The sequence below is a fragment of the Flavobacterium reichenbachii genome, assembly GCF_002217435.1.
Taxonomy (GTDB): domain Bacteria; phylum Bacteroidota; class Bacteroidia; order Flavobacteriales; family Flavobacteriaceae; genus Flavobacterium; species Flavobacterium reichenbachii.
This window is the reverse complement of record NZ_MUHF01000007.1, coordinates 287,774-345,444: the sequence shown is the minus strand read 5'-3', so window position 1 is coordinate 345,444 and position 57,671 is coordinate 287,774. Positions and strand designations below refer to the sequence as shown.

General features: G+C 33.3%; 52 protein-coding genes and 1 tRNA gene (1 of these 53 cut by a window edge). 41 read left to right on the top strand and 12 right to left on the bottom strand.

Annotation, left to right across the window (positions count from 1 at the left end):
- Nucleotides 1-279 precede the first annotated feature (279 nt).
- On the bottom strand, nucleotides 280-483 hold the full coding sequence (locus B0A68_RS08430) for a hypothetical protein (RefSeq protein ID WP_035682088.1): 204 nt from the start codon (nucleotides 481-483) through the stop codon (nucleotides 280-282).
- A gap of 122 nt (nucleotides 484-605) precedes the next feature.
- On the opposite strand from B0A68_RS08430, the gene B0A68_RS08425 reads away from it, so the two are divergent.
- From B0A68_RS08425 to B0A68_RS08410, 4 genes are all read left to right on the top strand, one after another.
- Nucleotides 606-1,526, top strand: coding sequence for a helix-turn-helix transcriptional regulator (locus B0A68_RS08425; protein ID WP_035682089.1), 921 nt, complete (start codon nucleotides 606-608; stop codon nucleotides 1,524-1,526).
- A gap of 217 nt (nucleotides 1,527-1,743) precedes the next feature.
- Nucleotides 1,744-2,811, top strand: coding sequence for a GTPase (locus tag B0A68_RS08420; protein WP_051892454.1), 1,068 nt, complete (start codon nucleotides 1,744-1,746; stop codon nucleotides 2,809-2,811).
- 341 nt (nucleotides 2,812-3,152) lie between these two features.
- Nucleotides 3,153-3,410: a hypothetical protein gene (locus B0A68_RS08415; RefSeq protein WP_035682090.1), complete on the top strand. Its 258-nt coding sequence runs from the start codon at nucleotides 3,153-3,155 to the stop codon at nucleotides 3,408-3,410.
- Between the two features lie 133 nt (nucleotides 3,411-3,543).
- Nucleotides 3,544-3,765 carry a hypothetical protein gene (locus tag B0A68_RS08410; protein WP_035682092.1) on the top strand — a complete coding sequence of 74 codons (222 nt, stop codon included), beginning with the start codon at nucleotides 3,544-3,546 and terminating at the stop codon, nucleotides 3,763-3,765.
- Between the two features lie 125 nt (nucleotides 3,766-3,890).
- Here the strand turns inward: B0A68_RS08410 and B0A68_RS08405 are convergent, their stop codons facing one another.
- Nucleotides 3,891-5,552, bottom strand: a complete 1,662-nt coding sequence (locus B0A68_RS08405) for a serine hydrolase domain-containing protein (RefSeq protein ID WP_035682093.1) — start codon at nucleotides 5,550-5,552, stop codon at nucleotides 3,891-3,893.
- 66 nt (nucleotides 5,553-5,618) lie between these two features.
- Complete coding sequence (locus B0A68_RS08400; RefSeq protein ID WP_035682096.1) at nucleotides 5,619-6,437, bottom strand: AraC family transcriptional regulator; 819 nt, start codon at nucleotides 6,435-6,437, stop codon at nucleotides 5,619-5,621.
- Between the two features lie 232 nt (nucleotides 6,438-6,669).
- Between B0A68_RS08400 and B0A68_RS08395 the strand changes: the two genes are divergently transcribed.
- The 8 genes from B0A68_RS08395 to B0A68_RS08360 all read left to right on the top strand — a co-directional run bounded on the left by B0A68_RS08395 (nucleotide 6,670) and on the right by B0A68_RS08360 (nucleotide 11,048).
- The gene (locus B0A68_RS08395) at nucleotides 6,670-7,047 is read left to right on the top strand and encodes a VOC family protein (RefSeq protein ID WP_035682099.1); all 378 of its coding nucleotides are present in this window, start codon (nucleotides 6,670-6,672) and stop codon (nucleotides 7,045-7,047) included.
- Between the two features lie 12 nt (nucleotides 7,048-7,059).
- A complete protein-coding gene (locus tag B0A68_RS08390; protein WP_035682100.1) occupies nucleotides 7,060-7,410 on the top strand; it encodes a DUF2200 domain-containing protein in 351 nt (116 codons plus the stop codon).
- Between the two features lie 26 nt (nucleotides 7,411-7,436).
- Nucleotides 7,437-8,003, top strand: a complete 567-nt coding sequence (locus B0A68_RS08385) for a hypothetical protein (protein ID WP_035682102.1) — start codon at nucleotides 7,437-7,439, stop codon at nucleotides 8,001-8,003.
- A gap of 37 nt (nucleotides 8,004-8,040) precedes the next feature.
- Nucleotides 8,041-8,535 carry a YegJ family protein gene (locus B0A68_RS08380; RefSeq protein ID WP_051892455.1) on the top strand — a complete coding sequence of 165 codons (495 nt, stop codon included), beginning with the start codon at nucleotides 8,041-8,043 and terminating at the stop codon, nucleotides 8,533-8,535.
- A 148-nt stretch (nucleotides 8,536-8,683) separates the two neighbouring features.
- Nucleotides 8,684-9,247: a DUF6642 family protein gene (locus tag B0A68_RS08375; RefSeq protein WP_035682103.1), complete on the top strand. Its 564-nt coding sequence runs from the start codon at nucleotides 8,684-8,686 to the stop codon at nucleotides 9,245-9,247.
- Nucleotides 9,248-10,168, top strand: coding sequence for a helix-turn-helix domain-containing protein (locus tag B0A68_RS08370; protein ID WP_240475228.1), 921 nt, complete (start codon nucleotides 9,248-9,250; stop codon nucleotides 10,166-10,168).
- A gap of 71 nt (nucleotides 10,169-10,239) precedes the next feature.
- On the top strand, nucleotides 10,240-10,440 hold the full coding sequence (locus B0A68_RS08365) for a hypothetical protein (RefSeq protein ID WP_035682105.1): 201 nt from the start codon (nucleotides 10,240-10,242) through the stop codon (nucleotides 10,438-10,440).
- Between the two features lie 35 nt (nucleotides 10,441-10,475).
- Complete coding sequence (locus tag B0A68_RS08360; protein ID WP_035682106.1) at nucleotides 10,476-11,048, top strand: pentapeptide repeat-containing protein; 573 nt, start codon at nucleotides 10,476-10,478, stop codon at nucleotides 11,046-11,048.
- 88 nt (nucleotides 11,049-11,136) lie between these two features.
- Here the strand turns inward: B0A68_RS08360 and B0A68_RS08355 are convergent, their stop codons facing one another.
- The 4 genes from B0A68_RS08355 to B0A68_RS08340 form a co-directional block, all read right to left on the bottom strand.
- Nucleotides 11,137-12,720 carry a DUF5123 domain-containing protein gene (locus B0A68_RS08355; RefSeq protein ID WP_084678993.1) on the bottom strand — a complete coding sequence of 528 codons (1,584 nt, stop codon included), beginning with the start codon at nucleotides 12,718-12,720 and terminating at the stop codon, nucleotides 11,137-11,139.
- 38 nt (nucleotides 12,721-12,758) lie between these two features.
- On the bottom strand, nucleotides 12,759-14,546 hold the full coding sequence (locus B0A68_RS08350; RefSeq protein ID WP_035682111.1) for a RagB/SusD family nutrient uptake outer membrane protein: 1,788 nt from the start codon (nucleotides 14,544-14,546) through the stop codon (nucleotides 12,759-12,761).
- Between the two features lie 21 nt (nucleotides 14,547-14,567).
- On the bottom strand, nucleotides 14,568-17,783 hold the full coding sequence (locus tag B0A68_RS08345) for a SusC/RagA family TonB-linked outer membrane protein (RefSeq protein ID WP_035682112.1): 3,216 nt from the start codon (nucleotides 17,781-17,783) through the stop codon (nucleotides 14,568-14,570).
- A 578-nt stretch (nucleotides 17,784-18,361) separates the two neighbouring features.
- Nucleotides 18,362-19,528 carry an MFS transporter gene (locus B0A68_RS08340; protein ID WP_035682113.1) on the bottom strand — a complete coding sequence of 389 codons (1,167 nt, stop codon included), beginning with the start codon at nucleotides 19,526-19,528 and terminating at the stop codon, nucleotides 18,362-18,364.
- Between the two features lie 102 nt (nucleotides 19,529-19,630).
- Between B0A68_RS08340 and B0A68_RS08335 the strand changes: the two genes are divergently transcribed.
- The 10 genes from B0A68_RS08335 (at nucleotide 19,631) to B0A68_RS08285 (ending at nucleotide 30,646) form a co-directional block, all read left to right on the top strand.
- The gene (locus B0A68_RS08335) at nucleotides 19,631-20,464 is read left to right on the top strand and encodes an AraC family transcriptional regulator (protein ID WP_035682115.1); all 834 of its coding nucleotides are present in this window, start codon (nucleotides 19,631-19,633) and stop codon (nucleotides 20,462-20,464) included.
- Nucleotides 20,465-20,537: 73 nt separating this feature from the next.
- Nucleotides 20,538-20,894 carry a hypothetical protein gene (locus tag B0A68_RS08330; protein WP_240475229.1) on the top strand — a complete coding sequence of 119 codons (357 nt, stop codon included), beginning with the start codon at nucleotides 20,538-20,540 and terminating at the stop codon, nucleotides 20,892-20,894.
- 100 nt (nucleotides 20,895-20,994) lie between these two features.
- A complete protein-coding gene (locus tag B0A68_RS08325; protein ID WP_035682118.1) occupies nucleotides 20,995-21,525 on the top strand; it encodes a DUF3347 domain-containing protein in 531 nt (176 codons plus the stop codon).
- 2 nt (nucleotides 21,526-21,527) lie between these two features.
- Nucleotides 21,528-22,088 (top strand): helix-turn-helix domain-containing protein, encoded by a 561-nt coding sequence (locus B0A68_RS08320; protein WP_035682120.1) that lies wholly within the window; start codon nucleotides 21,528-21,530, stop codon nucleotides 22,086-22,088.
- Between the two features lie 487 nt (nucleotides 22,089-22,575).
- Nucleotides 22,576-25,110, top strand: a complete 2,535-nt coding sequence (locus tag B0A68_RS08315; RefSeq protein ID WP_035682122.1) for a heavy metal translocating P-type ATPase — start codon at nucleotides 22,576-22,578, stop codon at nucleotides 25,108-25,110.
- A gap of 5 nt (nucleotides 25,111-25,115) precedes the next feature.
- A complete protein-coding gene (locus B0A68_RS08310) occupies nucleotides 25,116-27,353 on the top strand; it encodes a multicopper oxidase family protein (protein WP_035682123.1) in 2,238 nt (745 codons plus the stop codon).
- Between the two features lie 320 nt (nucleotides 27,354-27,673).
- Nucleotides 27,674-28,099: a hypothetical protein gene (locus tag B0A68_RS08305; protein WP_035682124.1), complete on the top strand. Its 426-nt coding sequence runs from the start codon at nucleotides 27,674-27,676 to the stop codon at nucleotides 28,097-28,099.
- 19 nt (nucleotides 28,100-28,118) lie between these two features.
- Nucleotides 28,119-29,267, top strand: coding sequence for a hypothetical protein (locus B0A68_RS08300; protein WP_035682127.1), 1,149 nt, complete (start codon nucleotides 28,119-28,121; stop codon nucleotides 29,265-29,267).
- Nucleotides 29,268-29,644: 377 nt separating this feature from the next.
- Entirely contained in the window at nucleotides 29,645-30,328 is a 684-nt protein-coding gene (locus tag B0A68_RS08290; protein WP_051892456.1) for a hypothetical protein, read from the top strand.
- Nucleotides 30,329-30,460: 132 nt separating this feature from the next.
- The gene (locus tag B0A68_RS08285) at nucleotides 30,461-30,646 is read left to right on the top strand and encodes a hypothetical protein (protein ID WP_035682133.1); all 186 of its coding nucleotides are present in this window, start codon (nucleotides 30,461-30,463) and stop codon (nucleotides 30,644-30,646) included.
- 54 nt (nucleotides 30,647-30,700) lie between these two features.
- On the opposite strand, the gene B0A68_RS08280 is transcribed toward B0A68_RS08285, so the two are convergent.
- Both B0A68_RS08280 and B0A68_RS08275 read right to left on the bottom strand, forming a co-directional pair.
- On the bottom strand, nucleotides 30,701-34,093 hold the full coding sequence (locus B0A68_RS08280) for a polysaccharide deacetylase family protein (RefSeq protein ID WP_035682135.1): 3,393 nt from the start codon (nucleotides 34,091-34,093) through the stop codon (nucleotides 30,701-30,703).
- A 348-nt stretch (nucleotides 34,094-34,441) separates the two neighbouring features.
- On the bottom strand, nucleotides 34,442-34,894 hold the full coding sequence (locus B0A68_RS08275; protein WP_035682137.1) for a DUF4442 domain-containing protein: 453 nt from the start codon (nucleotides 34,892-34,894) through the stop codon (nucleotides 34,442-34,444).
- 278 nt (nucleotides 34,895-35,172) lie between these two features.
- Between B0A68_RS08275 and B0A68_RS08270 the strand changes: the two genes are divergently transcribed.
- The 5 genes from B0A68_RS08270 (at nucleotide 35,173) to B0A68_RS08250 (ending at nucleotide 39,555) form a co-directional block, all read left to right on the top strand.
- A complete protein-coding gene (locus tag B0A68_RS08270) occupies nucleotides 35,173-35,628 on the top strand; it encodes a DUF4870 domain-containing protein (protein WP_035687827.1) in 456 nt (151 codons plus the stop codon).
- 206 nt (nucleotides 35,629-35,834) lie between these two features.
- Complete coding sequence (locus B0A68_RS08265; protein WP_035682139.1) at nucleotides 35,835-36,164, top strand: PadR family transcriptional regulator; 330 nt, start codon at nucleotides 35,835-35,837, stop codon at nucleotides 36,162-36,164.
- A 6-nt stretch (nucleotides 36,165-36,170) separates the two neighbouring features.
- Entirely contained in the window at nucleotides 36,171-37,901 is a 1,731-nt protein-coding gene (locus B0A68_RS08260; RefSeq protein WP_035682142.1) for a PspC domain-containing protein, read from the top strand.
- Nucleotides 37,902-37,904: 3 nt separating this feature from the next.
- Nucleotides 37,905-38,639, top strand: a complete 735-nt coding sequence (locus B0A68_RS08255) for a head GIN domain-containing protein (RefSeq protein ID WP_035682145.1) — start codon at nucleotides 37,905-37,907, stop codon at nucleotides 38,637-38,639.
- An 82-nt stretch (nucleotides 38,640-38,721) separates the two neighbouring features.
- Nucleotides 38,722-39,555, top strand: coding sequence for a GIN domain-containing protein (locus B0A68_RS08250; RefSeq protein ID WP_035682147.1), 834 nt, complete (start codon nucleotides 38,722-38,724; stop codon nucleotides 39,553-39,555).
- Nucleotides 39,556-39,748: 193 nt separating this feature from the next.
- Here the strand turns inward: B0A68_RS08250 and trxB are convergent, their stop codons facing one another.
- Entirely contained in the window at nucleotides 39,749-40,696 is a 948-nt protein-coding gene (gene trxB / locus B0A68_RS08245; RefSeq protein ID WP_035682148.1) for a thioredoxin-disulfide reductase, read from the bottom strand.
- A 152-nt stretch (nucleotides 40,697-40,848) separates the two neighbouring features.
- Nucleotides 40,849-40,923, bottom strand: a tRNA-Pro gene (locus B0A68_RS08240).
- A gap of 190 nt (nucleotides 40,924-41,113) precedes the next feature.
- On the opposite strand from B0A68_RS08240, the gene B0A68_RS08235 reads away from it, so the two are divergent.
- From B0A68_RS08235 to B0A68_RS08170, 14 genes are all read left to right on the top strand, one after another.
- Nucleotides 41,114-41,713 (top strand): CDP-alcohol phosphatidyltransferase family protein, encoded by a 600-nt coding sequence (locus B0A68_RS08235; RefSeq protein ID WP_035682151.1) that lies wholly within the window; start codon nucleotides 41,114-41,116, stop codon nucleotides 41,711-41,713.
- 7 nt (nucleotides 41,714-41,720) lie between these two features.
- Nucleotides 41,721-42,563 carry a phosphatidate cytidylyltransferase gene (locus B0A68_RS08230; protein WP_035682153.1) on the top strand — a complete coding sequence of 281 codons (843 nt, stop codon included), beginning with the start codon at nucleotides 41,721-41,723 and terminating at the stop codon, nucleotides 42,561-42,563.
- The gene (locus tag B0A68_RS08225) at nucleotides 42,560-43,606 is read left to right on the top strand and encodes a patatin-like phospholipase family protein (protein WP_035682155.1); all 1,047 of its coding nucleotides are present in this window, start codon (nucleotides 42,560-42,562) and stop codon (nucleotides 43,604-43,606) included. The genes B0A68_RS08230 and B0A68_RS08225 overlap by 4 nt, the downstream gene beginning before the upstream one ends.
- Nucleotides 43,603-44,355 carry an SDR family NAD(P)-dependent oxidoreductase gene (locus B0A68_RS08220; protein ID WP_035682157.1) on the top strand — a complete coding sequence of 251 codons (753 nt, stop codon included), beginning with the start codon at nucleotides 43,603-43,605 and terminating at the stop codon, nucleotides 44,353-44,355. The genes B0A68_RS08225 and B0A68_RS08220 overlap by 4 nt, the downstream gene beginning before the upstream one ends.
- On the top strand, nucleotides 44,348-45,625 hold the full coding sequence (locus B0A68_RS08215) for a dual specificity protein phosphatase family protein (protein WP_035682159.1): 1,278 nt from the start codon (nucleotides 44,348-44,350) through the stop codon (nucleotides 45,623-45,625). Before B0A68_RS08220 ends, B0A68_RS08215 begins: the two co-directional genes overlap by 8 nt.
- 14 nt (nucleotides 45,626-45,639) lie before the next feature.
- A complete protein-coding gene (locus tag B0A68_RS08210) occupies nucleotides 45,640-47,343 on the top strand; it encodes an alpha/beta fold hydrolase (protein WP_035682161.1) in 1,704 nt (567 codons plus the stop codon).
- 145 nt (nucleotides 47,344-47,488) lie between these two features.
- Nucleotides 47,489-49,987, top strand: a complete 2,499-nt coding sequence (locus B0A68_RS08205) for a DUF2339 domain-containing protein (protein WP_035682163.1) — start codon at nucleotides 47,489-47,491, stop codon at nucleotides 49,985-49,987.
- Nucleotides 49,974-51,206 carry a hypothetical protein gene (locus B0A68_RS08200; RefSeq protein WP_035682166.1) on the top strand — a complete coding sequence of 411 codons (1,233 nt, stop codon included), beginning with the start codon at nucleotides 49,974-49,976 and terminating at the stop codon, nucleotides 51,204-51,206. The genes B0A68_RS08205 and B0A68_RS08200 overlap by 14 nt, the downstream gene beginning before the upstream one ends.
- Before the next feature lie 235 nt (nucleotides 51,207-51,441).
- Nucleotides 51,442-52,209, top strand: coding sequence for a ParA family protein (locus tag B0A68_RS08195; RefSeq protein WP_035682168.1), 768 nt, complete (start codon nucleotides 51,442-51,444; stop codon nucleotides 52,207-52,209).
- Nucleotides 52,210-52,214: 5 nt separating this feature from the next.
- The gene (locus B0A68_RS08190) at nucleotides 52,215-53,117 is read left to right on the top strand and encodes a ParB/RepB/Spo0J family partition protein (RefSeq protein WP_035682170.1); all 903 of its coding nucleotides are present in this window, start codon (nucleotides 52,215-52,217) and stop codon (nucleotides 53,115-53,117) included.
- Nucleotides 53,117-53,677: a DUF5683 domain-containing protein gene (locus tag B0A68_RS08185; RefSeq protein WP_051892457.1), complete on the top strand. Its 561-nt coding sequence runs from the start codon at nucleotides 53,117-53,119 to the stop codon at nucleotides 53,675-53,677. The genes B0A68_RS08190 and B0A68_RS08185 overlap by 1 nt, the downstream gene beginning before the upstream one ends.
- Before the next feature lie 41 nt (nucleotides 53,678-53,718).
- Nucleotides 53,719-54,420: a 4-hydroxy-tetrahydrodipicolinate reductase gene (dapB, locus tag B0A68_RS08180; RefSeq protein ID WP_035682176.1), complete on the top strand. Its 702-nt coding sequence runs from the start codon at nucleotides 53,719-53,721 to the stop codon at nucleotides 54,418-54,420.
- Between the two features lie 63 nt (nucleotides 54,421-54,483).
- Entirely contained in the window at nucleotides 54,484-56,037 is a 1,554-nt protein-coding gene (gene lepB, locus B0A68_RS08175; RefSeq protein ID WP_035682180.1) for a signal peptidase I, read from the top strand.
- A gap of 91 nt (nucleotides 56,038-56,128) precedes the next feature.
- Nucleotides 56,129-56,743, top strand: coding sequence for a WbqC family protein (locus B0A68_RS08170; RefSeq protein ID WP_035682182.1), 615 nt, complete (start codon nucleotides 56,129-56,131; stop codon nucleotides 56,741-56,743).
- Here the strand turns inward: B0A68_RS08170 and B0A68_RS08165 are convergent.
- Nucleotides 56,733-57,671 carry the 3' portion of an endonuclease/exonuclease/phosphatase family protein gene (locus B0A68_RS08165; RefSeq protein ID WP_089069710.1) on the bottom strand. It continues 93 nt past the right edge of the window, so 939 of the gene's 1,032 nt are visible here — the last part of the coding sequence; its start codon lies off the right edge, out of view; its stop codon occupies nucleotides 56,733-56,735. The two genes, B0A68_RS08170 and B0A68_RS08165, sit on opposite strands and share 11 nt — an antisense overlap.

Genomic DNA, 57,671 nt, shown 5'->3' with positions numbered 1-57,671 from the left:
CCTACCGTCCAGATTATAGGTTTCCATAGTATAACAAAACCTATAATTGATAATATTGAAAATACTGCCCAAAAAGAAAAGTCATAGGCTAATGTAAATTCCGGAAAATAACTCATGAGAAAATAATAAACTCCGAATGGAATCGCCAAAAATGCTACAACTATCCATACAATGCATTTTATAATAAATGCTATAATATTTAATAATACTTGAAATAACATAATGTTTGTTTTTATGACTTAAGTCGAGTTAAATAATTAAATTTTTGTTTTACCCTGTCTACTTATTATCAGCATTATCGTCTGAAGCAATTATTAATCCGGTTGCTAATAAAGATAATCCCGCGGTAATCATTCCGATGATTTTGGGATTTTTATTTGAATAATTTGCAATTGCTACTCCAGCTGCAACACTAGTGTTAAGAATAGAACTTAAATTACTGAAGTCAATTTCTGATTTCGATTTTTTGAATAATTTTTTCATAATACTGTTTTAAAATTTAGCTGCTAAAGTATTTCGTCATCACGACAATTCTTGTCGCTCTTTTTTAATGGAAAAAAATATTCGCGACACATATTGTCGTTTTGGATTTATATTTTTGGAATATGAAAGAAAACAATCAAACACATTTAAATTCAACCCAGGTTTATCGTACCAAAATTTTAGTAGAGACTTTAAAAAGACACTCGTCAGTACATCGTGATGCATTGATAAAAGAGATCTGTGCCAACGAAACTTCCAAAATAACTTTACGCACGTTACAGAGAGATATAAAATCTCTAAACGAAAACTATGGCATTATTATTAAACTCAACAGGAATACTTCTAGCTATTCATTAGATGATGAAAAATCCGCCACCATTGATTCTTTCCTAAGTCATATAGAAATTCTTGCGACAGCAGAATTAATAAGGTCTAATTTTAACGAGACTAATAATGCCTTAGCATATATTGAATTCGAAAATAAAGCTACAATCTCAGCTACGCCAAATTTCAAGACGATTTTAGAAGCAATTCATCAAACATTGCCTATTAGTTTTGAACATTACAGTTTTTATCATCTAAAAGAGGAAAATTATACTCTAAAGCCTTACTTTTTAAAACAGTATCAAAATCGGTGGTATTTAGTTGGAGAAACTGAAAAAGGTTATCGCACTTTTGGCATTGATCGATTAAAAAATATAACTATCGGCACTAAAAAGTTTAAGCAGAAAACGGAAGAAGCAATGGACAAGTTTAGAAACGTTGTCGGCCTCAACTACGTCGACCATGAGTTACAAAAAGTCATCCTTTCATTTCATGTTTCACAAAGACCATATGTTGAGTCACTCCAATTGCATCACTCTCAAAAAGTAATTGATATCGATAGCAAAGAAACTTTTAATATTGAATTACTAATTCATCCAAATTTTGAATTTAAACAGCAGGTTTTAAAATATGGTAGCTTAGTCAAAGTTGTAGAGCCAAAATGGCTGGCAAAAGAAATCAGAAACGAAATAAAAAAATCTTTAGATAATTACAATTAAATAAGTTTTTTTTAAGGCATTAAAAAAGCAAATAATTCCCAAATAACTTTTGGTAATTCCTCATCAATCCAAAATTATAGCTATTAGCTTAAGGAAAATATTAAACTTAATAAAAATTAGTTAGCTTAGCTTTATTTTTTGATTAGAGACAGGCCCTTTTAATCACTAAAATTACTTTAGTGTTTTACTTAAAAAGAAATATTAAATATATAAAAACATGAATAATAAAGAATTTGATTTTAACGAATATCAAGCAACTTTCGAAAATTCTTACAATGAGAAACATGGAGAATTCGAAGACCTTATCAAACAGAAACTTATAATCAGCCTAATAGGGAGTGTTAATGCGGGTAAGTCGAAAACGATAAATGCATTAACAGGCATAGATTATACCGAAGTTAAAGCAAGAGCAGGATCTACAGAAACCGTATCAATTTACCCATTAAACGATCAAGTTTTTATTGCTGATACGCCTGGGCTATATGACATAAATGAAAAGGTTAGTAACAAAGCCTCTGAATTTGTAGAAAAAGATTCTGATGTAATATTATATTTCATCAATGCTGCATCTGGAATAACTGCTCACGAAAAGAAATCTTTTGAAAGTTTGCAAAAACTTGGGAAACCAACAATTGTAGTTTTAAATAAAATTGACGCTCTCGATAAATCAGATATTGTGGATGTGATTAATCAAACAAAAGAAGAATTGGGAATTTTTCCTATTCCCATATCCTCGAAAACAGGTGAGGGAATTGAACTACTTGAGCAGCAAATTCAAGATCTATTAAAATTTCAGGGAAAAGATTTACTTTTTGTGAAAGTCTCAAAATTTAAAGGGAACAGCGTAAAAAAGTGGATTAACGCAGCAACTGTCTCTGCTGCGGCAATTGGAGCACTTCCCATCCCAGGTTCTGACATTGTCGCTCTTACGGGATTACAAGTGGGACTTGCATTAAAAATTGCTTATATTTATGGCATTAAAACTACAAAACAAGATGTGATGAAAATTGTTGCATCCACCATCACCGGAAGTATTGGAAGACAAATTTCTAGATGGTCTATTACCGCTTTAAAAGCTGCAGGTTGGATTCCAGGAGCCCAGCTTTTAGAAGTAGCCATAGTAGGGATAGCCTCTATTGTTGCAGGATCAATGACGTATGCATTTGGATGGGCGTGTAATGCATATTACAAAAGTGGAATGACAATAGATTTGGGAGTTGTTGGAGAAATTTTCGAAGAAAAGTACAAATCACATAAAGAAGATAAAAAAGTTACGGCCTCTTAAACTATATGTTAAAAATCCATTATACTCAAGTGAGGAACTTCAGTGAGGTTTTCGCAAGAAACTTAACGAACCAAAGTTGATCAAAAATACAAATTATCAATAATCAATAATTTAACAAATTAAAAAATCAAAATAGGATTCATAACCCTGAGGTCAAGGGTTAAACTCCCGCACTCGACACAAAAGGCAAAACCCTTAAACAGAAATGTTTAGGGGTTTTTTATTTGAATTAAATGAGTAATCTCAACAAAAATATTTTCTGAATACTAAAAAATTAGAAAAATAAATACATTTGAAAGGGTTAAAATAGCATCTTTGCAAATTAAGTAATTTTTGAACTTATGGACATAGTCAAATTTAAAATCACATCTAAAACTATAAAAGTAGAAGTACGCAATTCTAATAATTACGTTTTTAATTTTAACACTGCTTTAGAAATTGAAAAAGAAGACAGAGATGTTTTACTGAAGCTTTATAATGCATTAGACTTACTTTTTAAGAAAGAAAATGCTGTAGAAGTAAAAAATTACATTTCGCCAAACCAAACTAATATACTCGATCAGATTTCTGCAGCAGACAATTTAGAACAGGAAAAGTAAATTGTTTTTCCTGCAGCATTTAGTGAAGAGTTTTTTTCTCACATGTGAATTACACAACAATTTCGTATTTTATTATAAAAGAAGGGTTTAAGATCGATGTAAATTTGACAATCATAATCTAACACTTCCGGCCATGAAAAAATCACATACAAACTCAAACGCAAATTACAGCTGCCTTATATCTAACACAAGTATTTACACTTCTGAAAATAATGATTTAATTTACATCAAATCTTATAGAGGTGATTGGGGCGACTGGGATGAAAAACCTGCAAATATTGCTAAAATTGATTCAAAACAATTTGAGCACACAGCAAAAACAGTAAGTACTGAGAAAGCTGCTCCAAACTTTTAAGAGCTAATATTTCAGAAATTGAATATTTAAAATAGTCATTAAAAACCCTTAAACAGCAATTGTGTTTAAGGGTTTTTAATTTTTATTTAATTTAATGATTAATTGAAAGGAACAATTTTAAAAACTTAGTTCTTCAATACTGCTGGCAAAATATAATCTTGCACTATTTTATTTGACTGAGAATGTCCATAGGGTTTATTAAAAGCTTTAGAAGTTATGATTACAACAAGCGGAAGCGTCTTAAAAATTACAAAATGATTCCCTCCGTTTCCGGCACAATAAAAAGTCTCATAACTTTTACCTTCAAAAAGTATTGTTTTATTCCAAAAAAGATAGCCGTAAAATTCATTATTTCTCTTTGGAATCTGAATCTGGTGCGTCAAAGTTTTACTAATCCATTCTGTAGCAACAATCTGTTTGCCATTCCAGATGCCGTTATTTTTATACAACTGTGCGTATTTCGCATAATCAAGAGATCTCATTTGTAAACCTCCGGCTGTATTTGCTACATTTTGCGGTGTATACTGCCATTTATAAGAAGTTATATTTAGAGGTGCAAAAAGCTTTTTATCCGCATATTTCTCTAATCCTTCTGGAACAGATTTATCTAATATATCACCCAATAATACAACTCCGGCTGTAAAATAATCCCATTGACGGCCATTTGCTTTTGCTTTATCTACCGGTAAATCCAATGCAAATTTGACCCAGTTAGCTGTCGGATACATATTTTCTTCATTCCCAAGCGAATTACTGTCTGAATCGGAGCCATCAAATGAGGAGCTCATTGTAAGCAGGTCTTTTATCCTGATGCTGTCTTTTTTAGTTTGGTAATTAGCATATTTCTTTAGATCGTAAAATTCTTCAAGTTTTTGATTTTCACTTTTAATATAGCCTTCTTCTATAGCGATGCCCATTAATGTAGAAGCAAATGATTTTCCTGCAGAACGTGTATTGTGCAAGGTTTTTCGATCTGCATCATTAAAATATTCTTCGAGAAGGAGTTTATTATCGTGTATTACCACAATACTGGTTATATCTTTTAGTTCGTAATTTGCAATGGCCGTATTGAGCGATTCGATTTTCTTTTTATCGAAGTTTAAAGATGAAATTTCCCAGCCGCTATTAGCTTGAATAGGTTGAATTTCGATTTGCTTTCTGGTAAGTTTTGGAGTTTTAATCACTAATTTCACTTTACCTTCTGCAATCAGATTTCCTGTTTTAATCTTTTCCTGTAAGTTGACATAAGGTCTGATTTCAATCTTAAGTAAATGCGTTCCATCTGTTAAAACTTTCTGTCCTCCATTTTCCTTAAAACGATCCCACATATACATTGACCACCAGTCTTCTCCTTTTGAGTTTGTAAGCGGCACTCTAAAAGTTGTTGATGTCTGTTTGCTGCCTCCAGATCCGAAATTACAGCCGTAATGTATATTTTCTTTATAGATAAACTGATTATCAATATAAAAAGAAAACTGAAGATTTCCCTTTTTTAAAAGCTCTTCGGCAGGTAAATCTGGTGCCAGCTGATGTAAATAATTACCAACCGAATTATCCATAAAAACCCTGATGTTCAAATCTGATTTAAGTTTCAAATCATAAGAATCAAGAAAATCAGTTTCCTTATAAACCTCCAACGGAATATTTCCATTCATAAAAGTTACTTTCCCGATATTTCGTTTATGAACATCATTTTCAATTTTATCTATTGAATACAGATCCTTATTCTGAGCCATTATCATACTGGTATAAAATAATACATACGATACTAAAATTTGCTTTGTCATTTGTATACTATTGAGTTAACGCAAAAATAGAAGATCCTAAAAAAGTAAAATTGTACGAGATTAACATTACATTAATTTCTGAAGCAATATTTTTTTGTATTCCGACGGATTTACATCATTAATTTCTTTAAAACATCTTATAAAATGGCTTTGATCTGAAAACCCGCACTGATGCGCAATTTCAGTAAAAGATTGTTTCTGCAACGCAATTAACGATAGTGCTTTTTCTACTTTTAGTTTTCGAACATATTCACTTAAATTACAATCAAAATATTTTGAAAAATTTCTCGAAAGATGCACCGGATGTATGTCTAACGTCTTTGATAAATAATCCAGAGAAAGATTTTCGGCAAATTGTTCGTGAAGAAGATCATCAATCATCTTTACCCATTTTGGATTTTTGTGAATGTTATTCTGATTGCTGTTCTGTAATTTAGACAGTATTTCAAACAGTAAAGTCTGAGTGGTAAATTCTGTATTTATTTCATGACATTTTGAAGTCCTAAAGACTTTGTACATCAAAAGTTTAATATCTGGATTTGATATTTTTAGGCTTCCTTCTAAATTATCAATATCTAAACTTATCGTATCCAGCCATTTTTTTTCTATCTCAAGATGAAAACCCCTTGTAAATCCGTCTGGTTTTATATTATAATGTGCCTCCTGCCAATTATGAAAAAGTAAATCTCCGGCCGAGCAATTGTAAATTTCTTTCTTATTGCCTTCAATCACATTCCCTTGAAGAATAAAAGTAAAATAAGCATTTTCATGATAATGCCAATCTACTTTAGGAAGTGTATAAACTGTGTCAGTCAGCGTTATACCTTCTAAACAAATGGTTTTATTTGTTTCACCATAAAATTCTCCTCTTTGTGAATGTTTCATAATTAAGGACTTACAACACTATAAATATAAGTGAATATAATACAAACTGCAAAAAACATTCTATTAGTGATCTTGAACTTTAGAAAAAACAACATCGTTATTATTTTTTTCTGACTTATCTCTAAAAATATTAAATTCGCTTAACTGTAAAAATCTATAAGCAGCAGGGAGAATACTATTTTGATTACGATATCAATTCGATTTTTTATTAAACATTAAAAAAAGATACATAATGAAAAAAGTAACAGGTATTGGCGGCATATTTTTTAAATGCAATGACCCGGCCAAAATGAGAGAATGGTATAAAACTCATCTTGGTTTTGACACTAATGATTACGGAAACTCTTTTGGCTGGAAAGAGGCATCTGATTCTAACGCAAACGGCTCAACACAATGGAGTCCTTTTCCTGAAAATACGCAATATTTTGAACCTTCTGCAAAAGACTTTATGATTAACTACACAGTTGCTGACTTGGAAGCTCTTATTAAACAATTGAAGAAAGACGGCGTAACTATTCTTGATGAAATAGAAACCTATGACTACGGAAAGTTTATACACATTCTCGATATTGAAGATAATAAAATCGAACTCTGGGAACCTCTAGGTTAAAAGTTGATCATTATGGAAAAACATAGAATATTTACAACTTCATTTACAAGTGTGTATCCGCATTATGTTACCAAAGCCGAGAAAAAGGGAAGAACAAAAGAAGAATTAGATACCATAATCTGCTGGCTGACGGGCTATAATCTGCAAGAATTACAGCATATAATTGATAACAGAACCGACTTTGAAACCTTTTTTGCAGAAGCGCCTCAATTAAATCCTAACATTTCTAAAATTACAGGTGTAATCTGCGGTTATCGGGTGGAAGAAATTGAAGATAAACTAATGCAGAAGATTCGGTATTTGGACAAGCTGGTAGATGAATTGGCCAAAGGAAAAGCCATGGATAAGATTTTAAGAAGCTGAAAAAACTGCCTTATACACCCCAACTTATGAAATTTGAAATCGACAGAGATTTAGTTCAAAAAATAATTGATGAAGAAATTAGTCCAGATTATGTGATAAATAATATTTATGATACCGAAAAATATATTTTTATTGATTATAAACATCGGTATTATGATGAAGACGACGAAAGAGCGCATTTAGTAGGAGTTGGAGATGTTGTTTATCATAAAGAAAAAAAAGAATACAAACTGCTTGGTTCTGGCGAATATATAACCGGTGATTATTTGGATTATCTGCAAAATGAATATCCGGAAAATGAAGTTGAACCCAAAAGTCTTGAGCAAATCATTACCAGAATTAAAGAACGCCAATATGTAAACAGCGAGGATCACTTCTTTTTTATGCACATAATCGAAAAAGAGCATCCCGAATTTAATAGTGCAATGACTATGGATAGAAACTTAAATCTTTCTGAACATTTTATTTTTACGAGCGAAAGCAGTATTATTCAAAATAAAATAATTGAATATTGGAAGACGTTTAATTTTCCTTATCAAATAAGAAATGAAAATCAGATTGTTTTGTGCAGAACAGACAAAAAATGTTTTTAAAAAATGCATTCCCAAAATATATTAATACAACCCTACTATGAAAAAAATTACTTTGATTCTTTTTGTTCTTTTTGCTTTAACAAGCTGTAAAAATTCCGATAAAATAGAACGAAAAGACCAGCCTGACATTTACAATGTCCAGAAAGAAGATCACGAAATGAATAAAGCTATTGCTGAGGCAAAAAAAACACTGCCCGAATTTTATAAAGCTTTAGAAAATAACAATCCTGATTATAATGCTTTTGCAATTAAAGTTCGTTTTGACGCAGGCAACGATGCAGAACATATGTGGATCAATGGTTTATTCAAAAAAAATGAAGATTATTTTGGAATAGTTGATAATCTCCCGGAAATCACCCAGGAAGTTAAACAAGGCGATACCATAAAAATAAATGCTGCAAAAGTAAGCGACTGGATGTATTTAGACAAAGACGAATTGAAGGGCGGCTACACAATAAAATTATTAAGAAACAGAATGTCGGAGGACGAAAGAATAGAATTTGATAAAACCAGCGGCATGCTCATAAAATAATTGACGCAGAACAATCTTAAGAAATCAACCTCATCCTTTTTAAATAAAAAATCGTTAAAATCTCATTACTATATCAATTTTTATTCAATAAAAAATACTTTTGTTATAAGAACATTTTTGATGCCTTTAGAATTAGAAAACAGAATGAATGGATAACGAAAAATTTATTTTTTGCCTTGAAGGTGTTCCAGATGTAGACACAACCATAGTTACCGATGTGGTTAAAAATCTGGAAGAAATAGCTATTCAACAGGGAATTGCCAGTATATATAAAACCTGCGACACAATCGAAGGACTTGAAGAAAGTCTGAATGTACTGCTTTACGAAGATCATAATTTTAAAGATTATGAAATCATTTATCTTGTAATGCCAGGCGAACCAAACAATATATGTCTGCATGATTATTACTATAGTCTTCAGGAAATAGCCGAACTTTTTGAAGGAAAGATGAAAGGAAAAGTAATTCATTTTGCCAACAAAAAAATACTGGATTTAACCAATGACGAAGCACAATATTTTCTGGATATAACCGGAGCGCGGGCCATTTCTGGTTACGGATCTACGTACAATAAAATAGCAAGCTGCAGTACCATAGACAAGGCTTTTTTTAGCTTATACCAAGACAATGATGATCTTACAGAAGTTGTTGAAGAATTATATCAAAAACATTATAATCTTTGCAAACTGCTCGATTTTAGACTTTATTATTAAATGAAAAGCAAAACTGCTGAAAAAGTAAAAACATACGGCGCCCAAGGATTTCGGGATAGATTTTTGGGAGCCGAAAATCCGATGCATTTACTTTTTAAATCAAATTCTGATCATTTTTTTTGTTTAAAAACCCAGGAAATTATGGGTCTAAAACATCCTGTACCCCCTTCTAAACACAGCTGCCATACTTTGATTTTTGTTTCTTCGGGCAGTCATAATATTAAAATTGGTTATGAAGATTACAAATCTGTTTCTAATGAAATTATTGTAATTCCGGCAGGGCAAATTTTCTCTATAGATGATATCCACACCGCACAAACTGGCTATATCTGCCAGTTTCATCCAGATATTTTAATTCGAAAATATGGCAGTCGTGAAATGCTGTACGAATTTGATTTTCTAAAAATATCCGGAAATCCAAAAGTTAGCGTACCTCAAAAAGATTCAGCTTACATTACTTCGATTCTTGACAGACTTGAAGTCGAATACACAGAAAATGAAACGGCCGATCTAAATATTGTACAGTCCTACCTCATTACATTATTTTATGAGATGAACAAAAATGCTGTAAAAACCAAGCAGAACATTTCGGCAGCTTCCATTTTATCTAATAAGTTCAAAGAGCTTATTCATGCCAATATAAAAAGCCATCATCAGGTTAATTATTACGCATCGCTCCTGCACGTTTCACCCAATCATTTAAACAAATCTGTAAAATCTGAAACTGGCAAAACCGCAGCCAAATGGATTGAAGAGACCGTTTTATTAGAAGCAAAATACCTGCTCTTTCAAACGGCGTTTTCTATTAGCGAAATTGCGATACAGTCAGGATTTGAGGATCATTCTTACTTTAGCCGGTTTTTTAAAAAACATGAAGGCATTACTCCTGTTCAATACCGAAAATTGATTGATAAATCCTAATTATTGATTATGTAATCCTATCAGATTTATTGTTTTATTTCTCAAATTTGCTTCCTCTAAAAAAGCAAATTATGGTTTATGTTTTTAAAACATCTGTAGATTCAGAATCAAAATTAGAATCTGCTTCTGAAATACTTTATGAATTGCTCCCAAGCACCCAATGGAATTTTGATCTTGAAGATTGTGATAATATTTTAAGAATTGAAAGCGAAATTGAAATCACCGAACTCATTCTGAACAACGGGATTTTTGAATGCATAGAACTAGAATAAGATCTTCATAATTTTTAAAATACAAATACCATAATATGGAAGCTGCTCTTCATCAAAATAAAACTTTTGACACAATTGATTATTCTGATCAAAAACTAACCGACAACGAGTTTATTAACTGCGAGTTTATAAATTGTAATTTCTCAAAAAGTGACTTTTCTTCGATTGATTTTCTAGATTGTACGTTTAAAAACTGTAATCTTTCTTTGGCAGTGCTTAAAAATACGGGACTTAAAAACATTCATTTTACAGGCTGTAAACTTATGGGCTTAGATTTCAGTTCCAGTAACAGCTTTCTGTTTTCTATGAAATTTCACGACTGCCTGCTTGATTATTCTACTTTTATTTATAAAAAATTAAAGAAAATCGACTTCATAGACTGCTCCTTAAAAGATGTTGATTTCTCGAATACCGATTTATCTCTGGCATCCTTTAAAAACTGTGATCTTTCTAATGCCACTTTCGTGGAATGCAATTTGGAAAAAACAGATTTCAGAACATCCAAAAATTATTCTTTTGACCCGTCAGAAAACAAGATCAAAGGAACAAAAGTTTCTCACGCCGCACTTGCAGGTCTGTTAGAAAAATTTGATCTGAATATAGAATAGCTTTAGTTCTGTGTTTGAATATACTTGAAACAAAAAGAGAGATACAAAAAATGTATCTCTCTTTTCTCTTATAACTAATTCAATGTTTTTATTTTAACCAGCGAGGGTCTCCAATATTATTATCAATTAATGTTTGATTTTGAACTTTAAAATTCCCTGTAGCAGCATTAACAAACTGTGGATTTGCTGTAGTAGCAGATGCATCAATTTTATTATTTGTTATTGTTGCATCAATAAAACTAGGTGCTTCAAAATAGTAATTTCTAGTAAATGTTGGCTGTATGGTAGCGGGCTGGTTTGTATAAATTCCAGTTGTAGAAACTATCAGCGTATTTCTGACTGTTGAAGAATTTGATCCAAAACGTAAATAAAGTAATCTTTTTGGTGCCGCATTATTAGAAACTTTGTACAATGTACATCCTTCAATTAATACGTTTGTAGTTAAACCAGTCCCTGAAGATCCTCCATTTGCAGGTAAAACAGCATCTGCTCTAACAAAATCACGTTCGATTGAGCAAGTATCGAATGTACTGTTTTTTACAACTATACTGGCTGCATATGTATTTCTGAAGTCTATAAAATCAGCCTGTTTGTTGGTATTTACATTTTTAACAATAGTGTTATCTACCGTAAATGAGGTTAATTTTGCAAGAGAAGCATTTCCGTACATTAAAGCGCGTAAATAATCGTGAACATAACATCCGCTTATTAAAATATTTCCATAAGCCGCACTAGCCCCTGATAAAGTAATAAAATTACTATCTCCAACGGTAGTATCTGCTCCTTCAGAATCTAAATCAACTAAACTAAGATTTGCTGCTCCCGTATTTAAAGTAAACCTCACGTGTAATTTTGGCTTATCTCCAGGTCTTAATCCTCTTAGAGTTATTGATTTATTTAAAACAATTTCTCCTTTAAATACTTGATAATCTCCCGGCATTAAAACCAATACCGAGCCAGCAGGCGCTGCAGTAATTTTTGCATTCAAATCATCTTCTGGTTTTACCAAAATACCTGTTCCAATATCGATTCCTGTAGTAAAAGTTACAACGCCTCTTTTCTTTGTTCCGTTTAGTAAAGTTGCTGTATAAGCAGTTTCACCTGTAAGCCCCGTTATTGTAGCAACTCCAGCAATTTTTTCTGCAGGTGTAACAACATGTACTATGTTACTAGGTTCAACAGTAATCTGTGTTACCGAACTATTAGGAGTCCATCTTAAAGTTACCTGTTTTGCTTCGATATCTGCATCCTGAACCGGAAAGAAAATCTGCTCTGTTAATGTTGTTGCAGTAGTTACAGACCATTTAGAATCTTCTTTTCCTTCTGCGCTTATTGCTTTTATTCTAATTGAATAAGTTGTTTCTCCTTCTAACTGCACTGACAAAGGCAATTGTGAAGCAGTAACTTCTACTGTTTTATAAATGGTTTTAAACTCCGTATCATCTGCACTAAACTGCACTACAAAACGTCCCGGAGTTTCCTCCTGTTTTACATTCCAATTCAGCTCTACCGTAGTCTGATTTCTAATTTTGGCTGTAAGGCCAATAGGAGAAAATTCTCTGTTTACATTCAGAGTATCGTTTACGCCTTCATTGTAACTTTCGCAGCTCGAAACAGCAAAAGTCAATAATAATGAAGCTATTAATCCGCTTAATATATATTTTGTTTTCATAAACATAATAACTTATAATTTATTAGTATTTTTTACTGTTAGTAGCCGTAATCATTCTTAAGCTGTCCGTTGCTTCCATCTATAAATACCTGCCAGATTGGCCAGAACTGTCTTTGATCCGGATTTACTCCCGGCTTGTACAACGTATTTATCTTCGTGTCTGTTGCTGCTCCTGTCCATGTCCACGCAAATGATGTATATCCAGCAGGAACTGCATTTTCTCCTCTATTCAAACCATAAATATCTAAACTTACATTATCAGCTTTGTATTTGTAATATAATGTAGCCGGAACATCTGCATATTCTCCTGAACGCTGTGACAAGTTTGTCATTTTTACTTTGGCCGCATCTAATTTTGTTTTCAGCAAATTCCAGCGGATAAGTGCTTGCTTACGCTCCATTTCTCCTGTAAATTCAAATTTATTTTCTTCTACAAGAGCATTAAACATCGCTTCTTTGGTTGCTAATGTATTAACGTAATTTTCAACTTTTACGGCACGATTCGCAGCAGTAAATGCTCTGTTCCTAATTTCTTTTAAATAAGGCGCAGCTGCAGCCGGACCTTCCAATTCATTTGCTGCTTCAGCGGCAATTAAAAGAACTTCCGCATAACGCATGTATATTTTATTTACTCCATCATCATTAGTAGAAGTTACAAAACGCGTCATCCATTCGTAGCGGTATTTTCCAAAATACCACGTATTCAAAGCTCCAAGTTCTTGTTTTGCAATATTATTTACTGCTGTACCATATTTATAAGGAACACAAGTTACATCTCTTCGGGTATCGGCCTGATCGTAATCATAAAAAACAAAAGGAAGCGGTCCTGCAGATCCTCCACGGTTTGCTCCGTTGGCATGAAATTGATCGTTAGTAGTGTGGCGTACTGCAAATGTAAACAGCATACGTCCTCTTCCTTCAGCAAATGGAATTTCCCATAACGACTCTCCTCCAGCTCCTAAATACTCTTGATTGTATTTTCTCCAGAAGGTTTCAAACGAAGATTCTAAATGTGCTGTACCGCTTGAGATCACAGAACGAGATTCCTGCAGCGCCAGTGCGTACATATTGGCAACAGAAAGTTCTGGATCTGTACTTCTTCTAATTCCGTCAGGATATTGCTGAAATCCGCTGGCAGCCATTGCTAAACGAGCGCGAAAACCTTTTACAAATGCTTTATTAATTCTCTCTACACTGCTTGTGGCCGTAGTTTCATTTGGCCACGGAACCAATGTAGAAGCTTCGCCTAAATCTGCGATAAGCTGTTTGTAAATTACATCTCTGCTCGATTTAGGAATATAAAGTGTAGTACCGTCGATAGGTACAAAACGAGCTGGCACATCTCCCCAGGCTTTTACTAAATCAGCATAATAAATAGCTCTCAATGTTAATGCTTCTCCAAGTAAATATCCTAACTGCGTTCCTGGCGTTGGATTTCCATATTTACGAATACCGCGGATACAAACATTAGCACGTTCAATACCAGAAAACATCATTGCCCAGGCATTGGTATCTGTATTCATCTGAGAATTTATCGACTTTGCATCGTACGTACATAAATCTGAAGCGTCACTTACAGTCTGTGAAGAATTATACCATTCAACATCAGTATTTAATCCATAAAAAGGAAGAAAACGACCACGGTAAGAGTTGGTTTCGGCAAACGGAATTTTAATTCCGTCTACAGCGCCTTGTGCAAGTTCGGCAGTAGAAAAAATTAGTGCTTCATCTATTGATGACTTTGCAGGAGCTTCTAAATAATCGTCTGAGCAGGAAGTAAAAAGGCTTGCTATGGCAAATCCTGCTATTAATATTTTATGTTTCATCTTGTGAAAGTTTTATTGTAATTAAAAATTAAGGTTTAATCCAAAAACAAATTGTCTGCTGCGAGGATAAGCTGAGTAATCTACACCTGGAGTAAGAGGTGTGTTTCTTCTAGTCGAAACTTCTGGATCAGGACCAGAATATTTCGTAATAACGAAAACATTACTTGCTGTAAGGTAAAATCTCAACTTAGAGATTCCCAATGCAGAAACAAGAGAATTTGGAGAAGTATAACCTAAAGTCAAGGTATTAAGTCTCAAGAAAGAAGCATCTTCTACTGCCCAGTCACTAAAAACATAGCGAGGCATGTATGGAGACCACATTGTTGTGTTAGCATTTAGCGCTGTTAAAGCTGCAGGATCTTTTACCAATTGCCCTGTAGCAGGATCAAGATTGGTCCATCTTTTTCCATCGGCCATTTCAGAACTTAAATTTCTATATTGTCCGTTTGGATTTGATGTTGTAAACTCAATTTTATTTGCGTTGTATACATCATTACCAATACTATAGTTGAAAGCTGCAGAAAGATCAAAACCATAAGCATTACCATTCAAAATAAAACCTCCTACACATTTCGGATTTGCATCTCCAATTATCGTAAGATCTTTTCCGTTTACTAATCCGTCACCATCAATATCTTTCAATTTCATAGAACCAGGCTGTACCGTTCCAACAACAGTAGAAGCATTTGCAACTCCGGTTTTCAAAGTATAATTTGTTCCGTTATAATCAAAGTCCGAAACTTCGTAACGTCCGTCGCTTTTGTAACCGTACATTGTACCAATTGCACGCCCCACATTTACAAGATAATCAACTCCAATCGCAGTAGATGCCCATCCGCTGGCTTGTCCAAAATCATCCATTATTCCAAGTGAGTTAATGCGGTTTTTATTAAATCCAGCATTAAGTGACAAACTCAAACCATATTTTGGTTTTTCTATTAAGACCAAATTTAAAGTTGCTTCTACACCAGAATTTTGATTCTCTCCTAAGTTTCTGTACTGCGTTTCGTATCCAGATCCAGGAACCGGAAAGTTAATTAACAAATCACTGGTTAAATTTTTATACAATTCTACAGATCCAGTTACGCGGCTTTTGAATAAATCGAAATCCAAACCAAAGTTTTGTGTTGTGGTTGTTTCCCATTTTAGGTCTGGGTTAGCCATTACTTTAGAAGCTGACCAATAATTATTAAATCCGTTTATCCATGCAGAATTTAAAGCCAGGAAGCTCTGAACAGTCTGACCTGTCGGAATATTGTTATTTCCCGCTTCACCATAACTTGCTCTCAATTTAAGCAAGGTGATCCAAGATACCTGTTTTAAGAAACTTTCTTCTGATATTTTCCAACCTGCAGCTGCCGATGGGAAAAATCCCCAGCGATTATCTCCCAAGAATTTACTAGAACCATCTGCACGATAAGTTGCCGTAAAAAGGTAACGGTCTTTTATATCATAATTTACACGTCCGAAGAAAGAAAGCAGTTTATCATCTGGATAGTAAAAATTATTTACTGATTGCGGAGTTCCTTGTGATGTTAATTTTTGAGCCTGCTCAAAATCAAAGAATTTAGGGAAGCCCTGAATTGCAGACATTACATCATTTCTTTTATAATTTAAACTTTCTTCTCCTAAAAGAATTCTTAAACTGTGATTGTCACCAAGTGATTTTTTGAAATCGTAATTTAAAGTGTTTGCATTTCTAAAACGCACATCTTTTCTATCTCCCATTAACAATGAAGGTTTCCCTTGAAGTGCCGCTGCAGGAACGTTAGCCACATAATAAGTAGAACGTCCGAAGAAACGGTAATCTGTATAATTAAGATTATCCAATCCAAATTCTGATTTAAAAACCAATTTATCTGTAACTTTCCATGAAAAGCTTCCAAGCATATTGAAATTTTTACGCAGCTGCTGACGATCTGTATCTGCAAGTGCCACAAAAGGATTTACCAAGTAACCTCCAACAGCCTCGTCTGTATCATCTGTTGTTAAACCAGATACTGGAAATGGCGCATATCCAACACTGTGTTTTAATCTGGAATCTGCAGAAGAAACTTCATTTTGTTCATTTAAACCTCCTCCATTAACTTGTGTATCAGAATAACGAACAGTAAATGATAAATCAACTTTGTCTGAAGCTTTACTGTTTAAAGAAAGTGATAAGTTATTTCTTTTAAAGTCTGAATCACGCATGATCGCTTTTTCATCATAATGAGCATAGTTAAAACTGAAATTAATCTTATCAGATCCACCTCTAACCGATAAATCACGGCTTTGCGTTTCGCCTGTACGTCCAAAAATCTGTTTTTGCCAATTATTGCCTTTCATGCCTTTGTACATGTCAGCATCCTGCCAAGACCCAAAATATTTTTCGTATGAGTTTAAATCTGTTTGATCTTTAAGCAAGGCATATTCATACTGCCATTTCACATAATCATCTGGTGCCAGCACATCAATATCTTTTACCAGATTTTTCATTCCGTAAAACATATTGTAGTTAACCGCTATTTTACCGTCTTTACCTTTTTTTGTTGTGATAATAATAACTCCATAAGCACCTCTTGAACCGTAAATTGCGGTAGAAGAAGCGTCTTTTAGGATTGTCATCGACTCAATATCTGACGATGAAATATCATTGATACTGTTTACCGGAAATCCATCAACGATATACAACGGCGAACTGTCTTGTGTTAATGATCCGCCGCCGCGAATTCTAATTTTAATTTCTGAGTCTGGAGAACCTTCTGAAGACGAAACCTGAACTCCGGCAATACGTCCTGTTAAGGCTTCTGCCACGTTTGGAACTGGTATTTTTCTCATATCATTTCCAGATATAGTAGAAACTGCACCTGTCAAATCAGATTTTTTTGTTACTCCATATCCAACAACAACAACTTCATTTAAGTTGTTTGCATCTTCTGCCAGCGAAACGTCAATTTTAGTTTTTCCGCTTGCTGCAACATCTGAAGTTTTAAATCCAATAAAAGAAAAGCTCAAAACGGCTTTCGGATTGGTAAGTTTTAATTTATAATGTCCATCAAAATCTGTAGAAGTTCCATTCTTCGTCCCTTTTTCCAGTACATTAACACCCGGCAGAGAAAGCCCTGCAGCATCTCTTACGGTCCCCTCTACGGTTACGTTCTGCGCCTTGACCTGACTGCTGATCAGTAAGCACAATAAGAAAACAAGTCTGAAGCAGTGGTTTGCTCCTTTGTTTAATAAATCATTAAAGTTCATGGTTGATTGTTTAAGTTACTAATTAGTTTTTTGTTTTAGTGGTTTTTTGTGGCTTATATAATGATTACATCTTGATCAAAAAACAGAATCGGTTCTGAAGAGTCATTCTGAAATTCTTAACCAACTTTTAATTCATAAATAATGATTAAAATTTGCTGTAAATAAAATGTTGTAATCGATTACACAAACATAGATATTTTTTTTAAATGAAAAATAAAAATTCATAAAAAATTCATAAAAAAAATTATATATCAAAAATTATATCGATTTTTTCTATGATATACATAAATTTATAGGTAGAATAATATTAAATATATTTTTATTAATCGCGTATATGTTTAGATTATTGCAAAAAAAACAATCGATTACACTAACGTAAATTAGCAAATTAACAGGTGTTATTTTTACACTTAAAAAATAAAATACGGAAAGGGAATAGCAAAAAACTACGGAAAAACAACTGGTTTTTTAAAATGTATTTTCTGACTTACGCCAAAAAGAAACCGTTTTGAGAATATAAACAACAAAAAAAAGCCCTTAAAATTAATTAAGGGCTTTCAAAAAAGTGTTTTATGTTTTTAAATACTCTGGAGTTGTAAATCAGTTTTATGTTTTCGTATCAAAACAAGAGTTATAATCATTCCTATTACAGACATACCTACACCAATAAGATTTGGCGATGAAAAATCATATCCTGCTGCTAAAGGTAATCCGCCAAGGAAAGCTCCTAAAGCGTTTCCGATATTAAAACTTCCCTGAAGTGATGCAGAAGCAATCATCTCTGCGTCTTTGGCAGTTCTTATCATCAGCATTTGTATGGGTGCAATTACAGAGAAAGAAATAGCACCAGTTAAAAAAGTCAGAAATAAAGAAGCGTATTGATTGAACGAGAAAAAGTAAACCAATATTAAGTCAACAGACATTATAAAAAGTAAAGCCAATGTTGTGGGTGCGGGCGAAAATTTATCGGCTAGTTTGCCTCCTAAAAAGTTCCCTACTACCATTCCGAAACCCGCAAGAATCAAGATATACGATACATCTTCTGGAGAAAACCCGGAGACATTTATAAGCAAAGGTGCGATGTAACTGATCCATGCAAACAGTCCTCCGAAACCAACAGCCGTGATTCCGATGATAAGCCAGGCATCTACCTTCTTAAAAAACTGCAATTGTGTTTTCATGTTTACATTTTGGTTTTTCTCTAAATCCGGCATCCATAAATAGATAAACAAAAAAGTAAGCAAGCCAACTATAGCAATAAGTATAAAAGTATAACGCCATATAAAATGATGTCCTATATAAGTTCCAATTGGCACCCCAATTAAGTTAGCCAAAGTTAATCCGGAGAACATTATTGCGATCGCCTGAGCCTCTTTTCCTTTGTCGGCCAGACGACTTGCTACTACTGCTCCTACTCCAAAAAAAGCACCATGAGGCAATCCTGAAAAGAATCGTGAAGCAAATAAAAAATTATAATTGGGCGCAATAATTGAAAGTGCATTAAAAACAGTAAGCATCAAAGCTAAAATAAGAAGCATTTTTTTAGGAGCATAATTTCTCCCGATAATCACTAATAAAGGTGCTCCGATAACAACTCCAAGTGCGTAAGCTGAAATTAAATATCCCGCAACCGGAATGGTAACTTTCATATCTGAAGCAATATCAGGAAGCAATCCCATCATAACAAATTCGGTAATTCCGATAGTTAAACCTCCTAAAGAGAGCGCAATAAGACTTTTTTTCATTTTATTTTACAAGAAAGGAATAGACTTTCTATGATGCAAATTTAAGTCGGCTCTGCAAAAAATTAATTGTATATTTGCGACATAAACTTGTACATTTAAGTTATGACAATATTAAATCAATTTAAAACGCTTGTAATTGACGAATTTGAGGAGGAAAAATTCCATCTGGCACCACATACGCACACGTATTACGAAATCATTTATATAAAAAAAGGAAGCGGCATTCATCATTTAAACAACAATTTACTACCTTACAAATCAGGTGATCTATTTGTAATTTCGCCAGATGACGAGCATTATTTTGACATTAAAAAAAGCACCCGTTTTTTCTATATAAAGTTTACCGACAATTATTTTAATTCAAAACAAAATCTTACTTGCGACGAATTTTTAGTTCACACTCCAGAAAGTTTTATGCGGGACAAAACACTAAAAGAAACCGTTTTAAAACTAGATGATCCCTGCAAAACCATATTAAAAAACACTATTGATAATATTGCTGCTTACAATTGTAAAACCGATGTTTCTAATTCGCCAATTGTATTTTATCAAATTCTATCTCTTTTTGGGTTAATAAAAGAAACAATGCGCGGCATGAACCTCGTTGTAAAAGGAAATTCTATAGACAACGAGCAGATTACGTCTTATATTCATCAAAATATCTACCAGCCAAAACTAGTTCAGATCAAGGTAATTGCTGCTCATTTTAATATTGCCCAAACCTATTTTAGCGCTTACTTCAAAAGAACCTTCAGCATTAGTTATAGACATTATATCAATAATTTAAGAATCACTTTGATCGAAAAAAGATTTCATAATAATCAGCTTCCAATTAAACAGATTGCCTACGAATTTGGTTTTACCGATGAAAGTCATTTGTCGAATTATTTCAAAAAACGTAAAAAAATGAAACCAACAGATTTTAAAAAGCTATAGTTATCGAAATCTTAAAAAATGAATTTCCGAAGATTTTTTAGTTAAATTTGTATTCTTAAAAACAATTTCGTTGTTGAAAAATACCCACATAATCCTGCTTTTTATCACGCTTAGTTTCGTTTTGATTCCGAGTTATAATCATGCATGCACTACTGGACACAACAAAGAAATCACTGCAAAACAAGAAAACAGCTGTTCTAAAAAATGCTGCGAAAAGAAAAAATCAAAAGAAGACAAACACAATTGTGATGGCAAATGCCGACATTCTGGCTGCAGCACTTCAACATTGCAATGCAGTATTTTAACTTCAAACAATTTTGATTTACAAACTGATGCATTCAATTTCTCTTTAAAAAACACTATTTCGTATTATAGTGAATCGAACATTTCTTCTGGATTTACTACAATCTGGCTTAAGCCAAAAATATAATTACCGCATTTCTGACAGCCCATATTGGGTCTTTTTTTAAACGAAAACTTTTTAATTTAATCTAAAAGGAATATAAAACCTTTATCAAAATAACTTCAAAATGAAAAAATCAATTATAGCTCTGGCAACAGTAATTACATTATTATTTACTGCAAATACTATTCAGGCGAACACAGTAAAATCAGAATCTGGAATAAATGAAATCGTAGATGCAAGTCAGCTGCAAACCGTTTACGACGCCTATTTTACAGTAAAAGATGCACTTATAAAAAGTGACAGCAAATTAACTTCGGCAAAAGCCAAAGATTTACTGATTGCAATTACAGCGGTTAAAATGGACAAGTTAAAAAGTAACGAGCATACTGTTTGGATGAAAGTAGTAAAAAAGCTGACTGCCGATGCAAAAAACATTTCATCGACAACAGATCTTAAAAAACAACGCGAAACTTTTAAATCATTATCTAAAAGCACTTACGATCTTATAAAAGTTTCAAATCCAGACCAGCCAATTTACAAACAATATTGCCCAATGGCAGATGCTGATTGGTTAAGCAAAGAAAAAGCAGTTAAAAACCCATATTACGGTTCTTCTATGCTTACTTGCGGTAATGTTGTAGAAACGATCAAATAATTATGAAGCTTTACATCAAAAATATGGTGTGCGGCCGATGCAAAATGGTAGTGAAGTCTGAGTTGGAAAAACTCGGACTTCAGACTATTACTGTAGAATTGGGAGAAGTCGAACTACAGGAAAAGATAACAGAAAATCAAAAAGAAGCATTGCTTAAAAACCTTCAGTTTTTGGGTTTTGATTTAATTGATGATAAAAAAAGTAAAACTGTCGAGAGAATAAAAACTTTGATTATCGATTTGGTTCATCACAAAAACAATGATCTCAAAATCAATTTATCCGATTATCTGGCAGAAGATCTCAATCAGGATTATAATGCGTTGAGTAATTTATTTTCTGAAGTTGAAAATACTACAATCGAAAAATATTTTATCAGCCAGAAAATCGAAAAAGTAAAGGAATTATTGGTTTATAATGAGTTTTCGTTAAGCGAAATTGCTGATATTTTAAACTACAGCAATGTCGCTCATTTAAGTAATCAATTTAAAAAAATTACCGGTTTTACTCCTACTTCGTTCAAACAATCTAAAGATAAAAAACGTATTCAGCTCGAGAATTTGTAGTTTTTTTTAAAACCGTAAAGGCACAAAGATTTACGCAATCCCGATAGCTATCGGAAGCAAAGTTTTCCAGCCACAGATGATAAAGGATTAATAAGGATTTTTATAATCTGTGTTAACCTTTTTAATCTGTGGCTAACTTTTTTACGAACAAAATTCACAAACAGAATAAAACATAGCCAATGGTTTCAACCATTGGAACGCAAAGATTAGAACGCAACAATTGATCCGAAAAAAATTGAAATTAATTCGCCAAGGATTTATCACAATACGCCCCCAAGGTTGAAACCTTGGGCTATGTTTAAATATAGTTCGCAGAATTATTCACAAAAAGCTTTACAAACTTTTAAAGATCTCGACTGAACAAAAACTTTGCGCTCTTTGCGGTTAAAAAAAATTAGTAAATATTACAAATCATTCTCATAATTCTACAAACCGAAACCATCCTTACTTCGGAAATTTGCATTGTAATACACTAAAAACAAAAACAATGACTCATCAATATATAATTTCAGGAATGTCGTGTAACGGATGCCGAAGCAAAGTAGAAAAAACTTTGAATGAAATTGAAAGAATTCAGGCAGAAGTAACTCTGGATCCGCCAATTGCCAAAATTGTGATGGATAAACATGTGCCAACAGAAAAATTTCAGGAAGTTTTAACTGCAGCAGGAAATTATACTATCGAAATGGATTCTCCTAAAAATCATTCTGAAACAGCAGTTAAATCTTGTTGTTCTGGAGACAAAAAGGAAAATCACGATCATCATAAAAAAGAAGATAAAAAAGTCTACCAGCACAGTGCAAATGGAATTTATTACTGTCCAATGCATTGCGAAGGCGACAAAACGTATAATAAACCCGGAGACTGCCCAGTTTGCGGAATGGATTTAGTGCCGCAAATCGCGATAACTGCAGCACAATTTACTTGCCCGATGCATCCTGAAATCATTTCAAATGAATCAGGAGACTGCCCAGTTTGCGGAATGGATTTAGTTCCGATACAGGCTTCTGAAAATGAAGAAAACAAATCCTATTCTGATTTATGGAGAAAAATGAAAATTGCGATCTTGTTTACACTTCCCATATTTATTATTTCAATGTCAGAAATGGTTCCTAATAACCCGCTTTATAATATCATGTCTCTTGAAAAGTGGAATTGGGTTCAATTTTTATTCTCGCTTCCGGTTTTATTTTACGCAGGATGGATATTTTTCGTTCGTGCCTGGAAATCGATTGTTACATGGAATCTCAATATGTTTACCTTGATCGGAATCGGAACAAGCGTTGCTTTCTTATTTAGTATTGCCGGCTTGTTTTTTCCCGATATTTTTCCGGCTGAATTCAAATCGCATCACGGAACCATTCATCTTTATTTTGAAGCTTCAACCGTAATTATAACTTTAGTTTTACTGGGACAATTACTGGAAGCCAAAGCGCACGGACAAACCAACGGTGCCATAAAAGAATTATTGAAGTTAGCACCGACCGAAGCGACATTGGTCGAAAACGGAAATGATATCGTAATTTCTATTCATAACATTAAAAAGGGAGATTTGATACGTGTTAAACCCGGAGAAAAAATTCCGGTCGACGGAAAAATAACATCCGGAGAAAGCAGTATTGATGAATCTATGATTACCGGAGAACCAATTCCTGCAGATAAAAAAACTGGAGATTCTGTTATTTCCGGAACTATAAACGGCACAAAATCGTTTGTTATGATAGCAGAAAAAGTAGGTTCTGAAACGATGCTGTCACAAATTATTCAAATGGTAAATGATGCCGGAAGATCTCGCGCTCCGATTCAGAAATTGGCCGATCGTGCTGCTAAATATTTTGTTCCTACAGTGGTTTTTATTTCAATAGCAACTTTTTTTATTTGGGCAAAATTTGGTCCTGAACCTTCTTATATCTACGGATTAATTAATGCGATTGCAGTTTTAATTATTGCTTGTCCGTGCGCGCTTGGGCTCGCCACGCCAATGTCTGTAATGGTTGGAGTTGGAAAAGGCGCACAGCATGGAATCTTGATAAAAAATGCCGAAGCACTGGAAAACATGAATAAAATTGATGTTTTAATAACCGATAAAACAGGAACTATTACAGAAGGAAAACCATCTGTAGAAAAAATCTACTCGATTAACAATGATGAAGATTTTCTGCTTCAAAACATTGTTTCTTTAAATCGTCACAGCGAACATCCTTTGGCGCAGGCAGTAGTCAATTTCGCGAAAGCAAAAAATACTGCATTCAAAGAAGTTCAGGGTTTTGAAACAATTGCCGGAAAAGGTGTTTTAGGTACTATTGAAAATAAAAAAATTGCGTTGGGAAATAAAAAATTAATGACCGAAATAGGTGTTTTTATTTCTGAAAATCTCGAAAGTCAAGTTATTGCTGAGCAAAATTCAGGAAAAACAATTTCTTATATTTCTATTGATGAAACGATTTTAGGTTACGTCGCTATTACTGATGCCATAAAAGAAAACAGTGCAAAAGCCATACAAGAATTAATTGATCAGGGAATTGAGGTTATCATGCTGACTGGTGATAACAACAATACGGCAAAAGCAGTCGCAGACCTTTTGCATCTAAGTTCTTTTAAGGCAGATTGTCTTCCCGAAGATAAATTAAAAGAGATTGAACGTTTGCAAGCCGAAGGAAAAATTGTTGCGATGGCTGGTGACGGAATCAACGATGCACCTGCTTTGGCCCAGTCCAATATTGGAATTGCGATGGGAACCGGAACAGATGCTGCGATCGAAAGTGCTGGTATAACTTTGGTTAAAGGTGATTTGAACGGAATCGTAAAAGCAAAAAAACTGAGTCATGCCGTAATGTCTAACATCAAACAAAACTTATTTTTTGCTTTTATTTATAATACTTTAGGGGTTCCTATTGCAGCAGGAATTTTATTTCCGATTTTTGGAATTTTGCTTTCGCCAATGCTCGCCGCTGCTGCAATGAGTCTGAGTTCGGTTTCTGTAATTATAAACGCGCTTCGACTGAGAAATTTAAAACTGTAATCATTATGAAAATCAAATACATTATCCTTTTCTTTTTAATTGCTTTACAGCTAAAAGCTCAAAAAACAGTTCGTTACGATTTGTATGTTCGTGATACGATTGTCAATTTTTCGGGCAAAGAAAAACGAGCAATTTCGGTTAATGGCCAAATACCGATGCCAACTTTAACTTTTACAGAAGGTGACATTGCAGAAATCTACGTACATAACGAATTGAAAAAAGAAAGCACTTCGATGCACTGGCACGGATTGTTTCTGCCTAATAAAGAAGACGGAGTTCCTTATTTAACCCAAATGCCGATTGAACCCGGAACTACACACAAATATTCATTTCCGATTATTCAAAACGGAACGTATTGGTACCACAGCCATTCTGGTCTGCAGGAACAAATTGGTTTATACGGACTTTTTATTATCAATAAGAAAAAAGACGATGCGGCTATCAGAAAAGGCATTGATGATTTGCCAACAATTCCGGTTATTTTAAGTGAATGGTCGGATTTGAAACCAGAGAATATTCAGCGAATGCTGCACAATGCCAATGATTGGTTTGCCATAAAAAAAGGTACAACGCAAAGCTATTCTGAAGCACTAAAGCAAAAACATTTTTCGACCAAAGTAAAGAATGAATGGAAGCGAATGAATGCTATGGACGTAAGTGATGTTTATTATGAAAAATTCCTGATTAATGGTAAAAACGAACAACAGTTTTCAGAATTTAAGCCTGGTTCAAAAGTTCGATTGCGAATTGCAAACGGAGGCGCTTCAAGTTATTTCTGGCTGACTTATGGCGGTGGCAAAATAACTATTGTAGCCAGCGATGGTAATGATGTCGAACCTGTAGAAGTAGATCGTCTGATTATTGCGGTTTCTGAAACTTATGATGTTGTGGTTACAATTCCGGAAAACAACAAATCTTTTGCTTTTTTGGCAACAGCCGAAGACAGAACCGGATCTGCATCTTTATTTTTAGGAAATGGCGAAAAACAACCTGTCGCTCATCTTTCAAAACTAAAATATTTTGAAGGCATGAAAATGATGAACGACATGATGAAAATGAACGGCGAAATGAACGATATGGGCATGAAGATGTCTTTGAATAAAATGGACATGAATGCTGTAATGTATCCTGAAATTTCTGGCGAAGATGAAAATTTAAAACCAATGGATCATTCTAACCATACTATGGAAGAAATGAAAATGGAAAGTGACAGTACTGAAACAGCAGAAATTGTGACTCTGAATTACGGAATGTTAAAGTCTCCGTTTAAAACCAATCTTCCAAAAGAGGCACCAGTAAAAGAACTTCGATTTGAGTTATCAGGAAATATGAATCGTTATGTTTGGAGTTTGGACAACAAAGTAGTTTCTGAAACTGATAAGATTTTAATAAAAAAAGGCGAAAACATTCGAATTGTTTTATACAACGGTTCGATGATGCGCCATCCAATGCATTTACACGGACATGATTTTAGAATTCTAAACGAACACGGAGATTATTCACCATTGAAAAATGTAATTGATATTATGCCGATGGAGACGGATACTATAGAATTTCAGGCGAATGCAGACGGCGACTGGTTTTTTCACTGTCATATTTTATATCATATGATGGCGGGAATGGGACGTATTTTCAGTTACGAAAATTCAGCTCCAAATCCGTTAATTCATCATCCGGAAATGGCTTATAAAATGTTAAAAATGGATGATCGTATGTTTCATTTTATGGCCGAAAATGATTTTGCGAGCAACGGTAATGACGGTGAAGCAATGTACAGCAACACAAGATGGAGCATTGGAACTGAATGGAGATTGGGTTATAATGAAAAACATGGTTATGAAACCGAAACGCATATTGGACGATACATTGGCAAAAATCAATGGCTGATGCCTTTTATTGGTTTCGACTGGCGATACCGAAAAATGGGAATGGACGAACAGGAACAAAATATTTTTGGACAAAGCAATACCAAAGACAATCGATCTGTTTTTAGCGCTGGTCTAGAATATACTTTACCAATGCTCATAAAAGCCCAAGTTGAAGTTTACACCGATGGAAATGTGCGCCTGCAATTTGAACGAAAAGATATTCCGCTGTCAAGACGTTTACGAATGAATTTAATGTGGAATACCGATAAAGAATATATGGCTGGTTTAAAATATATTGCCGGCAGAAATTTTGGAATTACAACACATTATGACAGCGATATGGGAATTGGGTTTGGAGTAAATCTGAATTATTAATTTCATAATTAAGCAGATCAAAAAAAATAGATTTTAGTAACAATTAAATTATATCTTAGTTTCCTAAATAATCTAACCTTATATATTGGTAATATATGATCCGTTGGATAAAATAAAAAATATGCTTTAACACATAGAAATATAGTCCTGATAATGAAACTTCGAAACTGGAAAGGATTGTGTTCAAAAAAGATCAAAAGAAACGAGTTTCCACACAGAGATAAACTATGTGCATTTAGATTAGTGAAACACCTTTTTTAATCTTCAAAAAAACTATGTTTCTATGTGTTGAAAATAATTGCACCCACGGGTTAATAAATATGAGAAAAATATATTTTGTACTTCTCTTTGCTTCAGGAATGCTTTTTACCAGCTGTGATCCTGCTCAAAATCTCAACTTTACAAATAATGGGAAGAGCAGTGTAAAGGTAAAACTCACTATAGACCCAAAAACAAAATATGAACGTTTAAGTAAAATCCAACAGGGAGATTCGATCGTTTTTAATTTAAAACCACTTGAAACCGAAGAAAATGAAGATGGCATTTATTTTGGAATAGGCGTCTGGAATGATCAACAAATAAAGGACGTTGCCGAATCTATAAAAAGAATTGAGATTGAAAATAATGACAATAAAATCATTTTTAAATCGCAAAAGTCAATAACAAAATTGCTGCTGAATAATCAGGAAGGTTTTTTGTGGAAAACTGCAGTAAACATCAAAATGAATGACGATTTATTAAATTAGGATTTAAAGTTTACAGCAAATGGAAAATAATTATTGTTATATAGAATTTGAATTTTTAGATTCAAAACAGTTCGAGGATTTAAAAAAAGCTTTTGAAGCAATAAAAATTTCTAAAAACAATTCAATTATACAAGAAGAGAGTTTTTGGTTAGATCAATTTCCGAAATATGCTCTTGAAAAATTTAGTTTTTTTAAAGCAGATGTAAGACCAAACTTTGAAACGGCAAAAGAAACAAAGTCTACCTGGCATTTTTATTCTTTAATTGAATTACTCTCTCTTCAATATGAAGCAGCATATATTGATTTAGAAAAAACTTCAAGCACAACGGCAATCCTTACATACGATCCTTATTCGTATCCATATGGAGGCATAAATGGACTTATTGTTTTTATAGAATCCTTTAACTGTATACCAAAACAATACGACGATGGAACTGGAGTTTATAATCATACTCCAAATGAGATTAAAAACAGCACTAATATCTGGGGTTTCTCTGGATTAAAAAAACTCTTCAAATTTTCAATTGTCTTATTGTTTGTAAGTCTGATTGTAAGCTGCGAGAATAAAACTACAGCATTAGAATTTGAAAAAAATGCCATGTATGAAGTTTATCCTGCTCTTATGGATACGCTTTGGGTCAATGCCAGACGCCGTTATGTACCGCCTCCGCCAACTGGCATGGATTCTTCAGAATATAAATTAAACCAGATAAAGGAATCTAACAAACGATTTAATGCAGAGTTGGCAGAATTTAAAATAAAACAGTTTCCAGTAGATCTTATTATATTGGATAAAGCAGTTGCGATTGACAATTCTAAAGAACTTCAAGATCATTTTAGAGATGCTGAGGTTTCTGGAAATAGCTCTTCTGACACGCTGGAATACAAATTTGACAGAAAAAAACTGGATGCATACAAAGCCTTTCATCTTAAATATGTACTCAAAATACCCAAAGAAAATGAAAGGAAATTATATAATGAATGCTGTTATTCTATACGTGGCATTTTTATTCTCAGCAGAATCCAGTTTGATTCTGAGAAAAGATACGGTGTGCTTACGGCAGCAATTAACTGTGGTAATATGTGCAACTATGGCTATCGTATTTATATTAAAAAAATAAAAAGTAAATGGGTAGTTGATAAATTTGAAGAAGCGTGGATTGCATAGCGGCATTAATTTTGAAGGCAATTGTGCGTCAAAAAGTCGTTTTAAATTAAAATTATGTACCAAATCATTTTTATTCTATTATTTACCTTACCGCTGATTTTTCAAATTCTATTTGGATGGAAATCCATCAATGATAGAATAAAATTAAGCTTTACTACAGTTTGTTCAATCAGTCTTTTTTCCCAATTTATATTTTCTTTTACAGCATTAAAATTACTGTCTTATAAAATGCGATCAGGAGCAAATGGAGAAATTCACTGCGGCATGCCATTGCTTGGATTAATATTTTTTGAAATTTTTATCGCGATAATTATACTGCTGATAATTTTAATTCAATACTTAATAAGAAGACATTATAATCGTAAAAAACTAAACAAATGAGATTAATTTTATGTTATTTAATACTGTTATACAGCGGTAATTTATTTGCTCAGTTTGCAATTATAAACGACAACGACGGATTTGCAAACATTAGAAGTGAAGCCAGAAAAGGCAATAATATTTCAGATAAATTAGACAACGGTTTTCTAGTCTATGGTTTCCAGCCAGAGGACAACTGGATTGGCATAGATTACACAAAAAACAATAAAGACCTTGGCGGTTATGTGTACAAAGACAGAATTAAATTTCTATCAGAATTTACAAAGATTCCTTTAAGTAAAGAAACTGCAGCGAAAGTTACTTTTAAGAAAGACAATTTTAATATTGTTACTGAAAGCAAAAAATTTGATCCAAAAACTGCAAAAATTACATATTCAAAAGACAAATCTTATATACAAAAAATCAACGGAAAGGAAATTTGGGGAGCAGATGGGAATACTCCAAAAATAGCATATAAATCAATAACGGTTGTTATGGGAGACAAAACTATTGAAGTTCCTGCAAGTGCTTTTGACGATTTATTTGAACCTAACTTTTTTTCTACACAAATAAATTACAATAAAAAAGAAGACATTCTTTATATCTGTTCCAGTAATAGTGATGGTGCAGGAGGTTATGAAGTCGTTTGGGTTATAGAAAATGGTAAATATAAAGAACGAAAAACAGCTCGTGGATTTTAATGTATTGAATAACAATTTATAACATAAATAATTTTACAAAAACATTAACAATAAACCTATTCTTACGAAGATCAAATCCTGTTACATTTGATCCATCAAACCAAACCCAGAAATAATTCAAAAAAATAAAAGATGACTAAAGTAATTACTATTCTTACGATTGCGCTTTTTTCCATTGGCATTCAGACGCAAGATGCTAAATCAACTCCCGCAAAAACAATCTGTAAAGCTGACGTTGAAAAATGTAAAACAGAGGATAAAACCTGTGACAAAGACCTGCCAGTGAAAGATAAAAAATCATGCTGTGCTAAAGCATAACATTTTAGTATATGAGCCTCAATTTCTTGAGGCTTTTTTTATTTTTAGTGCAAATTATCGAACCGTCCCTACATTTCCTGTTCTTGTAAGCACTCCCCAACTTTGACTTTCACCTTTTATAGCTCGTCTTAAAGCTCTGAACAAAATCACATACATTAATTGACGGTATACAAACCGCTGCGGAATTAACCATATCAATTTGGTTAGTTTTTCTTTTTCAAAAATAAATGCAATCACGCTTACCAGCATATCGACAAGCATAAAAACAATATAATAAATTACGATTTTATGAAGACTATCGGGATCATTATGATTCCATATTAAACTTAAAATAAGCACTAAATCTGCAAGTGGCGCAAAAATAGGCAATACAATCTGAAAAATCAGGACATTAGGTAAGGCGACCATTCCTAATCCTTTATATCTTGGATTAAAGCATGCGTCCCGATTTTTCCAGAATGCCTGCATGATTCCGTAACTCCAGCGAAAACGCTGTTTCATAAATTCATTTAAACTTTCCGGAGCTTCTGTAATTGCAACTGCTTCAATACAATTTACTATTCGGTAGTTGTTTCTTAAAATTCGAATGGTCAGATCACAGTCTTCAGCGAGCGTATCGGTTGTAAAACCTCCTGCTTTTTCTATGGCTTCTTTTTTAAATGCGCCAATTGCTCCGGGAACTACTGTAATTCCGTTAATTAAATCAAAAGCTCTCCGGTCAAAATTCTGCGCTGTTGTATATTCTATACTTTGCCATTTGGTGAGCATTGTGTTCTCGTTTCCTACTTTTACATTTCCTGCAATGGCTCCAATTTCCTGATGGTCCTTTAATTGTATTGTAAAACCTTTCATTAATTGCGTAACAGCATCGGTTTTAAGCTGGGTATCGGCATCAATACAAATTACATAATCATTTTGTGTCAGTGCAATTCCGTAATTTAAAGCTGACGCCTTGCCTCCATTGGGTTTCGTATAGAATTTTACTTTGAGATTATCTTTAAAAGCATTACTAATCATTGCATAAGTTTGGTCTTTAGAACCATCATCAACAAAAACAATGTCAAAATCCGGATAGTCCTGACAAAGCAGATTTTCGATCGTTTTTACTGCATTTATCTCTTCGTTATAAGCAGGAACAATAATACTCACTTTAGGATTTTCTTTTATTGTTTTATAAACTGGAGGATTTTTATAATCACGCCATCTTTTGATAAATGCCATAATCGCCATTAATGCAATACGTAGAAAACCAAGAAATATAGCCACCCAGAATGTGGCTGTAATAAAGTGTCCAAACCAGTACCAAAAATCAAAAATAATATTGTCGAGTGTTACAAACTGCCCTTTTGCTTCGGGCATAATTTCTTCTTTTGTTTTTCCCAGCAAATGAGAAACTGTTGTAAACTCAATATTTCTGTCTTTAAAATATTTAATTATTCGAGGCAAAGCTTCAACTGTCGCCTGTCTGTTTCCGCCTGCATCGTGCAGTAAAATAATTCCTTTGTCAGGATTTGCCTCATACTGTTTTATTGTTCTGCTGTAAATACTGTCGGCACTCACGCCTTTTTCCCAATCATTTGGGTCAATACTTTCTCCAACCGTGTAATAATTCTGTAATTTACTTAATGCGATTGGTTTTAATTCGGCTTCAGTTGTTGGTTCAGCGTCTGCATTGTAGGGTGCTCTAAAGAGAACTGTACTTTTTCCGGTCACGGCTTCTATCAATAATCTGGTGGTTTCCATTTCTGCCGAAGCTCTCTCCGGACTTACCAAAGCAATATTAGGATGCGTAAAAGTATGATTGCCAATTTCGTGGCCTTCCTTGTAAATTCTTTGCAGTAACGGAATATTACTTTCGCCCTGAATACCAATTACAAAAAATACTGCTGGTATTTTTTCTTTTTTCAAAATATCTAAAACCTGTGGTGTGTATGTGGGATCTGGCCCGTCATCAAAAGTTAAAATGACTTGCTTGTGCACGTTTCCAAATTTACTGATCACATATTTGGTTGGCAGTTCTACATACTTTTGCTCTGTAATAATATTTTCATCATTATCGATTTCCAGATCTATTTTTCCTGGAGCCGGGTCGGCAATTACATTCAAAATTTCGCCGTCTCCAATATAAGCGGGACTCTCGATTCGTGTATTAACGCTTTTCAATACTTTAAAATCGAAAGGTTTATTCTTAAGACTTTCGTCTGATAAACTTCGCTGATAAAAACTCCATAAACGCTGATCTTCGCTTCCTAAACGCCATAAGGCTGTTCCTCCTAACCCATATTCGTCACTAAAACGGATTGTATTAAAGTTTGTAGCAGCATCTTCAAAATCTACTTCGTGTTTTTTACCATTACTGTCTTTATACGTAAAAGAATTATTGTAACTGGTATTATTAAATTTTATAACAGCATTATACTGCTTTGCAATGGCAATTGCCTGGTCGTAGGTAACCGTTTCTCCCTCTTCTTTTTCCTGCCAGTCGTAACCATAACCTGCAAAACAAAGTATAATTTTTTCTGACGGAATTTCTTTTGCGGTTTTATCTACAATTCTCTCAATCCATTTTTGGCTGCTGATATCTCCCGGAATACTGCCGGCATAATGTTCATCATACGCCATTAAAAACATATAATCATTATATTTTGATAATGCTTTTACATTAAAATCATCATCGCCCGCCATAATATCCTGAGTAACAAGATAACTAAGCGGATGTAATTTTCCGTAAAGTTCCTTCTGAAAAGCAATTATGGGTTCGTCGCTGTTTTCTTTAAATTCCTCAAAATCAATATTTATTCCCTGTAAATTATATTGTTTTAATGTTTTTACAATATCATTAATTAATCTTTCTTTTTTATTTTTATCGTGAAGAATACGATGAATCAAATCACCGTCAAACTCGCCTTCTCCCAAAGATTCATTGATATTGTTGATTAGCGGAAGTATTTTTACTTTTCCTCTTCTCATTACTTTTAAGGCTGCAGTATCTATTTCTGTTCGAAGTAAATCTGTTTTAGGATCTATAAAAAACCACTCTGGAACTACCACATTAAGTTTATCAATATTCTTTTGCAATGAAAATAAACTTTGGGGATCCCAATCGACATAAAAAGCAGCCCGGATCTGAGCAGCAGTTTTAGAAACCACAGGCTGTTTCTCAAGATTCTGTACTTTCTTTTTTGCCCGTAAATAGAAATCAAATCCTTGAAACTTTTTTAACTCTTCTGTACTTAAACCTTTTGGAATTATCGGATTATCTAAACTATGGCCTGTTCGGGAACTATTGGCTAAAAGTGGTAATGCGGGTTTTAAACCTCTTTTTAGTGTAATAAAAAAAATAGGAATCATTAAAACAAAAACAAATAAAAGCAGTCGGCTTGACCATTGAAAAGTTTTCCAGCGTTTTTTTGTCGTAGTCTGAAATATTTGTTTTTTACCATCCATATATTCTTATTTTCCAGGTGAATATTTAAAGGAAGAACTGTAAAAATGATACTTTTTACACTTTCAACAGCTTTATTAATTATCCGGCAAATATATTTATTTTAATATAATTCTTACAAATAATAATTAATCTGATATAAAAATAGTATTGCCAGATGAAGACGGAATGAATCTAAGTGATTTGTGGGTATGCTGGCTCTGTAATATTGAATAAATTTACGAAAGAAAAGTTCCAGAAGAAGAAAAACAACGATAAAAATATTGATTTACAATATTTTACATAAAATTAATACAAAAAAATGACCAGTTTAGAACCGGTCATTTCATAATATATATTTGATTTTAAAACTATTTTAGTCTAACGCTCCATTCAAAATCCATCTCTGAAACCTGAACACCTTTTTCGTCAGTTCCAATAGACTTCATCCAAAAAGTCTGTCCTTCGCCTGTTGCAATGGTTTGCTGAATGGCATCTGCTATTAAATGGCCGTCTTTACATACAAAAGTAATTCTGCCGGTGGCTTTCTTAGTAAAGTTACCTTTATTGTTGGCCACAAGCATTGAGATTTTCTTACCGCTTTCTTGTATCTGCGAAATTACCAAAGCTCCTGTCGTCAATTCGGCTGCCATTGCCTGAACTGCAAAATACATCGAATTAAAAGGATTCTGATTGATCCAGCGGTGTTTTACACTCACAGTGCAACTGTCTTTGTCGATTGCTTTTACGCGAACTCCGCAAATGTATGCAGAAGGTAATTTGAATAATACAAATTGATTGAGTTTGGATACAGAAACAGCCATAAATCTATTTTTTTATGTAAAAATACAAAAAAACTATGCACGCACAATAAATTTAAGATAGTTTCAGAAACCGTCAATAAAATCAGCTATTACGATTGATTTTGAGTCTGTTTTAAGGTTTATTATTATTTTATATTTGTTAAATTTATGTTAACTTTTGGTACTATGCAAAACAAGATACTGTCTTTTAGATATATATTTGCATAAGAAATTACTATATACTTTTAATCATGGAAACAACAACACCACTCATCATGGAAACAACAACACCACTCATCATGGAAACAACGTCAGAAAAGAACACTGCAACGTTCACACACTTAAGTACTTTGACTCAATATTTTATTCCGTTTGGGAATTATATTTTCCCGATATTAATCTGGACGAGTTACAAAGACAAATCAGAATTTGTAAATCATAACGGAAAACAAACGTTAAATTTTCAATTGAGCTTATTGCTTTACACTTTAATTTTAGCATTAATCGCAATTCCGATTTTTATCGCTGTGGTTTTACAAAACATTCCGATGGAAGCTGTTTTTAACGATGAAGATTTCATCATCAGAAATTTTGATTTTAGAGGAAATATTGGTTTAATAAGTGTAGGTCTAACAGCGGTTTTTCTTTTTGGAATATTAAAAATTGTTGAATTCTTTTTAGTGATTTACGCTTCTATAAAAACATCAAACGGAGAATTATACAAATATCCGATGACGATTCCTTTTATAAAGTAAGCTGCTAGAATTAAAAGTTATAGACAAAGGGATGTTCTAGCCCTGATAGAAGTGGAAATCCTTTTGTGCCGGTCCCGATAGCTATCGGGAGCACAAAAGATTGAAACGGATAGCAGGAAATAGCTCCTAAAAAAACGATCAATCATCAATCAATCATCATCAATCAAAAAACGAATTGTTCAATCAAAAAAAAACAAAATGAAATTATGAACATTGAAAACACAAAAGCACAGATGCGCAAAGGTGTTCTTGAGTTTTGCATCTTATCTGTATTAAAAGAGCAGGATGCCTACACATCAGAAATATTAGACACTTTAAAAAACGCCAAATTACTAGTTGTTGAGGGAACAGTTTATCCGCTTTTAACTAGGTTGAAAAACGACGGTCTCCTAAATTATCGCTGGGAAGAATCGACCTCAGGGCCGCCAAGAAAATATTATGGACTAACCGAAATAGGAAAAACATTTTTAAACGAACTTAACGGAACCTGGACAGAATTGTCTGACGCTGTTAAACTAATCACCAATCAAAACTAATCAGTCATGAACAAAACAGTAAATATTAACTTAGGAGGTATGTCTTTTCACATCGATGAAGATGCATATTTAAAACTAACGCGCTATTTTGACGCTATAAAACGATCACTTAACAATTCGTCTGGACAAGATGAAATCATTAAAGATATCGAAATGCGTGTTTCCGAATTATTAACAGAAAAACAAAAAAGCGACAAACATGTTGTGGGATTGAAAGATGTTGATGAGGTGATTGTAGTAATGGGTCAGCCAGAAGATTATATCCTTGAAGACGAAGAAAGACCAAATCAGTCTTTTGATAAAGATTACACAAACAGAAAACACAAAAAATTATACCGAGACAAAGAGAAAGGTATGATTGGAGGTGTAGCAACAGGTCTTGGACATTATTTTGGAATTGATGCTGTGTGGATAAAAATATTGTTCTTAATATTTGTTTTTGCAGGTTTTGGAACTGGTATTTTAGCTTATTTCGTTCTTTGGATTGTAACTCCGGAAGCTGTTACAACATCAGAAAAACTAGAAATGACCGGAGAGCCAGTAACAATTTCTAATATCGAAAAAAAGGTTCGTGAAGAAATTGAATCCTTGTCTGAGAAATTTAAAAATGCAGATTATGATGCAATGGGAAATCATGTAAAGTCGGGAGCTGAGAGAATAAGTAGTTCATTTGGAGACTTTGTCATGACGATGTTTAAAGTGTTTGCTAAGTTTTTAGGAATCGTTTTAATTATGTCTGGATTGAGCATTTTAGTGATGCTTTTAATTGGAGTTTTTACTTTAGGAACTAATATTTTTATAGATTTTCCTTGGCAGAACTTCGTTGAAGCCGGAAACTTTACAGAATATCCAATCTGGTCTTTTGGATTATTAATGTTGTTTGCTGTTGGAATTCCGTTTTTCTTTATGACACTTTTGGGTTTCAAATTATTGTCTCCAAACTTAAAATCAATCGGAAATATCACAAAATATACTTTATTAGCGATCTGGATTATTGCTGTAGCAATTGCAATCAGTATCGGAATAAAACAAGCAACTGAGATTTCTTATGATAATAAAACGGTTGAGAAAAAAGCAATAAACATTACGACAAAAGATACGCTTTACGTAAAATTTAGATATAATGACTATTATGCAAAAGATCTAAATCACCATAGAGAGTTTGAGTTTGTTCAGGATTCTGCCAACAATCAATTGATTTATTCTAATGATGTACGCTTACATGTTCTGCAAACAGATCAGTCTGCTCCATACATACAAATTGAGAAAAGTGCAAGAGGAAATTCTTTTTCGAGTGCTAAAAAAAGAGCAGAAAAGATTGAGTATAAAGTTCAAATCAACGGAAATCATTTAGTATTAGATAATTATTTTCTAACAGATGTAAAAAACAAATTTAGAGGTCAGGAAGTTGATGTATATTTGTACCTGCCAGAGGGACAATTATTTAAACCAGATTCTTCTGTACAGGATTACGATGATTCTGAAAATGATTTTTTCAATCTGCACTTTAGCGGTGACTATAACTACAAAGTAAAAGGTTCTAAAATCATTTGTTTAAACTGCCCGGCAGACGAAGATGATGAAAATTACTATAATGAAAATGAAGAAACTCATATTGAAAAAGACAGCGTAAACGAAGTTTCTATCAAAATTAATGGAAAAGAAGTTTTAAACGGAAAAAAAACAAAAGGTCAGCTAACCACTGATAAAAACGGAGTAATAATCAAAATTAACTAAGCCATGATAAAAATAATCATTCATATTACAAAATTCATTATTGCCACTATTACAGCATTATTGTTTGCCTCATGTAATTTTAACATTAACTCTGTGGAGGGAAGCGGAAACGTTACTACAGAAAAAAGAATTGTTCAGGGTGAATTTAAAAAAGTATCAGTAAGCAATGCAATCGACTTAACAATCGAGCAGTCTGATGTTACTGAAATTACCGTTGAAGCCGATGATAATTTACAAAAAGATATTACAACAAAAGTAGAGAACGGAACATTGTATATTAGTTGCAAATTCAAATCTTTTCATAATGTAAAAATGAAAAGAGTAACGGTAAAAATGCCAGTACTAACTAAACTGGAAGCATCGAGTGCATCTAGCGTAAATACCGGGAATACAATAAAAGGAGAAGATATAACTATTGAAGCATCGAGTGCTGCAACAATGAACGTGAATATTGAATCTGATTATATTTCTTCTGATTCTGGAAGCGGCAGTTCTATTAATATAGAAGGGAAAGCATTAAAAATTAAAACTTCGGCTTCTAGCGGCTCCAGTATAAATGCTGAAAAATTATTTGCAAACGAAGTTCATGCCGAAGCTTCTAGCGGCGGTACTGTAAATGTACATCCAATAGTAAGTCTGAAAGCTGAAGCCAGCAGCGGTGGAAGTATTCATTATGATATTACTCCTAAAAGTATAGAAAGAACTTCTAGTTCTGGAGGAAGCATTAGCCAGCGATAATATTTATCTGTTAAATATAAAAGAAATCATTCATCAAAAGTGGATGATTTTTTTATATTTGTCGAAATCAAATCTAGAATTAATGAAAAAAAGTACAGGCCTTATCCTATTATTATTAGTTACGACATTAACCTTTGCTCAAAAAAGAGAGAAAATAAAAGGATCTAAAATTGTCACCACTTCTATAAAAGAAGTAGGAAGTTTTGATGCCATTGAAGCCGATGACAATTTAGAAGTTTATTTGGAACGAGGAGAAAAAAATGAAATTAAAATCGAAGCCGATGATAATCTTCATGACATTATCGGAATGGATTTAAGAGAAAAAACACTTCGATTATACACTTCTAAAGAATCTACTATATTCAAAAAACTAGTTGTGCGTGTTACTTACACCAACACATTAAACAAAGTAACTGCCAAAAATGAAGCTATTGTCTACGCTATTCAGGAACTGCAGCTGGATAATATTACTTTTAACAGCTTTGATTATTCTAAATTATTTCTAAATGTAAATTCTAAAAAATTTAGTTTAGTAGCAGATGATAAATCTAAAACAGAACTAAACCTAAAGTCTGAAGACGGAAACTTACAATTAAGTAAAAGTTCTTCTGTTAAAGCTTTAGTATCTTCTATAAAATTCAAGTGCGATTTGTATCAGAAAGCTGTAGCAACAATTGAAGGAATTGCAGAAAAAGCTACGATTAGATTAGATAATAATTCTGTTTTTAATGGTCCTAAATTTACGCTTAAAGATTCAAACATTACAGCAGAAAGCGGTTCAACAGCAAGCATTTTAGCAGAACTTACTATTTCTATAGCTGCTGGAGACAAATCTGAACTTACTCTTTTTGGAAATCCAAAAATTGAACTTACCCGTTTTTCTGAAGAAGCAAAATTGATTAAGAAAATTAAATAAATAAGCGGCAAAGGTTCTAAGACACTAAGTTTCTAAGGTATCTTCTTTGTTGAAATAACACAAAATGAGAAAAACTTTGCTCCTTTGCGAGAGTAAAACAAAAAGTCCCTTTTAAAATAAAAGGGACTTTTATATTTATAAGAGGTTCCGATAACTTGAAACTTTAAACAAAGAAAACCTGAAACAATATTCGTTACTCTTTTGAAGCCAAATATCTTTCGGCATCCAAAGCAGCCATACATCCTGTTCCGGCAGCAGTAATTGCCTGACGGTATACATGATCTGCTGCATCTCCAGCTACAAAAACACCAGCAACATTTGTATTAGAAGTTCCAGGAGTATTTACGATATACCCTGTTTCGTCTAGTGTGATATAATCTGCAAAAATGTCTGTGTTTGGTTTGTGTCCAATTGCTACGAAAAATCCTGTTGCAGGAATTTCTACAACTTCTCCAGTAGTTTTATTTAATGCTTTGATGGCATGAACTACTTGATTGTCACCCACAACTTCCAGAGTATCATGGTTCATTAAAATCTCGATATTTTCTGTTTTGCGAACACGATCTTCCATAATTTTTGAAGCTCTGAATTTTTCGCTTCTTACCAGCATCGTTACTTTTTTACAAAGTTTAGATAAGTAATGAGCTTCTTCACAAGCAGAATCTCCTGCTCCTACAATTACCACTTCCTGATTACGGTAAAAGAATCCATCACATACTGCGCAGGCAGAAACTCCTCCGCCCATATTCAAATAATGCTGTTCTGATGGTAATCCTAAATATTTAGCCGAAGCTCCTGTAGAAATAATAACAGTTTCACAATGTAATTCGATAGAATCGTTAATCCATACTTTATGAATATCTCCAGAAAAATCAACTTTTGTTGCCCAGCCGTCACGAATATCAGCACCAAAACGTTTTGCTTGTTCTTGCAGCTGCACCATCATTTCCGGCCCTGTAACACCATCTACATATCCAGGGAAATTTTCAACCTCGTTGGTCGTTGTCAACTGACCGCCCGGCTGCATTCCTTGGTATAAAACTGGATTCATATTTGCTCTAGCCGCATAAATAGCTGCAGTATAACCTGCAGGACCAGAACCTATAATTAGGCATTTAATTTTTTCTATTGTATCTGACATAATATAATTGTATAAATAATTTGATGGTGCAAAAGTAAGTTTTTATTGTTGGAATAATGATTCAACATAATCAGTTTTTGTTATTCTAAAATAAGGAATATCAAACAAGATAAAATAAAAAATCCTTTCTGTAGAAACAGAAAGGATTTTCGTCGGGGTGGCAGGATTCGAACCTGCGGCCTCCTGCTCCCAAAGCAGGCGCGATAACCGGGCTACGCTACACCCCGTAAGCGGGTGCAAAGATATAATTATTTTTTGCTTATCCAAAACAATTTAGAAAATAAGAACATTTTATTTGAACCAACAGCTCTTTAGTACTGAGAAAAAGTCTTTTAACTAAAAAAACAAAATTCTTTACCGCTCTAACAAACGAAGGTTTTTTTATTACATTTGTTTGTGTACAAAATATCTGCTTAAATGATTTCTATATACACCATCAAACCTCAGTTTCAAAAATTATTATCACCACTACTCCATTTTCTACATAAAAAAAACATCAGTCCCAATCAAATTACTGTTGGATCTTGTGTTTTATCACTCTTAATCGGCATCTCTTTTTGGTATGCAGATTTCAATACTTTATTTTTCTTATTGCTTCCAATTGGTTTATTGCTTCGAATGGCTCTTAATGCTTTAGACGGAATGATGGCTAAAAAATATAACCTGACCAGTAAAACAGGAGAAATGCTAAACGAAATGGGAGACATTGTGTCTGATTTGTTTGTGTTTTTTCCACTGCTGAAATTTGAGTCAGAGGCTTTATATCTTGTTGTTTTATTTATTGTATTAAGTGTTGTAAATGAATTTGCCGGTGTTATGGGAAAAGCCATCAAAGGCGAAAGAAGATACGACGGCCCGATGGGAAAAAGCGACAGAGCTTTGCTCTTAGGAGTTTACGGAATTTTGAAATTTTCTTCTGTTAATCTTTCCAATTACTCCATCTGGATTTTTACAGTTATTATTGTATTATTGCTCATAAGTACTTACGTTAGAATAAAAAAAACACTGAAATCTTAAAAGTTCAATGAACGAAGAAAGTCTCAAAACAAACAAATACGCAGATGTACCTCTAAGAGTTAGGAGCTGGGTGGTAATCATCGTAATATTCTCTTTGGCAGTACTGCATCCTATATTGATGAATTTATTTATTTGTTTTTTATCTTTCTGGGGAATGAAAGAGTTTTTATCAATGTATAATTTTTACAATAAAAAAACGGCCGTTCTGCTTTTTCTATTTTTAATTCCGGAGTATTTTTCACTTTACAGTAAAAACTATTTTGATTTTATACTTTATACCAGTCTTTTTGCTATCTCTTTTGGGATATATACTATTTTCATAAAAAATAAAATATCCAAAAAAAGGGGATTGCTTGTTTCTTTAGGTATCTTTTTATGTACATTTTCGATCGGTCATTTAAGTTTTATTTACAATATTCATTTTCCATTTTCAAATATGATCGGAGTATATATCTTAATACTTCTTGTTGTTCCAACCGAGTTAAATGATGTGTTTCAATATTTAACCGGAAAGGCATTTGGCAAAACAAAAATCACTCCTGTCATAAGTCCGAATAAAACGCTAGAAGGTTTTTTGGGAGGTCTGGTATTAACAATATTCTTATGCAATCTTCTGGGTTTTATATTATTACCCGAACGAAGTTTTCTTTTTTATAGTTTGCTAGGAATTCTAATTGGGATTTTGGGATTTTTTGGAGATATATTCATGTCTTATATTAAAAGAAATGCCGGCGTCAAGGACACTGGAAATCTTATTCCCGGACACGGAGGATTATTAGACAGAATAGACAGCTTAATGTTTATTACACCAATATATTATTGGTTGATCTTCTACTATTTAATAGCATGACAGAGCATAGCGCTAAATATAAAAGAGTAATTGTTTTTTCTGGCGGAGGAACACGCTTTGCTATGTATTGCGGTATGTTTGCCGCATTTGAAGATAAAGGCCTCTCTCCCGATTTGATTATCGGAGTCTGCGGAGGCTCGATTGCTGCCACAATTATAAATTCATTTCAGACCAACATTCAAAGAAAAAATTATCTGCAGTCGAGAGAGTTATTTGAATTCATCCAAAACACAAAACTAACAAAGGAAAGAAAGCTTCATCGCATCGGATGGTATTCTTTTAAAAAAAACTATTCTAAAAACAGAGCTCCTTCTATCGAAAATGTTTTTGACAACTATTTGGTAGACATGCCTCAAGATTTGAGTTCAAAACTTCCTTCCCTTTCAGCAGCATTTGGATCAAATATACCATGTATTATAATTGGTTCAGAAATTTTATTTGAACCTGCAGATTGCGGAAAAGCCAGAGAGAACAAAAAACTGTATAAAAAAATTTTATTTACCGACGCGATAACAGCTCAAAAAATCGATCTCAATAAAATTAAAATTCAGTCAGAAAATTACAACTTAAGTGCTATTGATTCATCAATCAGTGTTTTAACTGATGTTTCTATGCGTCAGGCAATGAGAATTTCGGTTTCAGATATGTTTTATGTACAGCCTGCAAAATATCAAAATCATTATTATGCCGGCGGCGCACTCGATTTAACGCCAATAGAATTAGCCTCAGAAATGGCGGATACGATTATTTTCGAAAAGAAAAACAACTATTCCACTATAGAAGAATCTCTTGTGAGAGCAGTTCTGGGTTTTAGCGGCAATGAACGCCTGGAAGAAATTCAAAAGAAATTCAAAATTAATTACTCAATAGATACAACAAATGCAACTCAAAGTCTGAAAGGACAATACTGCCAGAAAAAAATTGACTGGAAAAATTTTGAAGTAAAAATAGAATTACCCCATTCGTATGAGCAATTTGTAAAAGATATGCAGGTGCAATGGCAGTACGGATATGACAAAGCATTAATAGAACTGCAAAAATGAAAATATTTATAACTGGCGGTACAACTGGAATTGGGCTGGCTATTGCTGTCCAATATTTAGAAGCAGGACACGAAGTAGGAATCTGCGGACGCAATATTCAGAAAGTTGAGTTAGAGAAAAATTATCCTTTACTAAAAATGTATTCCGTAGATGTATACGATAAGGACTTACTTAAAGAAGCTGTTTCTGATTTTGCAGATCAAAATTTAGACATTATGATTTTATCGGCAGGAAACTATTCTGATAGTGCACTGCATCAATTATCTTACGCAGAGAGTACTGAAATGCTGAAATGCAATATCGTAGGCGCCATAAACACTTTAGAAATAAGCCGCGACATTATGAACATTAATAAAAAAGGGCATATTGCTGTTATTGCATCTGTTTCGGGCCTTCTTAATTATCCTAAAGCTACAATTTACAGCAAAACCAAAAGAGCCCTTATACAAATTGCAGATGCTTACCGACGTGCTTTAGAAGATTTTGGAATACATATTACTATCGTTGCGCCCGGCTATGTAAACTCTCCAAGATTAAGAGAACTCAATAATGATGATTTATCAAAAAAACCTTTTGTTGTAGACTGCAAGTTTGCCGCATCTATCATAATAAAGGGAATTGAAGAAAAGAAAGAAATGGTCGTTTTTCCTTCTAAAATGAAATACCTGATCGGATTTCTTTCCATACTCCCTACTCGATTATTAACTTTTATAATGCTGAAAAGGGTAAAACGCCAAAAAAATGGATAACAAAGTTTCTCTCATCAAAAGGCTTTCGCACCTGCTGTTCAGTTATATATTATTTCTTGTAATTTATAACTTTAGCGCTTGGTATGCTTTACATTTCGAAAAATCAGATTCGTTTGTATTCAGCTTTGAGAAACACATTCCCTTTATTCCCTGGATGATTATTCCTTACATGACCAGCGGACTTCTTTTTACTCTCGTATTTTTCTTTTGTTCGTCTGAAAAAGATTTGATGCTTTTGACAAAGCGAATAAACTTTACAACAATAGTATCAGGTTTATTTTTTATCCTTTTTCCTCTAAAGTATTCTTTTATAAAACCACAGCAAGACTTTGGCCTTTTAAATTATTTCTATCAATTTCTTGTAACCTGGGACAGTAATTACAATCAGGCACCCTCTTTACATATTGGTTATGCCTGCATCTTTTGGGCAGTTATAAATAAAGAATTCAAATCTGGATGGAGAATAGTACTGCTCGCCTGGATTTTATTATTAGGCATTTCTACTCTAACTGTTTATCAGCACCATTTAATAGATATACTTACGGCGCTTCTTCTTTCCTGCATCACATTTTTTATTTTTCCAGAAAATAAAGAAAGGAATTATCGCATTGGCATAGTATACTTTTTTATAGGTCTATTATTTTCTCTGGCAGCATTGTTACTACAATACATCACAAATTACAGCCTTTTACTTTTATGGATTTCTATTGTGGTATTTTTTGTTGGCTGCGCTTATAGGAATTCGAATTCACGATTTTTGAAAACAAAAGATGGAACTATAAATGCTTTAAATACGATTATATTTTTTCCTTACCTCTTGACGTATAAAATAATCTGGCTTTTTTTTAGAAAAAATTCCAGTAATCCTGTTTCCGAAATACTGCCTCAGGTTTATGTCGGAGCCCGATTAAATTCCAAACAGGCTGCTGCGTTTATTAATGAACGTACTTATGTAATTGATTTGTGTGCAGAAGCAGAAGAAAATAAATATACCAGACAAAAATCACAATATTTTTCATTTCCTTTATTAGATATCGGATCTGTAAAAAAAGAAGAACAGGAAACTTTGTCCAATCTATTAACATCAATTTATGCTGATATAAAACCCGATGAAAAAATATTTATTCATTGTTTAATGGGATATTCGCGCAGTGTATTTATCAGCACCTTATTCATAAAAAAACAATTGAATATAGAAATCGATGAAGCTGCTGCCATCGTTACCAAAAAACATTCACAATCCATATTTCCAAAATATCTATTAGATTAATTTAAATTAAAATTATGAAAACACAAACCTTTATCTCTTTTGACCAGGCTGAAATATATTACAAAGAGTGGGATTTTAAACCTTCTCAGAAAACCTTAATTGTTCTTCATCGCGGACATGAGCATTCAGACCGAATGACAGAATTTGCTACAGATCCAAGATTTGCTGCTTACAACATTTTCAGTTTTGATTTACGAGGTCACGGACATACAAAAGAACCTGTTTCTCCCGTTTTTATGGATTATGTTCGAGATATGAATGAGTTTGTTGGTTTTTTGAACCGCCAATATGAAATTAAAACCGAAGATATTTTTGTAGTTGCAAATAGTATTACAGGTGTGATCGTATCGGCTTGGGTTCATGATTTTGCACCTCAGATTGCAGGAATGGCACTTCTTGCTCCAGCATTCGACATAAAATTATATGTTCCCTTTGCAAAAGAATTTATTGCTCTCGGAACCCGATTTAATAAAGATCTTTCTGTAAAAAGTTATGTAAAAGCAAAGGTATTAACGCACGACAAAACCCAGCAGGATTTATACAATTCTGATCCTTTGATTACAAAATCTATTCACGGAGGCATGTTGGTGAATTACCTTGATTCCAGCAAAAGAATTGTAGAAGATGCAGCAGCGATAAATATTCCTACCATAGTTTTTTCTGCAGGCACAGATTATGTAGCCCGAAACAGTACACAGAAAAAATTCTTTATAAGACTTGAATCTGCACATAAAGAATTTATAGAACTAAAAGATTTTTATCACGGAATCTTATTCGAAAAAGACCGCACTATTGTTTACGATCACATAAAACGATTTGTAGAAGAGAGTTTCAATTTGCCTTTGCCTCAGGCTTCTTTAAACAGTGATAAATTTTCTAAAGACGAATATTACAATATTTCCTTAAAAATGATTTCACTGCCGGAACGATTGAACTTTGCTTTTCAAAAATGGTCTATGAGCAAAATCGGATTTGTGAGTAACGGAATGAGGATTGGTCAGGTTTATGGTTTTGACTCTGGTTTGTCTCTGGATTATGTGTACAAAAACACTCCCGCAGGAAAATTTGGTTTTGGCAAACTAATGGATCATTCGTATTTAAATGCAATTGGATGGAGAGGAATCAGAATAAGAAAACAACATTTATTAGCCCAAATCGAATCTCAGATTGCTAAACTGCAGCAAGAAAACAGACCCATTAAAATTCTTGATATTGCCGGCGGAACTGGTAATTATCTTTTTGATATTAAAAACAAATATCCGGAAGCCGAAATTGTAATAAATGATTTTAAAAAATCAAATATCGAAGAAGGAGAAAAGGTTATTGCCGAAAAAGGTTTTCAGAAAATACGCTTTACAAATTACAATTGCTTTGACAGCGAAACCTACAAAAAACTTGACTTTACACCAAATATTACCATAATCTCAGGAATATTTGAATTGTTTGAGGATAACAAATTAGTAAGTAATGCAATAGTTGGAGTGACTTCAATCTCTGAACCAGACAGCGCCGTAATTTATACTGGTCAGCCTTGGCATCCGCAGCTTAAAATGATTGCTTATGTTTTAAACAGTCATCAGGAAAAAGACTGGGTTATGAGACGCAGATCACAAAAAGAACTTGATGCCGTTTTTAAGTTCAATAATGTAAATAAAGAAAACATGCTTATCGATGACTTCGGGATTTTTACCGTATCAACCGGACGCATAAACAAATAAAAAAAATCCTTTTTTAAACAGAAAGCCTTTTCTCTTACCTGAAAAGGCTTTCTGTTTTTCATTAATACGAAAAAAGCCAGAAAAACTTTTCCCGTATCAAAATGTTGTTATATTTACAAAATCATAACATACATTCATTTCTATTATGGAAGGATTTCTACTATTTCTTTTAATTTGTTTACTAATCTACATTATCAGCACCATAAAAAATCGTTTTGATAATCTGGAAGATGATATTCAAAAACTTAGTAAAAAATTAGATAATCTAAAACCAATTGAGAAACCAATTGAAAAACCTGTAACTCCTCCTCCGGTTATAATTCCTAAGGAAGAAATTAAATTTGAAATCCCAAAAGAAGCAGCACCGCTTCCTCTGCCAATAAAAGAAGAAATTCCAGAAATAAAAACTGAAAAAGTTGTTTTTTCAATGGATACTGCTGACAAAAGCCCAAAACCTATTGCGCCAAAACCAGTATCAGAACCTTACGTTGCTCCTGTTCCGCAAAAATCATTCTGGGAAAATTTTAAAGAGCAGAATCCAGATTTAGAGAAATTTATTGGAGAAAATTTAATCAACAAAATTGGAGTTTTAATCCTTGTTTTAGGAATCAGTTATTTTGTAAAATATGCCATTGACAAAGATTGGATCAATGAGCCCGCTCGTGTCGGAATTGGTGTTTTATGCGGTGTATTAGTTATGGGGATCGCACATAAACTGCGTAAAAATTATGCTGCTTTCAGTTCTGTGATTGTCGCCGGGGCGATTGCCATTTTTTATTTCACAATCGGAATTGCTTTTCACGACTATCACTTATTCAATCAAACTGTCGCTTTTAGTATAATGGTGATCATTACGGCTTTTAGTGCTTTGATTTCATTATCTTATGACAGAATCGAATTGGCAGTTCTTTCCCTAATAGGCGGATTTGCTGTTCCTTTTATGGTAAGCACCGGCGAAGGAAATTATGTGGTTTTGTTTACTTACATCGGAATTTTAAATGTTGGAATTTTAGCTTTAGCTTATTATAAAAAATGGAATCTTGTTAATATCCTTTCTTATGTTTTCACCATTTTATTATACGGAGCGTGGCTTTCGCAGGAATTACACAAAGAAAAACCTCATTATCTTGGCGCACTAATCTTTGGGTTTGTTTTCTATTTCATTTTTATTCTGATGAATATCATCAACAATATCAGAACAAAAGGAGAATTTTCTACCGCACAATTGACCATTTTAGCCAGTAATACTTTTCTGTTTTATGCAGCCGGAATGTCAATTTTAGACGGTTATCATCCAGAATTACGAGGAGTATTTACCACCTTAATTGCGTTATTAAACCTGATATACGCCTGGTTTTTATACAAAAAATTTGGTCTCGACAAAAGAGCAGTCTATCTTCTCATTGGGTTAACATTAACCTTTATAACACTTGCCGTTCCAATTCAGTTTGAGGGCAATTATATTACATTATTTTGGGCTGCAGAAGCTGTTTTATTATTATGGCTTTCGCAAAAATCAAAGATCAGCAGTTATCGTTTTGGGTCTGTAATTGTAAATGGACTAATGATAATCAGTCTGGTAATGGATTGGAATAAATATTACAATGGAGATGAAGTTCTAAATATTATTCTCAATCCTATATTCAGCACCGGATTATTTGCCACAGCTTCATTATTTGCTGTTTGGTTTTTATTAAAAAAAGAAACCGAAACTGTCGAATTATTTGGTTTCCGTTTTAACCCTCATAAGTACAAGAAATTCATTTTAGAAGCAGCTTTTGTAATAGGCTATCTGACTGGAATTTTTGAAGTTACCTATCAGGCAAATTACGCAATAAACAACGCTAGTTCTGCAGCTGCGCTGCCAATTCTTTACCATTTAGTATTCTTTGCTGTATTGGCAGGATATTTAATAAAGAAAAAAACCGAAACCGGAAATCAAGGCACAGTATTGATTGCCTTAATAAATATAATCTTGTTTGCATTTTGGTTTATTCGATACGCGTTTAAAGAAACCGAATCCATTTTAATCTTCGGCGAAAGCCAGCCAATTGCGTTTTACCTTCATTATATTTATTTATTGATTATCATTTATTTTGGATATTTACTATACAAGGTAAATTCTGAGAAACCCGTCTTTTCTTTTTTTACCAACAAAAGTTTTGTCTGGGCTGCCGCTTTTATTGTCATTTATATTACCAGCGCAGAATTGATGCTTCATGGAGTTAAATTATTAAATACACCGACTACTGTAGCGCAGATTCACGCAAGCGATATGTTTAAAGTCGAAAAACTTGATGCTGGTTATATTCGTCAGACATTAGCAGATGATACCATGAAAATAGCTCGAATCAAAATAATTAAAACGGGCTTCCCTATTTTATGGGGAATTCTGGCTTTTGTATTTTTGATTATCGGAATTAAAAAACAAAAAAAGGCACTCCGAATTATTGCTTTGACCTTACTCGGATTAACAATCGCAAAATTGTTTCTGTACGACATCAGCAATATTTCTGAAACCGGAAAAATAATTTCTTTCATTCTTCTAGGAATTTTAATTCTGATAATTTCTTTTGTATATCAAAAAATTAAAGTCTTAGTAATAGACGAAAACAAGACTCAAAAAACCGATGAAACTGAATAAAATCATACTATTATTATTATTATTAGTGGCCAACGTTTGTTTTGGTCAGTTTAAAACCATCGGAAAACTTAAAAAAGTTTCTCAGAACGGTTTTCATGAAATTCTACTGTCACCAGAAATTCGCTCGTATTCTAACCAGGATTTGAGCGACATACGAATAATAGATTCCAAAGAAAAAGAAGTTCCATACTTCATTCAAAACAGTACAAATAGTTCATCAAGTAACTTTGAGGAATATACTGTTATTTCAAAAAAAACAGAACCAAAAAAAAGCACATCAATTATTATAGCCGTTCCTGCCGGAAAGAATAATAAAGCACTGTCGCTTTTTATAGCCAATTCTGATGTTATAAAAACCTATTCTGTTTCGGGAAGCAACGATCAGAAGGAATGGTTCGGAATATCTGATGCTCAATCATTATATGACTTAAGCAGCAGTACAGAAGCGAGTGTGATTAAAACCATTTCGTATCCTTTAAGTACTTACAAATATTTGAAAATAGTTTTTGATGATAAAAAGACACTTCCGATAAATGTGTTAAAGATTGGAAACTTCACTACAAATATTACCACTCACAGTTTTCAGGAAATCACTCCAAAAAAACTATTGACGACAGAAATTCCTTCAGAAAAAGAAACAGAAGTGCATATATTGTTTAATGCACCGCAGATTATAAATCAGATTGTTTTTGAAATTTCAAAGCCGACTTATTATAATAGAAAAGCAATTCTTTACAAAAAAACAACACAGCAGATCAAGAGAAAATCTATAATTGTAGAGGAAGAACTGGCTTCTTTTGAATTAAATTCTAATGTAAAAAACAGTTTTACGATTCCGGAAATTTTCGAGAAAGAAGTTTTTATTAGAATCAAAAATCAAGACAATTTGCCGCTGCAGATTTCGTCTCTAAAATTCAATCAAAATCCAATTTCACTGATCGCTGATTTAACTGCGAATGAAAATTATACTATGAAAACAGGGAATAAAAATTTAATGCAGCCAGAATACGATCTTTCTAATTTTAAAAACAACATTTCCGGCATTTTACCACAAACTAGTATTTATGATGTGCATCAAACTGCACAAGCTAAAACTGAAACTCAAAAGAGAGCATTTTGGGAAGAGCCTTGGTTTATGTGGATTTGTATTGCTGCAGGAGGAATTACAATTTTACTCTTTACGGCAAGTTTAATAAAAGATCTAAAAAAGCAAAATTAAAATCAACAAAAATGTAAACGTACATTTATGCTTTCTAAAAATTAAAAAATTTATATTTTACTAAAAAAGGAATAAATAGCGAGAAATTTCGTTACTATTCTTCTTTAATAACTAAATTAAATTCTGTAAAACATGCACCAATCATCGATAATCCGTGGTTTAGCAAATGTTAACAAAATAGATTTTCAGAAACCATAAATAATTGTATTTTTACGGTTCAAAATTCAGAAAATAAATGGGCAAAATCATTGCGATTGCTAATCAAAAAGGAGGCGTTGGAAAGACTACTACATCTGTAAATCTTGCGGCCTCATTAGGTGTTTTAGAGAAAAAAGTATTATTGATTGACGCTGATCCTCAAGCAAATGCAACATCTGGTCTTGGGATAGATGTTGAAAGTGTAGAGATTGGAACTTATCAAATACTTGAACACAGTCATACACCAAAGGAGTCAACTATCAAATGTTCAGCTCCAAATGTTGATGTGATACCTGCTCATATTGACCTTGTTGCCATTGAAATCGAATTGGTCGACAAAGAAAACAGAGAATATATGCTTAAAAAAGCATTGGAAAGTGTTAAAGACGAATATGATTATATCATTATCGACTGTGCACCTTCTTTAGGGTTATTAACTCTTAATGCTTTGACAGCTGCTGATTCTGTAGTTATTCCTATTCAATGTGAATATTTTGCACTAGAAGGATTAGGAAAATTATTGAACACAATAAAAAGTATTCAAAAAATACACAACCCAGATCTTGACATCGAAGGATTGTTACTTACTATGTACGATTCTAGATTACGCTTGTCAAATCAAGTTGTAGAAGAGGTTCAAAAACACTTTAACGATATGGTTTTTGATACCGTAATTCAGCGAAATGTGAAATTAAGCGAAGCACCAAGTTTTGGCGAAAGCATCATTAATTATGACGCAACAAGCAAAGGAGCAGTTAATTACATCAATTTAGCTCAAGAAATTATAAAGAAAAACAGTAAATAGTTTTTATGACAAAAGCAATTAAAAAACAAGCCTTAGGAAGAGGATTATCAGCGTTATTAAAAGATCCGGAAAATGACATTACATCAGTAGAAGACAAAAATGCTGACAAAGTTGTTGGAAATATTATTGAGCTTGAAATAAGTGCTATCGAAATAAATCCGTTTCAGCCAAGAAGTAATTTTAATGAAGAATCGCTGAGAGAATTAGCAACTTCTATTAAAGAACTTGGTGTGATTCAACCTATTACTGTTCGTAAATTAGACTTCAACAAATACCAATTAATTTCTGGAGAGCGTCGTTTACGCGCTTCTACTTTGGTTGGTTTAACTACAGTTCCTGCATACATTCGTATTGCCAATGATAACGAATCATTGGTTATGGCTTTGGTTGAAAACATTCAGCGTCATGATTTAGATCCAATCGAGATTGCACTTTCTTATCAGCGTTTGATTGATGAAATTCAATTGACACAGGAACAGATGAGTGAACGCGTTGGAAAAAAACGTTCTACGATTGCCAATTATCTACGTCTTTTAAAGCTGGATCCGATCATTCAGACTGGAATTCGCGATGGCTTTATCAGTATGGGACATGGAAGGGCAATTATCAATATTGAAGATTTAGACATTCAGACTGACATCTATCAAAAAATTGTAAGCCAGAATTTATCTGTTCGCGAAACAGAGACTTTGGTAAAAAACTACCACGAAAGTTTACAGCCAAAAGTTCCCGGAAAAGAAAAGCCTGCCTCTTCTTTTGTAGTAGAAGATGATAAGAAAAATACTTTTACGGATTATTTTGGTGCGAAAGTTGATATAAAAGTTGCGGGTAACGGAAAAGGAAAAATTACAATTCCTTTTAATTCGGAAGCCGACTTTAACAGAATAATTAAATTAATAAACGGATAGTGAATAAAATTGTCCCCATAAGTCTATTGTTCTTTCTTATAGGAACCGTCTCTATTTTTGCTCAGGCAAAAACAGAAACGGTTTTGATCGCTAAAGACACTACTAAACTAGAAGAGATAGACCCGCTTACGCCAGCAAAAGCAGCATTTTATTCTGCTATTTTACCAGGTTTAGGTCAGGCGTACAACAAAAAGTATTGGAAAATTCCGCTGGTTTACGGAGCAATTGGTACCAGCTTATATTTTTATCTGGATAATAATAAAAAATACCATGATTATCGTGATGCCTATAAACGCCGTTTAGAAGGATATAACGACGATAATTACCAATTTCTTGACGAAAGCAGACTTATTGCCGGCCAGAAATTTTACCAAAGAAACAGAGACTTATCTGCCTTATTTGTTGTTGGATTTTATGTTTTAAACATTATCGATGCCAACGTTGATGCTGCTCTGATACAATTTAATGTAAATGAAAGGCTGTCACTTCGTCCTGAAATTTACCCCAACGATGTAACATTTAGACCAAACGTTGGACTAACTTTTAATTACCACTTTTAAATAGACTTCGAAACTATTTAATTTTTCAAAAAATATACATAATGAAAATTGCGCTTTTAGGATACGGAAAAATGGGTAAAGTGATCGAAAGAATTGCTTTAGAAAGAGGTCATGAAATTGTTTTAAAAAAGGATCAATCCAATTCTTATGATAAACTTTCAGATGCAGATGTAGCAATTGATTTCAGCGTTCCTAGTGCCGCAGTAGACAATATTTCGGCTAGTTTTAATGCAGGCGTGCCAGTTATATCGGGTACAACAGGCTGGTTAGAACATTATGACGAAATGATTGCGCTTTGCAACGACAAAAAAAGCGGTTTTATCTCAAGCTCAAACTTTAGCTTGGGAGTAAATATTTTCTTCGGTTTAAATGAATATTTAGCCAAAATAATGACTCCATTTAACTCTTATAAAGTTACTATGGAAGAAATTCATCATACTCAAAAGCTGGATGCACCAAGCGGAACCGCAATATCTCTGGCAAAAGGAGTTATTGAAAATTCTAAATATGCTAATTGGACAATGGACCAAGCCAATGATGATGAAATTCACATTGAAGCAAAAAGAATTGGTGATGTTCCCGGAACGCACACCGTAACTTATGATTCTATTGTGGATAACATCGAAATAAAACATACTGCTCACAATCGTGAAGGTTTTGCACTTGGCGCCGTTATTGCTGCCGAATGGCTGGCCGGAAAAACCGGAGTTTACAGTATGAAAGATGTATTAAACTTAAAATAAACAGATTTAAAATTTAAGGTCAAAAATTAAAAACCTTAAGCTTAAAACTTTAAACAATATATTATGACTCTATATCTTTGGTTCGTATTTTTCTTAGCTGTACAAGTAATTCACTTTTTAGGAACTTGGAAATTATATCAGGCGGCAGGCAGAAAAAGTTGGGAAGCAGCAATTCCGGTATACAATTCTATTGTCTTAATGAAAATTATAAGCCGTCCAACCTGGTGGACATTATTGCTTTTTATTCCGATCATCAACCTTATTATGTTTCCGGTTGTCTGGGTTGAAACCTTGAGAACATTTGGCAAAAAAACAACTCTAGATACCCTTTTGGGAATTTTTACTTTAGGTTTTTATATCTATTATGTAAATTATACTCAGAAATTAGAATACAATGCTGAAAGAAAACTAACACCTCAAAACAAAACAGCGGATACTGTTAGTTCTTTACTTTTTGCAGTAATTGTGGCAACACTGGTACATACTTATGTAGTACAGCCTTATACAATTCCGACTTCGTCTCTAGAGAAATCACTTTTGATTGGAGACTTTTTATTTGTTAGTAAATTAAATTATGGTCCTCGTGTACCTATGACTACAGTTGCTTTGCCAATGGTTCATGATTCGATACCAATGACAAAGAAAAAATCATATTTGAGCTGGCCTCAATTGCCTTATTTTAGATTACCAGCTTTTGAAAAAATAAATCGAACAGACATTGTGGTTTTCAACTGGCCGGTAGACACAGTACATTATTTCTTTGAACCTAAAGGAAGACCCGGTGTAATCAAACCAATCGACAAAAAATCAAATTACGTAAAAAGATGTGTTGGTATTCCTGGAGACAGCTTGTCTATCAAAGACGGTTTTGTTTTCATTAACGGAAAAAAATTAGTTTTACCAGAAAGAGCTAAACCACAATATTCTTATGCTATTGCTTTGGACGGGAAAACAAACATCGACTTTGAACGTTTATTTAAAGAGTTAGATATTACCGAACAAGCAGGTTTTAAATCTGAAAAAAGAGATACTCTTTTCTTTAGAGCTTTGACAGAAGCTAGTGCAGAGCGTTTAAAAAACACACCCGGAATTACCAATGTAAAAAGAGAAATCGACAAAGGAAATGACAATTCAATTTTCCCTCATATCAACAAATGGAACCAAGATAATTTTGGCCCTATTTATATTCCGGAAGCTGGTAAAACGGTTGCTTTAACAAACGAATCACTTCCATTTTATAAAGAAATCATCACAAATTATGAAGGAAATAAATTAGAGTTACAAGGTTCTAAGTTTTTAATTAACGGAAAACCTGCAACTACTTATACCTTCAAACAAAACTATTACTGGATGATGGGGGATAACCGTCATAATTCTGAAGACAGCCGTTATTGGGGTTACGTTCCTGAAAATCACATAGTAGGAAAACCTGTATTTATCTGGTTAAGCTGGGATACTAACGGAAAAGGAATTAATAAAATTCGCTGGGACAGAGTTTTTACTACTGTTGACGGCGAAGGACAACCGCAATCATACTTTAAATACTTCCTGATTGTTCTTGCACTATATTTTGTTGGAGAATTTTTCTGGAAAAAAAGAAAAGAAAATAAAGCTTAATCAAAAAGGTTATTTTTGTTTCAGGTTTCAAGTTTCAAGTTCTTAAAAAAACCTGAAACTTGAAACCTGAAACTTTTAAACAAAAATCAAAATGAACTCCCTATTACTTCCTACTTATTTTCCTTCAATAAGCCACTTTGCAGTTATGGCTCAATCTGAAAATATCACTTTTGAAATGGAAGATAATTTTCAGAAACAGACCAATAGAAATCGAACTTATATCTACAGTCCAAACGGAATTCAACTTTTGAATATCCCCGTAAAGCACGCTAAATCGGCACATCAAAAAACAAAAGATGTTAAGATTGAAAATGAGTTTGACTGGCAGAAACAGCACTTTAAATCGCTTGAAGCAGCCTATAGAAGCTCTCCGTTCTTTGAGTTTTTTGAAGACGATATTCTACCGGTGTTTGAAAAACAACATACTTTTTTAATGGATTTGAATATGGAGGTTTTTGATATTGTAACCAAATGCCTTCGTATGAAATTGGAATTTGAAAAAACAACTGAATACTTTCACGAAACACCAGATTTTAGAGATTTCCGATATTTGGTAAACGGAAAAAAAGACGCCAATTCGTTTGAAAAATACACTCAGGTATTTGACGACAAACATGGTTTCATAAACAACTTAAGTATTTTGGATTTACTTTTTAACGAAGGTAAATTTGCGATGGATTATCTAAAAAATCAAACTATAATCTAACGCTGTTTTCCATAGAAAGTCTGGTCATTATTGGGTAATGATCTGAATTTTCGAAATCAGAAAAGCTTTTAAACTCTTTTACTTTCATTTTACTATCCGTAAAAATATAGTCAATTCTGGCTGGATAATAACGGAATTTGTATGTTGCCCCAAATCCTTCTCCAGCTTCTTCAAAGGTATCTTTAAGTTTTCCTTTTATGCTTCTATAGACATAAGAAAACGGACTGTTATTCATGTCGCCGCAAATAATAATAGGATGTTTGCACTGTTTTATATTCTCTTTAAAAATCTGCGCCTGTTCTTGCTGCTGTCTAAATCCTTTACTTATTCTGGTATAAATAAGCTGTGATTTACGCTGGTCGACATTATCGATATCATCAGAAATTTCATTAACATCAGGAGAAATCTTTATAGACTGCAAATGCATATTATAAACGCGGATAACGTCTGTACCTCGCTTTATATCGGCATAAATCACATTATTGTCTGACTTAGGAAAAATAATATTTCCCTGATATAAAATAGGAAACTTCGAAAATATAGCCTGTCCGGTTTTAATCTGATTTCCGTCGATAAAAATATAGCGGTGTGGATATACTTTTAAATCAATATGGGCAGAATTAGAATATTCCTGAATACATAAAATATCAGGATTTTGCTCGTCTATAAATGTTTTTATATTTTCGGGAATATCATCACGGTCAAGCCATTTAAATACATTAAAGAGACGCACATTATAACTCATTACAGAAAAGTCTTTTTCGTCATGAATATATTCTTTAGCCGTAAACTTATAAAATTTATTGATGAAAGTTATTCCGATCAATAATACTAAACCAGATAAAATAAGGCGTTTTTTAAACTGAATTGCCCAATAGACAAAGAATAGACCATTCAGCACAAAAAAAGCAGGCATAAACAATGTAAA

What these genes read in the sequence shown, in the direction of transcription:
- B0A68_RS08265 (WP_035682139.1), top strand. Translation starts at nt 35,835, where the DNA reads ATGAACATTGAAAACACAAAAGCACAGATGCGCAAAGGTGTTCTTGAG.
- B0A68_RS08320 (WP_035682120.1), top strand. Translation starts at nt 21,528, where the DNA reads ATGAAGCTTTACATCAAAAATATGGTGTGCGGCCGATGCAAAATGGTA.
- B0A68_RS08255 (WP_035682145.1), top strand. Translation starts at nt 37,905, where the DNA reads ATGATAAAAATAATCATTCATATTACAAAATTCATTATTGCCACTATT.
- B0A68_RS08335 (WP_035682115.1), top strand. Translation starts at nt 19,631, where the DNA reads ATGACAATATTAAATCAATTTAAAACGCTTGTAATTGACGAATTTGAG.
- B0A68_RS08205 (WP_035682163.1), top strand. Translation starts at nt 47,489, where the DNA reads ATGGAAGGATTTCTACTATTTCTTTTAATTTGTTTACTAATCTACATT.
- B0A68_RS08270 (WP_035687827.1), top strand. Translation starts at nt 35,173, where the DNA reads ATGGAAACAACGTCAGAAAAGAACACTGCAACGTTCACACACTTAAGT.
- B0A68_RS08345 (WP_035682112.1), bottom strand. Translation starts at nt 17,783, where the DNA reads ATGAACTTTAATGATTTATTAAACAAAGGAGCAAACCACTGCTTCAGA.
- B0A68_RS08425 (WP_035682089.1), top strand. Translation starts at nt 606, where the DNA reads ATGAAAGAAAACAATCAAACACATTTAAATTCAACCCAGGTTTATCGT.
- B0A68_RS08235 (WP_035682151.1), top strand. Translation starts at nt 41,114, where the DNA reads ATGATTTCTATATACACCATCAAACCTCAGTTTCAAAAATTATTATCA.
- B0A68_RS08325 (WP_035682118.1), top strand. Translation starts at nt 20,995, where the DNA reads ATGAAAAAATCAATTATAGCTCTGGCAACAGTAATTACATTATTATTT.
- B0A68_RS08350 (WP_035682111.1), bottom strand. Translation starts at nt 14,546, where the DNA reads ATGAAACATAAAATATTAATAGCAGGATTTGCCATAGCAAGCCTTTTT.
- B0A68_RS08395 (WP_035682099.1), top strand. Translation starts at nt 6,670, where the DNA reads ATGAAAAAAGTAACAGGTATTGGCGGCATATTTTTTAAATGCAATGAC.
- B0A68_RS08260 (WP_035682142.1), top strand. Translation starts at nt 36,171, where the DNA reads ATGAACAAAACAGTAAATATTAACTTAGGAGGTATGTCTTTTCACATC.
- B0A68_RS08380 (WP_051892455.1), top strand. Translation starts at nt 8,041, where the DNA reads ATGAAAAAAATTACTTTGATTCTTTTTGTTCTTTTTGCTTTAACAAGC.
- B0A68_RS08340 (WP_035682113.1), bottom strand. Translation starts at nt 19,528, where the DNA reads ATGAAAAAAAGTCTTATTGCGCTCTCTTTAGGAGGTTTAACTATCGGA.
- B0A68_RS08310 (WP_035682123.1), top strand. Translation starts at nt 25,116, where the DNA reads ATGAAAATCAAATACATTATCCTTTTCTTTTTAATTGCTTTACAGCTA.
- B0A68_RS08430 (WP_035682088.1), bottom strand. Translation starts at nt 483, where the DNA reads ATGAAAAAATTATTCAAAAAATCGAAATCAGAAATTGACTTCAGTAAT.
- B0A68_RS08210 (WP_035682161.1), top strand. Translation starts at nt 45,640, where the DNA reads ATGAAAACACAAACCTTTATCTCTTTTGACCAGGCTGAAATATATTAC.
- B0A68_RS08220 (WP_035682157.1), top strand. Translation starts at nt 43,603, where the DNA reads ATGAAAATATTTATAACTGGCGGTACAACTGGAATTGGGCTGGCTATT.
- lepB (WP_035682180.1), top strand. Translation starts at nt 54,484, where the DNA reads ATGACTCTATATCTTTGGTTCGTATTTTTCTTAGCTGTACAAGTAATT.
- B0A68_RS08355 (WP_084678993.1), bottom strand. Translation starts at nt 12,720, where the DNA reads ATGAAAACAAAATATATATTAAGCGGATTAATAGCTTCATTATTATTG.
- B0A68_RS08300 (WP_035682127.1), top strand. Translation starts at nt 28,119, where the DNA reads ATGGAAAATAATTATTGTTATATAGAATTTGAATTTTTAGATTCAAAA.
- B0A68_RS08390 (WP_035682100.1), top strand. Translation starts at nt 7,060, where the DNA reads ATGGAAAAACATAGAATATTTACAACTTCATTTACAAGTGTGTATCCG.
- B0A68_RS08400 (WP_035682096.1), bottom strand. Translation starts at nt 6,437, where the DNA reads ATGAAACATTCACAAAGAGGAGAATTTTATGGTGAAACAAATAAAACC.
- B0A68_RS08370 (WP_240475228.1), top strand. Translation starts at nt 9,248, where the DNA reads ATGAAAAGCAAAACTGCTGAAAAAGTAAAAACATACGGCGCCCAAGGA.
- B0A68_RS08385 (WP_035682102.1), top strand. Translation starts at nt 7,437, where the DNA reads ATGAAATTTGAAATCGACAGAGATTTAGTTCAAAAAATAATTGATGAA.
- B0A68_RS08215 (WP_035682159.1), top strand. Translation starts at nt 44,348, where the DNA reads ATGGATAACAAAGTTTCTCTCATCAAAAGGCTTTCGCACCTGCTGTTC.
- B0A68_RS08250 (WP_035682147.1), top strand. Translation starts at nt 38,722, where the DNA reads ATGAAAAAAAGTACAGGCCTTATCCTATTATTATTAGTTACGACATTA.
- B0A68_RS08305 (WP_035682124.1), top strand. Translation starts at nt 27,674, where the DNA reads ATGAGAAAAATATATTTTGTACTTCTCTTTGCTTCAGGAATGCTTTTT.
- B0A68_RS08190 (WP_035682170.1), top strand. Translation starts at nt 52,215, where the DNA reads ATGACAAAAGCAATTAAAAAACAAGCCTTAGGAAGAGGATTATCAGCG.
- dapB (WP_035682176.1), top strand. Translation starts at nt 53,719, where the DNA reads ATGAAAATTGCGCTTTTAGGATACGGAAAAATGGGTAAAGTGATCGAA.
- B0A68_RS08170 (WP_035682182.1), top strand. Translation starts at nt 56,129, where the DNA reads ATGAACTCCCTATTACTTCCTACTTATTTTCCTTCAATAAGCCACTTT.
- B0A68_RS08280 (WP_035682135.1), bottom strand. Translation starts at nt 34,093, where the DNA reads ATGGATGGTAAAAAACAAATATTTCAGACTACGACAAAAAAACGCTGG.
- B0A68_RS08365 (WP_035682105.1), top strand. Translation starts at nt 10,240, where the DNA reads ATGGTTTATGTTTTTAAAACATCTGTAGATTCAGAATCAAAATTAGAA.
- trxB (WP_035682148.1), bottom strand. Translation starts at nt 40,696, where the DNA reads ATGTCAGATACAATAGAAAAAATTAAATGCCTAATTATAGGTTCTGGT.
- B0A68_RS08200 (WP_035682166.1), top strand. Translation starts at nt 49,974, where the DNA reads ATGAAACTGAATAAAATCATACTATTATTATTATTATTAGTGGCCAAC.
- B0A68_RS08375 (WP_035682103.1), top strand. Translation starts at nt 8,684, where the DNA reads ATGGATAACGAAAAATTTATTTTTTGCCTTGAAGGTGTTCCAGATGTA.
- B0A68_RS08275 (WP_035682137.1), bottom strand. Translation starts at nt 34,894, where the DNA reads ATGGCTGTTTCTGTATCCAAACTCAATCAATTTGTATTATTCAAATTA.
- B0A68_RS08315 (WP_035682122.1), top strand. Translation starts at nt 22,576, where the DNA reads ATGACTCATCAATATATAATTTCAGGAATGTCGTGTAACGGATGCCGA.
- B0A68_RS08285 (WP_035682133.1), top strand. Translation starts at nt 30,461, where the DNA reads ATGACTAAAGTAATTACTATTCTTACGATTGCGCTTTTTTCCATTGGC.
- B0A68_RS08405 (WP_035682093.1), bottom strand. Translation starts at nt 5,552, where the DNA reads ATGACAAAGCAAATTTTAGTATCGTATGTATTATTTTATACCAGTATG.
- B0A68_RS08290 (WP_051892456.1), top strand. Translation starts at nt 29,645, where the DNA reads ATGAGATTAATTTTATGTTATTTAATACTGTTATACAGCGGTAATTTA.
- B0A68_RS08230 (WP_035682153.1), top strand. Translation starts at nt 41,721, where the DNA reads ATGAACGAAGAAAGTCTCAAAACAAACAAATACGCAGATGTACCTCTA.
- B0A68_RS08195 (WP_035682168.1), top strand. Translation starts at nt 51,442, where the DNA reads ATGGGCAAAATCATTGCGATTGCTAATCAAAAAGGAGGCGTTGGAAAG.
- B0A68_RS08420 (WP_051892454.1), top strand. Translation starts at nt 1,744, where the DNA reads ATGAATAATAAAGAATTTGATTTTAACGAATATCAAGCAACTTTCGAA.
- B0A68_RS08410 (WP_035682092.1), top strand. Translation starts at nt 3,544, where the DNA reads ATGAAAAAATCACATACAAACTCAAACGCAAATTACAGCTGCCTTATA.
- B0A68_RS08415 (WP_035682090.1), top strand. Translation starts at nt 3,153, where the DNA reads ATGGACATAGTCAAATTTAAAATCACATCTAAAACTATAAAAGTAGAA.
- B0A68_RS08225 (WP_035682155.1), top strand. Translation starts at nt 42,560, where the DNA reads ATGACAGAGCATAGCGCTAAATATAAAAGAGTAATTGTTTTTTCTGGC.
- B0A68_RS08360 (WP_035682106.1), top strand. Translation starts at nt 10,476, where the DNA reads ATGGAAGCTGCTCTTCATCAAAATAAAACTTTTGACACAATTGATTAT.